This is a genomic window from Neptuniibacter marinus (assembly GCF_001597725.1).
Taxonomy (GTDB): domain Bacteria; phylum Pseudomonadota; class Gammaproteobacteria; order Pseudomonadales; family Balneatricaceae; genus Neptuniibacter; species Neptuniibacter marinus.
Map to the genome: position 1 here is coordinate 1 of NZ_LUTR01000011.1, position 57671 is coordinate 57671.

Annotated in this window: 51 protein-coding genes (1 of these 51 running past the window's edge); 8 read left to right on the plus strand and 43 right to left on the minus strand. The window is 43.2% G+C overall.

The genetic code is table 11. The features are described from left to right. From A3774_RS16785 to A3774_RS09295, 31 genes are all read right to left on the minus strand, one after another. On the minus strand, positions 1-315 hold a 315-nt coding region (locus tag A3774_RS16785; protein WP_197468045.1), incomplete at its 3' end, for a hypothetical protein. Then, positions 312-1103, minus strand: a complete 792-nt coding sequence (locus tag A3774_RS09150; protein WP_067866450.1) for a ParA family protein — start codon at positions 1101-1103, stop codon at positions 312-314. The genes A3774_RS16785 and A3774_RS09150, both read right to left, overlap by 4 nt. Then, complete coding sequence (gene motD / locus A3774_RS09155; protein ID WP_067866452.1) at positions 1104-2039, minus strand: flagellar motor protein MotD; 936 nt, start codon at positions 2037-2039, stop codon at positions 1104-1106. Continuing rightward, positions 2040-2780 carry a flagellar motor protein gene (locus A3774_RS09160; RefSeq protein WP_067866454.1) on the minus strand — a complete coding sequence of 247 codons (741 nt, stop codon included), beginning with the start codon at positions 2778-2780 and terminating at the stop codon, positions 2040-2042. Positions 2781-2783: 3 nt separating this feature from the next. Beyond that, complete coding sequence (locus A3774_RS09165) at positions 2784-3959, minus strand: protein-glutamate methylesterase/protein-glutamine glutaminase (protein WP_067866457.1); 1176 nt, start codon at positions 3957-3959, stop codon at positions 2784-2786. Positions 3960-3982: 23 nt separating this feature from the next. Then, positions 3983-6076: a chemotaxis protein CheA gene (locus tag A3774_RS09170; RefSeq protein WP_067866459.1), complete on the minus strand. Its 2094-nt coding sequence runs from the start codon at positions 6074-6076 to the stop codon at positions 3983-3985. A 12-nt stretch (positions 6077-6088) separates the two neighbouring features. After that, on the minus strand, positions 6089-6880 hold the full coding sequence (locus tag A3774_RS09175; RefSeq protein WP_067866461.1) for a protein phosphatase CheZ: 792 nt from the start codon (positions 6878-6880) through the stop codon (positions 6089-6091). A 21-nt stretch (positions 6881-6901) separates the two neighbouring features. Continuing rightward, positions 6902-7273 carry a chemotaxis response regulator CheY gene (locus A3774_RS09180; protein WP_067866463.1) on the minus strand — a complete coding sequence of 124 codons (372 nt, stop codon included), beginning with the start codon at positions 7271-7273 and terminating at the stop codon, positions 6902-6904. A 91-nt stretch (positions 7274-7364) separates the two neighbouring features. Continuing rightward, positions 7365-8075, minus strand: a complete 711-nt coding sequence (locus tag A3774_RS09185) for an RNA polymerase sigma factor FliA (RefSeq protein WP_067866466.1) — start codon at positions 8073-8075, stop codon at positions 7365-7367. Between the two features lie 12 nt (positions 8076-8087). Beyond that, a complete protein-coding gene (locus tag A3774_RS09190; RefSeq protein ID WP_067866468.1) occupies positions 8088-8918 on the minus strand; it encodes a MinD/ParA family protein in 831 nt (276 codons plus the stop codon). 10 nt (positions 8919-8928) lie between these two features. After that, positions 8929-10353 carry a flagellar biosynthesis protein FlhF gene (gene flhF / locus A3774_RS09195; RefSeq protein WP_067866470.1) on the minus strand — a complete coding sequence of 475 codons (1425 nt, stop codon included), beginning with the start codon at positions 10351-10353 and terminating at the stop codon, positions 8929-8931. A 42-nt stretch (positions 10354-10395) separates the two neighbouring features. Next, positions 10396-12504 (minus strand): flagellar biosynthesis protein FlhA, encoded by a 2109-nt coding sequence (gene flhA / locus A3774_RS09200; RefSeq protein ID WP_067866472.1) that lies wholly within the window; start codon positions 12502-12504, stop codon positions 10396-10398. 142 nt (positions 12505-12646) lie between these two features. Then, on the minus strand, positions 12647-13786 hold the full coding sequence (gene flhB, locus A3774_RS09205) for a flagellar biosynthesis protein FlhB (RefSeq protein WP_067866474.1): 1140 nt from the start codon (positions 13784-13786) through the stop codon (positions 12647-12649). A gap of 9 nt (positions 13787-13795) precedes the next feature. Beyond that, positions 13796-14569, minus strand: coding sequence for a flagellar biosynthetic protein FliR (gene fliR / locus A3774_RS09210; protein ID WP_067866476.1), 774 nt, complete (start codon positions 14567-14569; stop codon positions 13796-13798). A 4-nt stretch (positions 14570-14573) separates the two neighbouring features. After that, positions 14574-14843 carry a flagellar biosynthesis protein FliQ gene (gene fliQ, locus A3774_RS09215; protein WP_067866477.1) on the minus strand — a complete coding sequence of 90 codons (270 nt, stop codon included), beginning with the start codon at positions 14841-14843 and terminating at the stop codon, positions 14574-14576. A 24-nt stretch (positions 14844-14867) separates the two neighbouring features. Beyond that, on the minus strand, positions 14868-15617 hold the full coding sequence (gene fliP, locus A3774_RS09220; RefSeq protein WP_067866479.1) for a flagellar type III secretion system pore protein FliP: 750 nt from the start codon (positions 15615-15617) through the stop codon (positions 14868-14870). Further along, complete coding sequence (gene fliO, locus A3774_RS09225; protein WP_067866481.1) at positions 15610-16056, minus strand: flagellar biosynthetic protein FliO; 447 nt, start codon at positions 16054-16056, stop codon at positions 15610-15612. The genes fliP and fliO overlap by 8 nt, the downstream gene beginning before the upstream one ends. 36 nt (positions 16057-16092) lie before the next feature. After that, complete coding sequence (gene fliN, locus A3774_RS09230) at positions 16093-16533, minus strand: flagellar motor switch protein FliN (RefSeq protein WP_067866484.1); 441 nt, start codon at positions 16531-16533, stop codon at positions 16093-16095. A gap of 32 nt (positions 16534-16565) precedes the next feature. Next, on the minus strand, positions 16566-17543 hold the full coding sequence (gene fliM, locus A3774_RS09235) for a flagellar motor switch protein FliM (protein WP_067866485.1): 978 nt from the start codon (positions 17541-17543) through the stop codon (positions 16566-16568). A gap of 32 nt (positions 17544-17575) precedes the next feature. Beyond that, positions 17576-18094 (minus strand): flagellar basal body-associated FliL family protein, encoded by a 519-nt coding sequence (locus tag A3774_RS09240; RefSeq protein WP_067866488.1) that lies wholly within the window; start codon positions 18092-18094, stop codon positions 17576-17578. A 304-nt stretch (positions 18095-18398) separates the two neighbouring features. Beyond that, a complete protein-coding gene (locus A3774_RS09245; protein ID WP_067866490.1) occupies positions 18399-20111 on the minus strand; it encodes a flagellar hook-length control protein FliK in 1713 nt (570 codons plus the stop codon). A 53-nt stretch (positions 20112-20164) separates the two neighbouring features. Then, positions 20165-20608: a flagellar export protein FliJ gene (gene fliJ, locus A3774_RS09250; RefSeq protein ID WP_067866492.1), complete on the minus strand. Its 444-nt coding sequence runs from the start codon at positions 20606-20608 to the stop codon at positions 20165-20167. Continuing rightward, positions 20605-21990, minus strand: a complete 1386-nt coding sequence (gene fliI, locus A3774_RS09255) for a flagellar protein export ATPase FliI (RefSeq protein WP_067866616.1) — start codon at positions 21988-21990, stop codon at positions 20605-20607. The genes fliJ and fliI overlap by 4 nt, the downstream gene beginning before the upstream one ends. Further along, the gene (locus A3774_RS09260) at positions 21983-22753 is read right to left on the minus strand and encodes a FliH/SctL family protein (protein ID WP_067866495.1); all 771 of its coding nucleotides are present in this window, start codon (positions 22751-22753) and stop codon (positions 21983-21985) included. The genes fliI and A3774_RS09260 overlap by 8 nt, the downstream gene beginning before the upstream one ends. Positions 22754-22760: 7 nt before the next feature. Beyond that, entirely contained in the window at positions 22761-23771 is a 1011-nt protein-coding gene (fliG, locus tag A3774_RS09265) for a flagellar motor switch protein FliG (protein WP_067866497.1), read from the minus strand. Beyond that, the gene (fliF, locus tag A3774_RS09270) at positions 23764-25395 is read right to left on the minus strand and encodes a flagellar basal-body MS-ring/collar protein FliF (protein ID WP_067866618.1); all 1632 of its coding nucleotides are present in this window, start codon (positions 25393-25395) and stop codon (positions 23764-23766) included. The genes fliG and fliF overlap by 8 nt, the downstream gene beginning before the upstream one ends. Before the next feature lie 65 nt (positions 25396-25460). Then, positions 25461-25814: a flagellar hook-basal body complex protein FliE gene (gene fliE / locus A3774_RS09275; RefSeq protein WP_067866499.1), complete on the minus strand. Its 354-nt coding sequence runs from the start codon at positions 25812-25814 to the stop codon at positions 25461-25463. Between the two features lie 172 nt (positions 25815-25986). Continuing rightward, positions 25987-26616 carry a 3'-5' exonuclease gene (locus A3774_RS09280; RefSeq protein WP_067866501.1) on the minus strand — a complete coding sequence of 210 codons (630 nt, stop codon included), beginning with the start codon at positions 26614-26616 and terminating at the stop codon, positions 25987-25989. A 3-nt stretch (positions 26617-26619) separates the two neighbouring features. Beyond that, on the minus strand, positions 26620-28449 hold the full coding sequence (locus tag A3774_RS09285) for a putative nucleotidyltransferase substrate binding domain-containing protein (protein WP_067866503.1): 1830 nt from the start codon (positions 28447-28449) through the stop codon (positions 26620-26622). Between the two features lie 83 nt (positions 28450-28532). Then, positions 28533-30350, minus strand: coding sequence for a sodium:solute symporter family protein (locus tag A3774_RS09290; protein WP_067866505.1), 1818 nt, complete (start codon positions 30348-30350; stop codon positions 28533-28535). 31 nt (positions 30351-30381) lie between these two features. After that, entirely contained in the window at positions 30382-30642 is a 261-nt protein-coding gene (locus tag A3774_RS09295) for a DUF4212 domain-containing protein (protein ID WP_067866506.1), read from the minus strand. A gap of 318 nt (positions 30643-30960) precedes the next feature. Between A3774_RS09295 and A3774_RS09300 the strand changes: the two genes are divergently transcribed. Next, positions 30961-34893, plus strand: a complete 3933-nt coding sequence (locus A3774_RS09300; protein WP_067866508.1) for a hybrid sensor histidine kinase/response regulator — start codon at positions 30961-30963, stop codon at positions 34891-34893. A gap of 73 nt (positions 34894-34966) precedes the next feature. Here the strand turns inward: A3774_RS09300 and A3774_RS09305 are convergent, their stop codons facing one another. From A3774_RS09305 to A3774_RS09325, 5 genes are all read right to left on the minus strand, one after another. Beyond that, positions 34967-35632, minus strand: coding sequence for a response regulator transcription factor (locus A3774_RS09305; protein ID WP_067866510.1), 666 nt, complete (start codon positions 35630-35632; stop codon positions 34967-34969). Positions 35633-35787: 155 nt separating this feature from the next. Beyond that, positions 35788-37740 (minus strand): acetate--CoA ligase, encoded by a 1953-nt coding sequence (gene acs, locus A3774_RS09310; RefSeq protein ID WP_067866512.1) that lies wholly within the window; start codon positions 37738-37740, stop codon positions 35788-35790. 229 nt (positions 37741-37969) lie between these two features. Next, positions 37970-39340, minus strand: a complete 1371-nt coding sequence (locus tag A3774_RS09315) for a sigma-54-dependent transcriptional regulator (protein WP_067866514.1) — start codon at positions 39338-39340, stop codon at positions 37970-37972. A 24-nt stretch (positions 39341-39364) separates the two neighbouring features. Further along, on the minus strand, positions 39365-40465 hold the full coding sequence (locus A3774_RS09320; protein WP_067866516.1) for a sensor histidine kinase: 1101 nt from the start codon (positions 40463-40465) through the stop codon (positions 39365-39367). Between the two features lies 1 nt (position 40466). Next, positions 40467-41915: a sigma-54 dependent transcriptional regulator gene (locus A3774_RS09325; RefSeq protein ID WP_067866518.1), complete on the minus strand. Its 1449-nt coding sequence runs from the start codon at positions 41913-41915 to the stop codon at positions 40467-40469. Positions 41916-42161: 246 nt separating this feature from the next. On the opposite strand from A3774_RS09325, the gene rfbB reads away from it, so the two are divergent. The 6 genes from rfbB (at position 42162) to A3774_RS09355 (ending at position 47846) form a co-directional block, all read left to right on the plus strand. Then, a complete protein-coding gene (gene rfbB, locus A3774_RS09330; RefSeq protein WP_067866520.1) occupies positions 42162-43208 on the plus strand; it encodes a dTDP-glucose 4,6-dehydratase in 1047 nt (348 codons plus the stop codon). A gap of 12 nt (positions 43209-43220) precedes the next feature. Next, on the plus strand, positions 43221-44099 hold the full coding sequence (gene rfbA / locus A3774_RS09335; RefSeq protein ID WP_067866523.1) for a glucose-1-phosphate thymidylyltransferase RfbA: 879 nt from the start codon (positions 43221-43223) through the stop codon (positions 44097-44099). Further along, positions 44080-45207, plus strand: coding sequence for a DegT/DnrJ/EryC1/StrS family aminotransferase (locus A3774_RS09340; protein ID WP_067866525.1), 1128 nt, complete (start codon positions 44080-44082; stop codon positions 45205-45207). Before rfbA ends, A3774_RS09340 begins: the two co-directional genes overlap by 20 nt. A gap of 42 nt (positions 45208-45249) precedes the next feature. Then, the gene (locus A3774_RS09345) at positions 45250-45939 is read left to right on the plus strand and encodes a WbqC family protein (protein WP_197468046.1); all 690 of its coding nucleotides are present in this window, start codon (positions 45250-45252) and stop codon (positions 45937-45939) included. A gap of 10 nt (positions 45940-45949) precedes the next feature. Continuing rightward, positions 45950-46777: a sulfotransferase domain-containing protein gene (locus A3774_RS09350; RefSeq protein ID WP_067866529.1), complete on the plus strand. Its 828-nt coding sequence runs from the start codon at positions 45950-45952 to the stop codon at positions 46775-46777. An 82-nt stretch (positions 46778-46859) separates the two neighbouring features. After that, positions 46860-47846: a sulfotransferase family protein gene (locus A3774_RS09355; protein ID WP_067866531.1), complete on the plus strand. Its 987-nt coding sequence runs from the start codon at positions 46860-46862 to the stop codon at positions 47844-47846. 46 nt (positions 47847-47892) lie between these two features. Here A3774_RS09355 and A3774_RS09360 read toward each other — a convergent pair whose 3' ends face one another. From A3774_RS09360 to A3774_RS17190, 5 genes are all read right to left on the minus strand, one after another. Further along, positions 47893-49665: an O-linked N-acetylglucosamine transferase, SPINDLY family protein gene (locus A3774_RS09360; protein ID WP_067866533.1), complete on the minus strand. Its 1773-nt coding sequence runs from the start codon at positions 49663-49665 to the stop codon at positions 47893-47895. A 35-nt stretch (positions 49666-49700) separates the two neighbouring features. Then, on the minus strand, positions 49701-50099 hold the full coding sequence (gene fliS / locus A3774_RS09365) for a flagellar export chaperone FliS (RefSeq protein WP_067866535.1): 399 nt from the start codon (positions 50097-50099) through the stop codon (positions 49701-49703). 55 nt (positions 50100-50154) lie between these two features. Continuing rightward, entirely contained in the window at positions 50155-52272 is a 2118-nt protein-coding gene (fliD, locus tag A3774_RS09370; protein ID WP_067866537.1) for a flagellar filament capping protein FliD, read from the minus strand. A gap of 48 nt (positions 52273-52320) precedes the next feature. Next, a complete protein-coding gene (locus tag A3774_RS09375) occupies positions 52321-52683 on the minus strand; it encodes a flagellar protein FlaG (RefSeq protein ID WP_067866539.1) in 363 nt (120 codons plus the stop codon). Positions 52684-52788: 105 nt separating this feature from the next. After that, on the minus strand, positions 52789-54540 hold the full coding sequence (locus A3774_RS17190) for a flagellin N-terminal helical domain-containing protein (RefSeq protein WP_067866541.1): 1752 nt from the start codon (positions 54538-54540) through the stop codon (positions 52789-52791). Positions 54541-54780: 240 nt separating this feature from the next. Here A3774_RS17190 and fliT point away from each other — a divergent pair, with 240 nt between their 5' ends. After that, complete coding sequence (fliT, locus tag A3774_RS09385; RefSeq protein WP_067866543.1) at positions 54781-55092, plus strand: flagellar protein FliT; 312 nt, start codon at positions 54781-54783, stop codon at positions 55090-55092. Positions 55093-55171: 79 nt separating this feature from the next. Here the strand turns inward: fliT and A3774_RS09390 are convergent, their stop codons facing one another. Then, complete coding sequence (locus A3774_RS09390; protein ID WP_067866545.1) at positions 55172-57517, minus strand: efflux RND transporter permease subunit; 2346 nt, start codon at positions 57515-57517, stop codon at positions 55172-55174. Continuing rightward, positions 57517-57671: the end of a WD40/YVTN/BNR-like repeat-containing protein gene (locus A3774_RS09395; RefSeq protein ID WP_067866547.1), read on the minus strand. 937 nt of this gene lie beyond the right edge of the window; 155 of the gene's 1092 nt are visible here — the last part of the coding sequence; its start codon lies off the right edge, out of view; it ends in the stop codon at positions 57517-57519. Before A3774_RS09395 ends, A3774_RS09390 begins: the two co-directional genes overlap by 1 nt.

Sequence of the window (57671 nt, forward strand, 5' to 3'; positions counted from 1 at the left end):
TGGCTCTGGCTCTGGCTCTGGCTCTGGCTCTGGCTCTGGCTCTGGCTCTGGCTCTGGCTCTGGCTCTGGCTCTGGCTCTACAGTATTGTCCTTAGCTGCCATTTCGATCACAACATCTGTTTCTTCGATACTCTCAGAAACTTGATTCTTTTCTTTTTCTTCGGCCGCCATCTGTCTATTTATGGCCGCAATCTCTGCTTCAGTATCTATACCTGCATCGGGATCCGACAGAAGAGATTCTAAATAATCAAAAACTAATTTCTGAACACCTTGAACTTCATCCAACGTTTCTAGGTTCTTTTTGGACTTACTCATAGAACCTCCTGCTTTTGACGCTCAAGCAACGAACGCAATAATCGTGCATATGAATGAACCCCTCGGCTGCTTGAATCCATAACAGAGGGAACAAGTCCTCGGATACTGGCATTACGGAACTTGGTATCTACTGGTATGACTGCGTTGGATATTTCATTCGGGTATTTATTATGTAATTCACGCAAACTACTAACAGAGGCTTGGGTACGGCGATCATAAAAAGTTGGAATAATCGTAAATGATAGTTTCTTATTTTTACTGCGGGCCCTATTAATCATACTAATAGTACGCACCATACGTTCTAAGCCTTTTAACGCTAAAAATTCTGTCTGCACGGGAACTAATAAATGCTGACAGGCAGCCAAAGCATTAACCATCAATACACCTAAAACAGGTGGGCTATCAATCAGTACATAATCATAACTATCACGAACTTGAGCCAACGCTTTTGCCACCTGCAGCCCCATACCTTGCTCGCCTATTGCTTTCCTTTCTAAAGTCGCCATAGCAGTGGACGCAGGAATCAGATCAATACGCTCATGGCTACTTTTCAACAATAAACGCTTAACCCCTTCACGATTAATTTTATTCTTGGTCGCAAACAGATCATAAACACTATGCTCCAACTCATCTGGGTCATAGCCGAAATAACTTGTTAAAGAACCATGGGGGTCTAGATCAACTAATAAAACGCGATAACCGACCTCGGCCAGTAGCCCAGCTACTGTCACAACCGTCGTCGTTTTACCGACCCCACCTTTTTGATTGGCTACAGACCATACATGCATTTATCTTTCTTCCTGCTGTGAAGAATCAGGCTCTGCTCGTCGGAACAAGACCTCGCCATCACCGGTTTCAATTTGCTCGATAACTGGGAGCTCTTTTTTATCTGGATTAGCGAAAACAGTTGATACAGCATCAGCACTTACTTGCTGACTACCAAATGAAGAGACTGTTCTCCGCACTTTTTCATCTCGAGATACAACAATCAGCACTCGGCGATTTAATCTTTGCCCTTCCGCTGTTCTGTTGCTGTAAGCCGGCTGAAATTCACCATAACCTACAGCGGCCATACGTTCAGGTTCTACACCAAAATACGCAAGCAACCGGACGACAGCGGCTGCACGTGCAGCAGAGAGTTCCCAATTTGACGGAAATGCGTCTGTAGATATTTTTTGGTTATCCGTAAATCCTTCCACATGGATAGGATTTTCCCTGCCCTTTAGTATTTTCGCTATCTTATCTAGTAATTCATCTGCTGCAGCATTAGGTAATGCGCCACCAGAGGGAAATAAGTAATTTGACCTCAATTCAATTGAAAGCCAAAGATCATTACCTGTAATTTTAATCTGTCCATCGTCGACCAATGAGGAGAAATCGACTTCCATCTCCTCTTGTAAAGCCTTTAAAGCATTCGTTTCTTTTTGATCCGGTACTGAAATCGTTACCTCAGGCGCATCCACATCTGTTTTTCCACCCGTAAAAACACCAAATCCACTATTACTACTCCCTTCGGGCGTGGTTTTATTGGCCTCTTCACCCTGATTCAGACCAACAAACACACCAGAAAGCGCTTCTGTTAAGTGTTTATACTTTTCTTCATTGACTGAAGAGATAGCGTACATAACAACAAAAAAAGCAAACAGCAGGGTAATAAAGTCCGCATAAGAAATAACCCATCGGTCATTTCTTGGGCCGCTGTCTATTTTTTGTCGACGAGGCATCTAACCTAAATACCCTTGTAAACGCTGTTGAATTGCCTTTGGGTTCTGCCCTTCTGCTATAGACATCAACCCATCCAAAATCATCTCTTGATGCTGGTAACGCATTAACACCAAACTTTTAATTTTATTGGCAACAGGGATCAAAAATAAGTTCGCAATACCAATACCGTATATTGTAGCAACAAACGCAGTAGCTATACCGGCGCCTAACGCAGCTGGATCTGAGAGGTTACTCATCACATGAATCAACCCCAACACAGCGCCAATAATACCTAATGTCGGTGCATACCCGCCCATGCTTTCAATCACTTTTACCCCCTGAAGATCTCGTTGTTCTAAAGTGACAAGTTCAACCTCTAAGGTACTACGGAGAATGTCGGGGCCTTTACCATCAGCAAGCAAAAGCAAACCTACTTTTATAAAAGAATCTTTTTCTTTATCGGCTTCAGTCTCTAAAGCTAACAAACCTTTTCGTCTAGCAATAACACACCAGTTAACAATTTTATCAACATTCTGACTTAGATCTTGTTTGTTACGCCCAAACGCCCAACCGACAAGCCTGAATGCTCTGGCAACATCTTGACTAGGTGACTGGATAATGGCTGCAGCTAACGTACCCCCGACAACAATCACTGCCGCTGGCACGTTCAATAATTCCTGTAACTGCCCTCCCTCAAGAAGATTACCCCCAAGTACCGCAGCTAGAGCGATTAAAACACCAAGTATTGCAGTTAAGTCCATAGATTAAGACCTTTTACTACTGAGAATAGAAACTAGTTCGGTTAGATCAAGAACAGCATCTGCCAGTCCCGCATTAACAACCGCCTGAGGCATTCCATAGATAGTGCAACTCTCTTTGTTTTGAGCCCAAATTGTTGCCCCCTGTTGCTTTAACATTCTTGCGCCATCACAACCATCTGCCCCCATGCCTGTTAATATGATTGCTAACACTTTTTTACCAAAGCTCTTTGCTACAGACGCATAAGTAACATCCACACTTGGCTTATAGGTCAGTCTATCATCACCAAGCATGATCTTAATTTTATCAGTACCGCGCGGATCAATAATCATTTGACACCCGCCTGGTGCAAGCAGCGCTCTACCCGGCTTCAGCAAATCACCATCTTCCGCTTCTTTTACTGCAATAGCACACTGTTGATCTAAGCGCGTAGCAAACACTGATGTAAACGCTTTCGGCATATGCTGAACCAGTAAAATAGGATGGGGAAAGTTAGCCGGAATCTGTGTCAAAATTTGCTGTAGCGCAGCGGGTCCTCCAGTAGATGAGCCTATAACAACGACTCTACAATCAGGCACGACCTTTTTACCATGAGAGCTTTGAGATAGACGAGAGGCTGTCTTCGCGGGCTCTTTTGTCAGTCCAGATTGAGCACTATTAGATGAAAAGCGATTACTGGAGGTTGGTGATCTAGGTGACTTGGATGCTAATAGCGGCTCGGACTTAAACACTCTAGATGAGCTAGCACTTGGATCAGAAAAACGGCTCCGCAAGCCTGCATGCCGAGAGCGCCCTAGCTCTACAACCTTGTCTCGTAGTTGCTTTTCTAAAGAATCGGAATGCGCCATCCATGCACGCATATCCTTAGAAAGGTAATCAAGTGCTCCAGCTTCAAGCGCTTGTATAGTTACTCGAGCCCCCTCAGATGTTAATGATGATAGCATCAATATATTTGTAGGGCATTCACGCATTATGATTCGAACGGCTTCAATACCATTCATTTGCGGCATTTCAACATCCATAGTAATAAGGTTAGGGCGCAAGCTCTTAGCTTGCTCTATAGCCTCTTTACCATTTTTTGCGGTGCCTACAACCTCTATCCGGCTATCCCCAGAAAGCAGATCGCTGATACGATGTCTAAAAAAGCCCGAATCATCAACAATCAGCACCTTAACTGGCATAAATCACGCTCCTATCGAAATTATTAAGAAGCGTAATGTTTAAGCAAGTTGGGAATATCAATAATCAGTGCAATCCGCCCATCGCCAGTAATTGTCGCACCAGAAAGTCCAGGAGTGCCATGTAGAATAGTACCTAATGGTTTTATCACTACCTCTTCTTGACCAACCAGCTGATCGACAATAAAACCCACTCGTTGCGTACCTACAGTTACAATAACCACATGTCCTTGCTCAGGAAGCTCTGCACTGTGCAGACCATCGATCAACCAACGTTTTAGATGGAAAAGCGGTAACGCTTGATCACGCACGATAATTACTTGCTGTCCATCAACTACGTTTGTTTTTGTTAAATCTAGATTGAATATTTCATTTACATTTACAAGAGGCAGAGCAAAGGCTTGCTCCTCCAAAATAACCATTAAGGTTGGCATAATAGCTAATGTTAAAGGAACCTGAATCGCTATACGTGAACCTTGACCGATCACTGAATCAATACTCAATGTACCATTCAGCTGGGTAATCTTAGTTTTAACTACATCCATGCCGACACCACGGCCAGACACATCAGAAATCTCTTTCTTAGTTGAGAAGCCTGCCGCAAAAATCAAGTTAAAACATTCTTGCTCAGTCAGTCTGCGAGCAGCTTCAGCATCCATCATACCGCGCTCAATAGCGAGCTCTCGTAGCTTTTCTGCATCCATTCCGGCACCATCATCCTGTATTGTTAGCAGAATGTGATCGCCTTCCTGCTCTGCAGACAAAAGTACATGACCTTCACGCTCTTTACCCGCAGCCTCCCTAATATCAGGCGTTTCGATACCATGGTCAACCGCATTACGTACTAAGTGAATAAGCGGATCTGCCAAAGCTTCAACCAAATTTTTATCTAAATCTGTCTCTTCACCCCGTAGTTCAAGGCGAATCTCTTTCTTTAAATTTCGAGATAAATCTCGAATTAAACGCGGAAAACGGCCAAATACTTTTTTCACCGGCTGCATTCGCGTTTTCATCACCGACATTTGTAGATCAGCGGTTACCATATCTAAAGTGCCGAGAGCTTTTGCCATCTCTTCATCTTCGCGGGTAACACCTAAACGGACCAACCGATTCCTAACTAGTACTAGCTCACCCACCATATTCATAATTTTATCAAGTAAGCGCGTATCTACACGTACATTACTTTCTGGCTGTGGCTTGGCTTGTGGATGATCCGCTTTAACAACGGCGGAAACGGCGTTATCTTTCTTCTCAGCCACTGGCGTTGGAGTAGGCGCTACAGCAGCAACAGGGGCGGGTGTTACAACAGCGGCTGGCGCTGGAGCAGGGACGGGTTCATGTACTGTTTCAACAATAGGCGCTTCCACAAAAGCGCCTTTACCTTGTGCTTGTAGCTCATCTAATAAAGCTTCAAATTCATCGTCTGTAATTAGCTCTGGATCGGCAGAATCATCAACAGCTGGCGGCTCTTTAGTAGCTACCGCTGCATCAGGTCCTTTACCTGGACCATGCAATTCATCCAACAAGGCATCAAATTCATCATCGGTAATAAGGCTATCATCTACAGGCGCTTCATTAACTTCCGCAGCGACCTCGGGCAAGTCACCAAGATCATCCAGCAGCATATCAAATTCATCAATTGTAGGATCCTGTGTATTAGGCGCACTAGATGTCTGTGCAGGAACAGGGTCTGGAGTTGGGACAGTTTTAGCGGCAGCAGGTTTAGGAGCTTCACCCTTAGTAAAGGCGACCAACGCTTGGATCAGTTGTGGATTGGCTGGTTCGAGCTCCTCTCCATTGCGCACAGCTTCAAACATAACATTGACACTATCTAAAGCTTGGAGCACTACATCCATGAGTTCCGAGGTAACTTTAATATCGCCATTACGCAGCATATCAAACAGATTTTCAGCATTGTGGCAGCAATCAACCATAGGCTCTAATTGCAAAAAACCAGCACCGCCTTTAACTGTATGAAAACCTCGGAAAATAGCATTGAGCAGATCACTATCGTCAGGACGTTGTTCCAGATCGACTAACTGTTCGGATAATTGCTCAAGGATCTCTCCTGCCTCAACAAGAAAATCTTCAAGAATTTCCTGATCCACTTCCAAACTCATATGGCGCTCCTCTTAAAAACCCAGACTGGATAACAAATCATCAACTTCATCTTGATCACTGACTACATCAGCGCTATCTTTCTTGATTTGTGGTCCTTCAGCCTGAATAGGATTCTTATTATTAGTCTGTTCATTTTCAGACTCTGTGGACATGTCGACGCCCGATATTTTTTCCACCTGTGCCGCCATTCCCATCAATGCAACAAGATGGCTTTCAACATTAGTGACGAGATTGATCACACGTCTAATCAACTGGCCAGTAATATCTTGGTAACTCTGAGAGACAACAATATCCGTTAATTCTTCACGTAATGTGCTGATTGTTTGTTCTGATTCTTCTTTGACTGCACAGGTTCTATCGTAAACGCCATTAAGCGATTTATGCTCTTTTTCCAACTGCCCAACTAATAACAATAAGTCTTTAAACCGCTCGCTTTGCTTATCTAATTTATCAACCAGAACAAGCGCTTTATCAACTCGGTCCATGGTCTCGTGGGCATTTTTTTCAGTCACTTCGATAACATAGTTCAAGTGATCAGCTGCATCAGTATCAGGCTGAGCAGTGCCATCAATTTCTAGGCTACGCCCAAGTTCACTTGAAAACGATTTAATTGCTTCATGAAGTCCACGTGTCAAATGCCCTACTTCACTAAAAAACGTTTGGTGACGAAACTCATGAAGTTCGCGAATAATCTCCATCGCATCAGGTAATTTACCTTCGTTGAGAACAGAAACAAGTTCCTGCGCCTTCAACTGCAATTCCATTTCAAAGTGACTTAAGCCATTGCCTGTTTCTGAAATCATTTAAAACTGACCTTTTATTATTTAACTCAGGCGCTCAAAGATTTTATCAATCTTTGCTTTAAGTACCGCAGCAGTAAACGGTTTAACAACATAACCATTCACCCCAGCCTGAGCGGCAGCAATGATTTGCTCTTTTTTAGCTTCAGCAGTAACCATTAATACTGGCATTGCGGCCAAGTTAGGATCAGAACGAACCTCTTTCAAGAGATCGATCCCTGTCATTCCTGGCATATTCCAGTCAGTCACTAAGAAATCAATACCGCCTTGTTTCAGAATTGGCAAAGCAGTCTGCCCATCATCCGCTTCAAGAACATTTGTCATGCCCAAGTCACGTAGTAAATTTTTTATAATTCGTCTCATTGTGGAGAAATCATCCACTACAAGAATCTTCATGTCTTTATTCAAGACCAGCCTCCAATTAACTCTGCACAACCCAGTGAGTCTACACTAAATTACCGCAATTACGTTGAGCCTTAGCAACTTATTATTGCCATTCACTTAATCGCGATCGCAATCTTAATGCTGCCTGACTATGAATCTGGCTTACCCTAGATTCACTAACCCCTAAAACCTGACCAATCTCTTTTAAATTAAGCTCTTCATCATAATAGAGCGCTAATACTAATTTTTCCCGTTCCGGCAAATTACTTATAGCGCCACTTAGTGCTTTTAAAAACGATTCTCGCTCAAAATGCTGATTTGGCCCGGGATCATCATTAGCAAATGTCTCTCCTGGCCCTTCGTGCTGAGGATTAATCATCTCTTCAAAGCTAAACAAACGACTATCAAGAGTATCTTTTAACAAATTGTGGTATTCATCCACAGAGATCCCCAACTCTTTTGCTACTGAAGCATCACTAGCATCTCGGCCTGTCCGCGATTCTATCTGCTGAATTGCCTCAGTCACTCGCCGACTATTTCGGTGTACTGACCGCGGAGTCCAATCTCCTCGGCGCACCTCATCAATAATAGAGCCACGAATGCGGATCCCTGCATAAGTTTCAAAGCTAGCACCTTTTGCAGCATCGTATCGCTTAGCCGCTTCAAGCAGGCCAATCATACCCGCTTGAATTAAGTCATCGAGCAACACTGTGGCTGGCAATCGAGCCAGTAAGTGATGGGCGATACGTTTAACTAGCGGCGCATACTGCTGAATTAACTCATCACTCGATTGTAATTGCAGCTGGTTGTACATACTGCCTCTTTATCAATCCGATGGGCGAGCTCCTTGTACAAGCCGCTCAACAAAAAACTCTAAATGACCTCGGGGCACAGCTTGAACTGGCCACCCATTTACTTTATTCGCTAATTGACGATATGCCAAGGATACTTTGCTCTTTGGAAAAGCTTTTAAAACAGCGACTTGGCGTTGCACCGCTTTACGAACATTTTCATCATAAGGGATTGAACCCACATATTGAAGCGTGACGTCAAGAAACCGATCAGTAACCGTTAATAACTTACCAAACATATTTCTACCTTCATTGTCCGTTCTTACCATATTGGCAAGGACACGAAAGCGCGTCATTTTATAATCCCGATTTAACAGTTTAATTAAAGCGTAAGCATCTGTAATCGACGTAGGCTCATCACATACAACAACTAGCACTTCCTGAGCAGCTTTCACAAAACTAACCACAGAATCCGAAATACCTGCCGCGGTGTCAATGATTAACGCATCAATATCATCAGAAACCTCATTAAAAGCATGGATTAGCTCCGCATGCTCATGAGGGGAAAGCGCTGTCATCTCCTGCGTACCGGAGCAAGCGGGTACAATTTTTAAATTTTCACAGACATCCAGCATGACCTCTTTTAGCCCACACTCACCACTTAAAACATCTGCAATATTTTTTTTCGGGCGCAAACCAAGCAACACATCAACATTAGCCAAGCCCAAGTCGGCATCCATTAGCACTGTACGATGTCCCATGTCGCTTAACGCCATAGCTAAGTTCACAGAGACATTTGTTTTACCAACCCCGCCTTTCCCACCTGTCACAGCAATTACTTTAACGGGCTTATGTTGATCAATCATTATTTCACCACTAACCCATTTTATACGCTGAGTCTAACGCGACCGCATTTTTTTCAGCTTCAATTGCTCTTTGCGCCGTAATCACAGCCCTACTTACAAGCTCATGTTTTTGAGCAATATCGATATCATCAGGTATTCGCTGCCCATCAGTGACATAAGTCACGGGTAAGCGTTTTTCCACAATTAGCGAGATCGCCTCGCCCAAACTACCTGACTCATCCATTTTGCTTAAGACACAACCATTCAACCCAAGGTTTTTATAAACATTAAAAGCTTGTTCAACGACTCGGCGCTGACTACTACAAGAAACGACTAATAGTTTTTTTAATCGCAAAGTGACACTTTCAAGCATTTCCAGCTGCGCCTCGCTATGCGGCTCTTGCGCATTCAATCCCGCCGTATCAATCAGCACGAGGCGTTTATTCTTAAGAGAGTGTAGAACATCATCTAAGCTATTTGCTGCATCAACGACCCTGACGGGGACATCCAAGATACGCCCAAATGTACGCAACTGTTCATGGGCTGCTATACGGAAGGTATCAGTTGTCACTAAGGCTAAGCTAGAACTGCCATATTTCAATACATAGCGCGCCGCTAGCTTACCTATAGTGGTTGTTTTACCTACACCTGTAGGCCCTACAAATGCAACCATACCACCACGTTCAATAAAATCCTCGCCTAGTACAGGAATAGAATCCGATAAGCGAGACAACGCATTTTTCCATGCTTTATTAGGCGGCAGCCCCACCTCCATTGAACCTAAAAGATGGGCTGATAATTTTTCACTAACACCTAACATTTCCAACTTTCGCTGTAATGGGGGTTTTGAAAAACCAGAATTAACATTTGATCCTGATAAAGCCTGCTGACTTAATAGATTTTTGAGCTGCTCAATTTCATTCTGCATTGATCTAATTAAGCTACCTCCCCTCTCCTCTTCAGGCTGAGGGATTGATAGTTCTTCACGCAGATCAAGACCAAGATCAGCATCATCAAGCACCGAACCTGTCATGAAGTTTCGGTGAGCGGCATCCGCTTTCTTCTTCTGCCTCTCTTTAAGTGAGGCTAAGATTGCGCGCAGCTCATCATCATCATTATCAAGCTGCCGGTTAACTTTGCCAGATGTGTCATAATTTTGACCACTCCCCATCTCAGCTTCAGCGATCTGCATTCGGGCCTTTTGCAATTCACTTGCCAGATCCCCTTTTTGACCATGAGTTAAGACGTCAATTTGGCTTTGCCGTTTTTGCTCTACTTTCTTCTTACGAGAAAACTCGTGTTGTGCCGCCTCATAATCATTTTCATGGGCAGCAACAACCTCAACACCACCCGCAACGCGATGGTTCGATACAATGACGGCATCAGGACCTATTTCATCCCGGACCCTACGCATGGCCTGGCGCATATCTGGTGCGAAGTAACGTTTTACTTTCATATCAATTCCTTATCGGCCAAATAAGGCTCAGCTAAAATATACTTAACCATTAACTTCACCTCCCACCGTTGCAACGATAGTGACCTTTTTATTTTCAGGAATTTCCTGATAGGAGAGCACATGGATCTGATGCTCGCCATAACGAACAAACTTGGACATTAACGGTCGAACAGGCGCTGCGACCAATAGCACTGAAGGACGCCCCATCATCTCTTGCTGTGTAGCTGTTTCAGACAAAGACGTTTGTAATCGCTCCGCCATACCCGGCTCCAAAACTAAACCGTTATCTTGCCCCTGCTGCACAGAATTCAACAATAGTTGCTCCAGCTGTGGAGCCAAAGTAATAACAGGCAGCTCAGGTTCTGAACCATTAATATTCTGAACAATTAAACGAGCTAAGGAGATTCGGACTGCCGCTGTTAATCCGAGGGGATCTTGAGTACGGCTCACGGCATCAGCAAGAGATTCCGCAATCGTTCGAAAATCTTTTAAAGGGACCTGTTCCATTAGCAAGTTCTGCAATACCTTCAGCAACACACTGAAAGAGAGCTTTCCTGGGACCAATTCTTCCACTAACTTAGGTGAGGTTTTGGTCAACATATCCAGCAGCTGTTGCACCTCTTCATGCCCCAACAACTCATGCGCATGCACTTGAAGCAATTGATTTAAATGTGTAGCTACGACCGTGGATGCATCAACTACCGTGTAACCTAGAGATTGCGCCTGCTCTTTTTGTGACTGTTCAATCCAGATCGCGTCGAGACCAAAAGCAGGATCTTTTACTTCAACCCCCTGCAACTTACCAAAGACCTGACCGGGGTTTATCGCAAGTTCTCTATCTGGATAAACTTCAGATTCCCCCACTACAACACCCATTAAGGTAATGCGATACGCACCGGGCAAAAGATCAAGATTATCTCGAATATGGACCGACGGGACTAAAAAACCAAGATCTTGCGATAGCTTTTTACGAACACCCTTGATTCGGCTTAATAACTGACCTCCCTGCATCTTATCGACCATAGGAATTAAACGGTATCCCACCTCAAGGCCGATCATATCCACAGGCATCACATCATCCCAATCAAGGTCTTTCTTCTCTGCCTCATCCTCTTGCGGTAACTCTGCTTGTTCTTTTACCTGCTGCGCTTCCGCTAAAGCTTTCTTTTTCTCTTGCTGTATAACCCACCATGCTCCCCCGCCTGAAGCTGCAGCCAGTGACAAAAACGCCACATGGGGCATACCGGGGATTATCCCCATAATGGTCATAATCCCCGCAGAAACTGCAAGTGCCTTAGGCGAAGCAAACATCTGCGAGATAACCTGTTTACCCATATCATGGGAAACATTTTGTCGAGTTACCATGATCGCTGCCGCAGTAGACAATAACAGTGACGGGATCTGTGCAACCAAGCCATCACCAATGGTCAGCAGTGAATAGAAACGCATAGCCGTTTCAAAATCAAGGTCATGCTGAAGCATCCCTATACCCAAACCGCCCAGCAAGTTGATCACTAGAATCAAAATACCCGCAACAGCATCGCCTCGAACAAACTTTGAGGCACCATCCATTGATCCGTAAAAATCTGCTTCTTGGGTCACATCTTGACGACGTGCGCGCGCTTCCTCTTGACCTATAAGACCTGCATTCAAATCAGCATCGATCGCCATCTGCTTGCCGGGCATCGCATCCAATGTAAATCTCGCACTTACTTCTGATATACGCCCCGCACCTTTAGTCACTACAACAAAGTTAATAATAATCAGAATAAGGAAGACAACAAAACCAACCACATAGTTACCGCCAACAACTACCTCACCAAAGGCTTCGATGACCTTACCGGCAGCATCACCACCCTCATGGCCAGCCAAGAGAACCACACGGGTTGACGCGACATTCAAAGAGAGGCGCATCAATGTTGCAATCAGAATAATGGTCGGAAAAATAGCAAAATCGAGGGGGCGATCGGAGTAGACACAAACCAGCAGAACAACAATAGAAAGAGCAATATTAAACGTAAACAATACATCTAACAAAAAAGGCGGAACGGGCAGTGTCACCATCGCCAAGATAACAAGCAGCAGCAAAGGCACACCTATATTGCCTTTACTTAATCCGCGAACATTATCGAGAATTACCGCTTTATCCACCCAAACCCCAAACCGTCAAAAAAACATCATTTAAAAGTATCATTCGACCAACACAGCACATACTTACACAGACAAACAAAAAATACGCTGTTTTTTTGACGAACAATCACACAATGGCAAGAAAATGCAATTTTCGAGCCATTTATAGGTCATCTTTAAACTCATCAGGAATAGGCAACTCATCTACCTTAACCTCTGTAGGTCGCTCAGCTTGTCGACTTTTAAAACGCTTAAGCTGAAACACATAAGCCAGCACTTGAGCCACAGCCATATATAGCCCAGAAGGGATCTCATCATTAATTTCAGTAGAGTTATAAATAGCACGCGCCAAGGGCGGAGCAGAGAGTATAGGTACATCATTGGCTTCAGCTATCTCCCTGATTTTGAGAGCAACAAAATCTACGCCTTTAGCCACCATAATCGGCGCATTACGATCATCGCCTTCATATTTAAGAGCGACGGCATAGTGGGTCGGGTTGGTAATGACAACATCAGCCTCAGGCACAGCACTCATCATCTGCCTTTGCGCTATTTCACGCTGCAACTGCCGAATACGCCCTTTAACTTCAGGCTTACCTTCCGTATTTTTTAACTCATCTTTAACTTCTTGAAGGGTCATTTTCATTTTTTCTGTGTATTCATAGAGCTGATAAGGCACATCAACCATAGCCACCAAGATCAACACCGCGCTCAATGCCATAAAGACCCAGATAATGATCTCTAAGGCAGAGTCTATTGCCGGCCTAGGCTCGAACGTAGCCAAAGCCAAAAGATCTCCCCTTATATTCCACAGAATAAGAATGGCAAACCCACCCACCAAAGAGAATTTCGCTATAGCTTTGAACAACTCGACTAAAGACTTCAGGGAAAACATGCGCTTAATACCCGCCAACGGGTCAATGCGACTACCTTTTGGCGCAATAGAATCAGCACTAAAGTTCCACCCGCCTAAAGCGATAGGGCCAACAATAGAGGCGATAAGAAGAGAGAAGAAGACACCGGCTAAACCCAGCAATGCATCCCATACCGACAGATCAAAGTGGGCGAGCATTTTATTCGGATCAAAAACAGCCTGTCTATCAAGCACAAAATTACTCTCCATCATACCAAGCATATGCTCAGCAAGTTGAGAGCCAAAAATAATGACTGAGAAAACAGCGGCCATCAAAACCAAGGTTGTCGCAAGTTCCTTAGATCGCGGAACATCGCCTTTTTCTCGGGCTTCACGTATTCGCTTGGGGGTGGGGTCTTCGGTTTTCTCTTGACCAGAATCTTCTGCCATTAAACACCCTTAAATAAACAGTTGCTCAATATAATCTAATACAAAACTAGAGATTCTCATATATTGATCAAGAAACCCTCCCAAATTCACCCAGTTAATAAATAACCCCAACACCATAGTAAAAGGGAAGCCAACCGCCAAGATATTCAACTGAGGAGCAGCCCTAGACATGATACCAAACGCCATATTAACTACTAATAATGCAGTTACTGCAGGGAGCGCCATAAGCATTGCAGCAGAAAACATCCAGCTACCCGCCATAGCGACCCTCCAATAAGCATCACGATCTAAAGCTGAAAGGCTAACCGGTACAACATCAAAGCTTCGCACAATAATCTCAATCATCACCAAATGACCATTGAGCGATATAAATATCATCATAATCAACGTTAGGTAAAATTGCCCCAACATAACCACAGATATACCGTTAGAGGGATCCGTCATAGATGCGAAACCTAAACCCATCTGCATAGCGATAATCTGCCCGCCCAGCACAAAAACCTGGTAAAAAACCTGAAACAGAAATCCCAGCATTGCACCAACTAAAATCTGCTGACCGATAACAAGGTAGGTGTTAACACTCAAGCTATCAAGTGGAGGCATATCCGGCAACAAAGGCGCAACAACAATAGAGACAGCCAGAGCAAGCATTAACCGAACGCGGGCATTAATTAACTGACTACCCAGCAAAGGCACAGCCATAAAAAATGATGCGATACGAAAAAAGGGCATAAGGAAAGCAGAGATCCACTGTTCAACCTGTAGAACACTAAGTTCGAACAAAGGGCTAACCTATAAGATATGGAATATTTTTGATCAATCCTGAAAAATGCTCCATCAAGGTATTCAGGATCCAAGGCCCCGCCCACATAATGACAAGAATCGTCATCAATAAGCGAGGAAGAAAACTCAAGGTCTGCTCGTTAATTTGTGTAGCAGCCTGAAAAGTGGAAACAATTAAACCAACAATCAAACTCGGCACAATAATCACCGAGACTAAAAGAACAATTAGCCAAAAAGCCTCACCAAATATACTAAGTACAACCTCTGGAGTCATAGACGACGTCCCGATTCTACACTTTTAAATTCCAAAACTCGCCGCCAAAGTACCAATGACCAGCGCCCAACCATCTATAAGAACAAATAACATTATCTTGAAAGGAAGGGAAATAATGACTGGCGACAACATCATCATACCCATCGCCATTAAGACACTCGCCACTACAAGATCTATAACCAGAAAAGGAATAAACAACATGAACCCTATCTGAAAAGCCGTTTTCAACTCACTCGTAACAAACGCAGGCACCAGAACAGTAAATGGAATCTCGTCCGCACTAGCAACCTCAGGGGTTGCTGATATCTTCATAAAAAGACCCAGATCACTCTCTCGTGTTTGCAGCATCATAAAGTCACGAAAAGGAACACTCGCTTTCTGAAACGCTTCTAACATTGGCAGCTCCTCATTTGCATAAGGCTGCACAGCCTCAACATACACTTTATCCAGAACAGGCGTCATAATGAAAAGCGTAAGAAACATCGCCATACCTACCATAATTTGGTTCGATGGCGTTTGCTGTAACCCTAACGCTTGACGCAAGATGGAAAACACAATAATGATTCGCGCAAATGAAGTCATCATGATGAACATAGCTGGCAAGAACGTCAGCATAGTCATCAACGCAAGCACTTGTAGTGTTACGCTATAGTTTGTTTCGCCGCCTTCACCTGTCGTCAATGTGAGTGCAGGTATACCAACATCTGCAGCTTCTACTGCAAATGCAGTCGATCCCAAAGCAACAAAGAGAAGTACTGAAAACAGTTTATTCATCTCCACCTCCGCTCTTCTCTTCAGAAACTCCGCGCTGCTTCACAACCTCAGCTAAACGATTGGAAAAACTATCTGTTTTCTTACTACTCGCGTTCTCGATCTCACCTTGATCAAATGCATGCAGACGGGACACTCGCCCAGGCGCAACACCTAACAATAAATGTTGCTGACCTACCTTAACTAAAACTGCTTTTTCACGTGCACTCAATGGCAAAACACCGACGACACGCATATCTTTTGTCATAGAAGATATGCCAGAGAAACGCTTTAATACCCAAGACAAGATAAATATGATTGCAACGACAACACACAAGCCTACCACAAGCTGAATCAAAGCCTCTCCAGAAAAAGGCTCCTTAAACACAGGAGGTATAGAACTGGGCATAGAAGTATTTGCTGAGGATGCAGCATCCCCTGCAAAAACAGAGCTTGGCAGCATCAGGAGCGCTAAGAAAAGTATTGGCCGCATATCCCGTTATTTCAGCCGTTTAATACGTTCTTGCGGACTAATAACATCTGTAAGCCTGATACCATAGCGATCATTCACTACGACAACCTCACCATGTGCAATTAGAGTCCCGTTAACCATCACATCTAATGGCTCACCAGCAACCCGATCAAGCTCGATAACAGAGCCCTGATTTAACTGCAATAAATTACTAATAGGTATATCTGTCTGACCTACTTCCATTGATAAAGTCACAGGTATATCAAGGATGACATCTAATTTAGGATCAGATACGGGTGTCCCTTCATCCTGTAACTCATCAAGCTCAACCGATGTTCCAACAGCACCCGTTGCAGCTAACAACTCATCAGGATCAACCGCGCCGTCACCCTCATCAGTGACCTGTTCTTCCATTGCTGCCGCCCATTCATCAGCCAGTGCTTGCTGATCTTCAGTTTCATCACTCATCTATTTTGCTCTCTAATAATCTTATCTGCCGTTTATTTAGGGCGTACTATCTGATCAACAATTTTTACAGCCAAGTTACCCCGAGCAACCCCCATAGTACAACGATATACAGGCACTTTGTTAGCCTTTAACTCAAACGAAGATGGCAACTCTATAGGTATTACATCACCCGCCTCTAACTCCAGCACATCACGCAATGTCATATCCTGCTGCGCCACCACCATATCGAGCGGAAGCTGCGCCATCAAAATATCTCTCTGTAACGCGATTTGCCAACGTTCATCTTTTTCATCTTCGTTATTCTGGAATCCAGATACGAGCAGATCTCTAATCGGCTCAAGCATAGAGTAAGGCATTGCCACATGAAACTCACCGGCCCCACCTTCAAGATCGACCTGAAAAGTACTTACAACCACCACCTCAGTAGGATTGATAACATTAGCCATTGCAGGGTTCATCTCATGGCCTAAATGCTCAAAACTTAGCTCTTTAACGGGATGCCATGCCTCTTCCAGATCCAAAAAGAACTGCTCCAATGCTTTATGAATAAGGCGGGTTTCTGTGGGCGTAAACTCTCGCCCTTCTATTTTTGCGTGACGCCCATCTCCACCAAAAAAGTTATCTACCAGCTTAAAAACTAGCTTAGCATCCATAATAAAGAGGGCGGTACCACGAAGAGGGGAAACCCGTACAAGGTTCATACTGGTAGGAACATATAGCGTGTGAATATAATCGCCATATTTCATAACCTGTACACCACCAACAGTCACATCAGCAGAACGGCGCAGCAGGTTAAAAAGACTTAGTCGAGTATAACGCGCAAAACGCTCGTTAACCATTTCAAGCGTCGGCATTCTGCCGCGAACAATACGTTCATGACTGGCTAGATCATAAGGACGGACTTCTCCGTCCTCAACTTCTATCTCTTCAGAAGTTTCAACATCACCATCGTCCACTCCATGTAAAAGAGCATCGATTTCATCTTGGGAAAGCAGGTCTTTGACTGACATCTAGCAAGATTCCTCAACTAAATACAATCGCATTACTGCATAACCATATTAGTAAAGAGAATAGTTTCAACACCGGGATTACCTATTTTTTCTTGCATAATCTCACGCACTAATTCAGTGGCATCATTTTGTAAAGATCGCTTACCTTCCAATGACTGTAAAACTCGGAAATTCTGTGCACTAAATAAGTTATTTAGCCTAGAAACAATCAAGGGCATATGAAGGGTTAACGCATCAGCAACTTTTTGATCACGAGTTTTCGCCTCTACATAAAGCTGCATATAATGCGAACGCTGATCGTCTGACTGGAGAGTAACTACAAACATCGGTTTACCCCCCATCGTTCTCACTTTAGTATAAATCGCTTCAGCCTTAACCGGCTCCGCTGGCGCAGTCTCTTCTGCGGAATCATCTCCACCAATAAAAAGGAATGCCGCAGTAGCTCCACCACCACCGATAATGAGGGCAAGTACAACGATAATAATTAATTTTAACTTAGACGATTTTTTTGGATCGTTTTCTTCTGTACTCGGTCCCTGTTCTTCAGCCATGTATAGATCCTCAGCAACATCACGGCAAGTGCTTTAGATAGCCGCATTGTAAAAATAGAATTAAGCCTAATATAACACACTGATTTTAAGGCTGAAGATCAAGAACCACAAAAACTACTGTTTTTATAGTAAACGTCGAACAAGAAGCCGAAGTGCCATTACAAGAAAAACGAAAATAAGCAGGTATATCAATCACCCAAAACCGATCAGATGATAAACAACAAGCTAGTAGCCTAGTTTCAAAAAGCATTCTACGATAATTTACAGGTCGCCTAGCTATTCAATAATCATCAACGAAAGCGATCTAAGCATAGTAATCAACCAACGACATCGGCTTAGACTCCACTTGAGCAAGCGGCTCTTCACTACCCGCTTCTCCTGATTCCATATATGAGCTTCCTGAATTACCTGTTTCACCCTGCTCAGCAAACTGCTCTCTATGTTGCTGATCCGCAGACTGATCGGCCACAGATGAATCTTGCAAAGACAAACCTTGCTCAGCAAACATCTCGCGGAGCCTTGGCAAGCTCTGTTCAACAGCATCACGAACATGCGCATGAGGCGAGGTAAAATTAAGACTGACTTGCTGATCTTGATTCATGTGCACTCTGACACTTAAAGAGCCTAGCTCTGGAGGATCTAGCTGAATATTAGCTACATTTAGATTCTGCGTCGAAACCATAATAGCGCGTTCACCCAATGCGTTTTTCCATGCGGGTGTATTGATCTGAACTTGCTGCGGCATCATAAGGTTTTGACCATCAGACACCACCTTTTGAGCCTGTGTCGGCTGAATAACACCGGCTGTCGGCTGGGTCTGCGCCTGTACTAATGTTTCCATCCGTTGACTAAAGTTATTATCAACAGCCTTTTCATTCGCTGTCACCTTCTGCAATAACTGTTTTGACAACTCTAAAGCTGATTCAAATTTTTCAGGCAATACTCCTCCCGACACAGTTTTTGTCGACAACTCAGGCTTGACAGCCAATTCCGCAGCTACCTCTTTTTGCGCGTTTAAGCTCATTAAATCAACTTTATCTGAACTGCGCCCTACGATAGAATTATCCCTTTTCACACCAGAATGCAACATCGTATCAAGCCCATCATCGATCGACAAAGAAGCCTCAGCGCTAGGTACTCTTTCATTGGTTGATTTTGAGGGGAACGGCGAGGCGATTATAGCAGGGTTAACTTTAGCAGCGCCCTCAGTTACACGTATCTGTGCGGATAAGCCTACCTCAGGCGAACTCATCCTCGCATTTTGCGCTTCCAATACTGCTGTTTTTTCATCCCTAGTTAAACTTGCGAGCATAGCTACAGTTAGAGCATCTATAGCTTTCGCCTCTTCCGCATTGGACCCACGCTCTAATGCTAGAACATCCTCTGCATTACCCATTAACTTGGTAAGCACACCATTTTGCAGCACTGTCACATCAACGTCATCGGATAAAGCAACTTTATCGCTAGCCACCATAACCTTATCAAAGACAGCTTTAAGGGATTCAGAAAGCGCACCATTACGAATGCTTTCTTCAAGATCAGATAAAAGTATTGGGGGACCGACAACGGTCGCGGTAGCTAAGCCCTCATCCACATCGATCGGCGCGATATCAGAATCTGTGGTTGTAGCTTTCTCATCTATCTTTGAACGCTGCTCAGCAAACTGTTTCAATGCACTGGCAAGCTCTTCAGCAACTTCAGTCGGAAGCTCAGTCGGAAGTTCAGCACCTTCACCGTATTGTTGCTCTAACATCTGAGCAATGTAGAGCATCTTCTGCTCCAGTGAAATTTCAGGAAGCAAACCATTATCACTAACTTGCGGCAAGCTACCACCCGATTGCGGCAAGAAAGCGCCGCTAGCAAGTCCAGCTTCTTGCCCTGGCAATTGACTCAACACTGAACCAAAACCACTAAACAAAGCACCACCAGGAGCTAGCGAAGAGCCACTTTGTGACGATACTGATAGATTTAAAGTTAATAGCCCACTACCTGTGGACATTGATATTTGCTCGCTCATTCTAGGCTCCTATGAATTTGCCTAGTACAACAAAAGCAAAAAAGGGGCCAAGATTATAGGAAGGAGCTTTTCATTACTTGAGCACGCTCATCTATCTGCTTTTGCAAAGCTTTTTCCTCTGCTTGCATTTCAGCCTTGAGCGCTTTATCCGTCAGTTTTTGCATGCCCTTCATACGTGCATATGAAGTTTTCCAATGTTGCTCAACCGCCTCAAGCTCTTTTAGATTCTGAGCCATGGCATTGGTCTGAGCATCTTTGGCATCTTGTATCTTCTGCATAAAAGCTTGCTGTGCATGCAATTGTGCACCGGTACAGCCTTCCGCATTGACCCCTAGATAATTTTGATGGTATTCAGCTAAATATTGATCCAACTGCCCCATAGTTTTCTTATCTTGTTCAACTCGCTGACGACTAGCCGCAAGAAACTGATCCGCCTGTTTCTTTTTTCTCTCGGCAAGATCAAGAACTAACTGCAACCGCTTTGAACGTTTACTCATTTCTGCAAGCCATTATTTGCTGGACGACGTATTTGCTGGTTTAACTCCGCTTGTGGTGGTGTAGAGATAACCATAATCATCTGCTGCATAGATTCTTTTAGCGCAAAGGACTCATCCATACTCTGACACAGATAAGCGCTAATTGAAGGTAAATTTTCTATAACAAAATCAGTATCAGGATCACTTCCCTTAACATAAGCCCCTACATTAATAAGATCCTCGTTTTGATGATACTTAGAGTATAGCTGTTTAAATCGCATTGCCATTTTCAGATGATCCACCTCAACAATCTGTGGCATCGCACGACTAATTGAGGCCTCAATATCAATTGCAGGATAATGCCCCTGCTCAGCCAAACGACGCGATAGAACAATATGCCCATCCAAAATCGCACGTGCCGAATCAGCTACAGGGTCTTGCTGATCATCCCCTTCAGTCAATACCGTATAAAACGCGGTAATAGAACCACTACCCTCTTCACCATTACCCGCTCGTTCAACCAATTTAGGGATCTTAGCAAATACAGATGGTGGATAACCTTTAGTTGCAGGTGGTTCACCAACAGCCAGGGCTATTTCACGTTGAGCTTGAGCATAACGGGTTAGAGAATCCATCAGCAAAAGTACATTTTTCCCTTGATCGCGAAAATACTCAGCTATACGTGTCGATAATTGCGAAGCCCGAAGCCTCATAAGAGGTGAATCATCAGCAGGCGAAGCCACCACAACCGAGCGTTTCAGGCCTTCTTCACCTAAGCTATGCTCAATAAACTCTTTAACTTCCCTTCCTCGCTCACCGATCAGACCTACAACAATAATGTCTGCCTCAGTAAAACGCGTCATCATCCCTAGCAATACGGATTTACCGACACCACTACCAGCAAACAGACCCATTCGCTGGCCACGTCCGACCGTCAACAAGCCATTAATTGTTCGGATACCTACATCAAGAGGTTGCTTTATTGGCTCTCGCAAAAGGGGATTAATAATCTCGCCAGCTAAATCCGTTTCAGCTTCTGGCTGCAAAGGCCCTTTACCATCGATGGGCTTACCCACACCGTTTAATATTCGACCAAGAAGGTTCATCCCAACAGGGACTTTTCCAGATTCAGAAGACGCTATAACCCGTGTTCCAGACTGTAATCCATCGATTGGATATAAAGGCATCAAATAAATGCGGTCTCCAGAAAACCCCACCACCTCAGCCTCAACTTTATTTGTTTTGGATAACTCAATAAAACAGCATGCCCCCACAGCACACTTAATACCGACAGCCTCAATCGTCAAGCCGATCATACGCGTAATGCGCCCCTCTACACGGGCGCAAGGAGGATCTATTCGGTATTGAGAATAACGGGATAGTTTTTCTAGAAGCTTACTCATGATCGCCAGCAGCATCATGTTTTAGATTGTTATAGAATTGCCCTACAACTTTGGCAAAACGTGTTTCAACTTCATCTTGAATCAAAGTATTTTCAGTTTCAAGGTGAAACCCACCAACCGCTATATCAGAGGAAGCCTCTACAACAATAGAGCCACCCGGCAGAAGCAGTGATTGCTCAATAAACTCAGAATCGTCTGGATTCACTTTTAGAAGCACTGTCGTTATGGGTTCAGGCAGCTGCTGTAAGCCTTCTCGGATAGAAGATAAAAGCAGATCCTTTCTTGATAGCAGTTCAGCACCTACTGTTTTTTCAGCTAATAAAACAACAAGTTTCACTAGCTCTTCTTCGATAGCTGCGGTCGATTCATCCAGTGGAGTTTGTAATTCAGACAACAGACCTTTTAGCAGTGCTTGAAGCCTTTCAACTTCTGACTCTCCCTGCTGAAAACCCTCTTTGTAACCAATTTCTCGTCCCGCAACTAAACCTGCTGTATGTCCTTCCTCTTGACCTTGACTACGCCCCTCTTCTAAACCCGCCGCGAGACCTTCAATACGCGCAGTTTCCCGGATAGCTTCAAGCTCAGCAACAGTAATTTTTTCTGCAGCAATAACTTCATCAACAACGGTAACTTCGGCAATTGTTTTATGCTGAAGCGCAGTAGCGGCCGCAGAAGACTTTCCCATTTGAGGTAAAGTCCAGCTTTGAGCATCACGCACATCTTCAGCCCTAATACGTTTATACGCCTTAGTTTCGTTAGACATATATCAATTACACCATCGCCTCGCCACCACCGCCAAGGATAATTTCACCATCATCGGCAAGTCTGCGTGCAATGGTAAGCACCTCTTTCTGTGCGCCTTCGACCTCACTAACCCGTACAGGACCTTTCGCCTCAAGATCATCTTTAAGCAATTCAGCAGCACGCTTAGACATATTTCTGAAAATTTTATCCTGTAAGGCCACATCGGCACCTTTCAACGCAATAACTAGCACATCCGTCGACACTTCACGCAAGATAGCTTGAATACCCATATCTTCAACATCAAGCAGATTATCGAAAACAAACATGAGGTCAGAGATACTAGACGCCAGATATTCATCCGATTCTTTAATACTCTCCATCAACTCAACTTCTATATTAGAGTCAATAAAGTTCATGATATTCGCGGCTGATTTTACACCGCCCAAGGTAGCAGTGCTCGCACCGCCTGCGCCAGCAAATTGACGCTCCAATATGTCATTCAATTCCTGTAACGCTTGCGGCTGAATACGATCCAAAGCAGCAACGCGCATAAGAATATCAAGGCGTTGCTTTTCATCGAAACACCCTAAAACACCCGCCGCCACATCAGCTTCAAGATAAGCTACAACCACCGCCTGAATCTGTGGATGCTCATAACGAATAATTTCTGCGATTTGTCGAGGCTCCATCCAGCGCAACGTATCAAGGCCAGACGTATTGGTGCTCATAAGAATACGATCAAGGAGAGTTTTAGCTTTTTCTTCACCTAACGCCTGATTAAGCATAGAGCGAATATAGATATCGTTATTAATGCCTATACCGGTTTGGTCGCTAACCAATCCCATAAAGTCACCTACAACCGATTCTACTTTTGTCTGAGGAACATTATTTAACTGTGCCATCGCCTCTCCAATCATTTGAACCTCTTTAGGGCCCATATGTTTGAGAATTTCTGCAGCGTCAGTTTCACCCAAGCTAATCAGCAGGATGGCGGCCTTATCAATTTCACGCCCCCCCTGATCCGCTCCGTCACTCATTATCACCTACCCATTGTTTAACTGCCTGCGCTACTCTCGCAGGATCTTCGGCCACCATACTACGAATAGCATTTAACTGATAATCAAAACTTTCATTGGGGGTAGGTAGTAATTCATCATCACTGCCAAAGGTCACAGAATCAGACGAAAAGTCAGCGCCATCTAACCCAGCCAACTCAGCACTCACATCACCCGCAGCACCCAAACCAGCAACATTGCCAGCGGTACCTGCTGTCGCCAAGTTACGCAAAATTGGCCTTAAAATACCAAAAACCAAAACCAGAACAAAAATAACAGCCATTGCTTGCTTAGCGATATCCCAGATCCAATCTTCTTTCCAGATCGGAATATCTTCTGTCACTATAGGTTCTTCAGCGACAAAGGGAGTATTCACAACATTAACACTATCGCCACGCAAGGCAGAAAAACCTACAGCATCTTGGACAAGTATACGTAAGCGCTCCAATTCATTCTGATCCCAAGGCGCCCTGATCGCATCACCGCTTGCAGGGTCCACGCTAGACAAATCATCTACCACAACCGCTACAGTTAAACGTCTAACACGTCCTTGTTGATGCTTGGTATAACTGATCGTTCTATCCAACTCATAGTTTCGAGTCGCCTGCTTACGAGCGGAACCTGGAGATCCACCTCCCGCCGCAGCACTGTCACCCGACCCTACTTGTTCAGGAACACTACTTGGCCCTGGCGGCTGATTAGATAATGCACCAGGCACCCCAACAGGTGCACTTCCGCTAACACGAGATTCATCCATCGTTTGCTCACTACGCAACGCTGGCAGATCCGGATTATAAAGTTCATCCGTTTGCTCAACCGCTGTAAAGTCCACATCAGCAGATACTTCAGCACGGAAACGCCCCGCCCCCACAACGGGCTGCAGAATACTATTAACCCTATTGAGCAAAGTTCCTTCTAGGCTTCGTGTATATTCAAGCTGCTTCGCTGCTAAAACGACATTAACGTCTTTGTCGCGCATATTCAGCAAACGGCCCTGCTGATCAACCACTGTTACATCTTTAACATTAAGAGCAGGAATACTTGAAGCAACTAAATTAGCAATTGATGCAACTTGATCCCGTTCGAGAGCTCGACCAGAAAAAAGCTCTAAGAAAACTGAGGCCGTAGGCTTACGAGTGTCGCGAATAAACACCGTATCTTTAGGTATAGCTAAATGCACCCGAGCATTTCGAACGGCCGTCATACTAGCGATTGTGCGCGCCAGCTCACCCTCTAAGCCTCGTCTATACCTTGTCGTTTCCATAAACTGACTGGTACCGAGGCTTTGCTCTTTATCCATTATTTCGAAGCCTACAGTTTTATCCGCAGTAAAACCTTCAGCCGCTAGTTTTAAACGTGCTTGATGAACATATTCATCAGGCACCAGTATAGCCCGACCATCCGCATCAAAATTATAGGGGACATTGTATAAACGAAGTTGTTCGATAATCTGATTCGCATCAGAAAAAGAGAGGTTACTAAAGAGAACTCGCTGCTCAGGCTTTTGAGACCATAGAACAACAGCAAAGCCTATAGCGACACTGGCAGCCAACCCAACCATCAAACCGAGTTGACGTACAATACCTAGCTTATTAAAACCTTGCATTGGGTTTCCACTTAACGTTTCAGAACCACCAGCCACAGCCACTCACCTTGAATTTCTATTTTTTATTAGATCGGCATTTTCATAATATCTTCATAAGCTGACACCAAGCGATTACGTACCTGGGTCATAGCTTGAAAAGATACAGACGCCTTCTCAGCCGCAATCATTACTTGCGGTAAATCGATACTCGAATCACCTTGCTCGTACGCAACCGCCAACTTTTTGGCATTTACCTGAGTATCATGCACACCATCAACGGCATTTTTTAAGATATCTCCAAACGACGTCCGCCCTACAACACCATTTTCCTTCAAACCTTCCGGCGCAATATCCGCCATATCGGAAGAAGGGGCTTGGACCTGCGCTTTAATCGTCCGCATCTGCATAAGAACGCTATTTATATCTGCTCTTTCTACCATACCAACACCAAGCGGCAATTTATTGACATTATAATCACACTTAGCACTTCATCAATAGAGGATAACAAAATAATGTCATTATTTTGTCTATTCAGACTATAAATGAGTGCACACGGTAGAGATAAAGCAAAAAACGGGCCATGAGCCCGCTAATCTTTTGACGTATTATCTATTAATAATGCGTTTCTGGTGGATCGCCGTATTTCAGACGCACATACATCAATGCTACGGTCAAAGCATCACCTATAGCAGTATGTCGCTCCAACATGGGGATATCTAACTTTTTCGATATAGTATCAAACCGCAAATCAACATTACCTCCAACAGACTTCCACTTGATAATATCGTGATAGACGTGCGAAAGCTCAACCGCCTTGTTCGGTAAACCAAAGCCATATAGAGGCCTGATAAACTTATCCAACATGCGAATATCATAATTCACGTAATAGCCCAAAATAGGACGATTTCCCACAAACTCAAGCACCTGCTGCAAAGCATCTTCAATCTCGATACCTTCCGCTAAATCGCTCTCACGAATTTTATGAATTTTAATGGAATCGCCGCTCAGAGATTTGGGTGGCTTTAATTTAATATCTAGCCGCTCACTCGAAAGTACTTTGCGACCTCTAATCTTAACTGCTCCTATAGATACAATTTCACCTTGCTTCACATCCAAGCTTGTAGTTTCACAATCCAGCGATACAATTTCATCACCATTATAGGACTCAAAAAGATGGGCGAACGGACCCGCTTTGTGATCATATTTCTCTTTTATTCTTCTAACCGCTCTGGGTATTATCATCAACTAACCCCCGAGGTGATATCTCAGCTCAAGATGCTTCTTAAATCCTTTTACAATATGCAAAGCATCCCGTAACAGATCACGCTCCATTTTATCTAACGACTGTAATTCAATTAAGTTAGGTGTTTGGTCGTGACCAGTTTCACTACACTCTATACGTTTAATTTGCTGCCTTAACCTTAAACTAATAAATAAACTTAGCGCCTCCGCTAGCTCGCTACCATGTTTTTTCTGCAACTGTTCCTGCTCAACCAACGCTTCAATTCGCTCAAATGTATTTGTCACCTTGATACGATACTCAAGAGCAATAGTCCGAATACCATGAACTATAGGAAATATCCCACCCTTCTTAATATCTAAGTGCCCTTTATCTTTTAAATTACCAAAGAAGGTTAGCGGCGTATCGAACTCTAAAGACGCCTTTGCAAAATGGGAGAAAAAAACATCATTATTACGTAAGTGACGCATAAACCAATTACGGCTCGCTTTAAATATAGCAGGGTTACCAGCCACAGGCTTAGCATCTATCGCGATAGCCAAATTCATCTGCGACTCACTGTCGCACTTTTCAGCCCACTCCCTCAACATCTGAGTCCATTCACCCAATGAACGAACCCAAGCAGGGTTTGAAACCATAATATTACCTGGGCACGGAGGAAAACCAAATCCGATCAAAGTCTCACTAAAGCGGTTTAAGGTCGCCTGCATCTCCGGCCAGACTAATCCATCTCGATAAATAACAGCATTATCTTGATCAGTTTTCATAATCTGTTCACCACGTCCTTCCGAACCCATCACCAAAAGGCAAACATGCGGCTGCATATCAGAAGGCATGATAATATTGAATAATTTGGCGATTATTCGACCATTCATGGCGGCTAAAAGATCCATAGCAAAACGCGTTTTAACGCCATGTGAAACCAAAGCCTTAATTAAATCATCTAAACCCTGCGCAGCCTCTTTTAGATCTTCAACCGTTTGCGCTCTCTCAATCCTCAAACCAATAACATGAGAATGACTCGAGAAATAGCTTAATACATCTGTGAGCTCTACAATCCCACTCATCTCAGATCCCTGCATAACCACAACACGTTCAATACGCTGCTGGGTCATAATAATTAACGCATTGAATAGATAATCGTCAGGTTCTACTGTAATTAAGCGGTAACTTGCTATCTCCGCAAGATCTGTATCCATCGGCATCTCATTCACGATGACCGCATCAAGCAAGTCAGTTCCCGTTACCATCCCATATCGGCTTCCTCGCCTAACCAACAAGCAATCCGATTTATGCTCTCGCATAATCAAGGTTGCTTCACGTATAGAGGTCCCCTCCACTATGACCAACGGTTCCCTAATCAACCCATCAGATACTTTAGCCAACATAAATTCAGCCATATCTTGGTCTTTGCCATGCTGCTGAACAATTTCAGCTTTAGCCGACAGATTTTGCTGGAAGTAATCAGCAAATAGGCTGTTAGTAGACATTAAGTCCAATAAAGTTTTTGTTGGTAAAACGTGACAAATAGTTTCCTCTTCAGCAATGAAGTTATGAATCGCTTTGCCACGAATTGATGACCAGCCACCGAAATAATCTTCATTTGTGTAATAAACAAAAATTTGCTCTCGGCTCGTTTCCCCCTCCTTAATAACTTCACTTTCTCCAACCCTTCCTTTCAAAATAATAAACACACCTTCAGGCTCCTCACCAGCAGCCATAATAACCTCACCTTTCTGGTAATAGCCTATATCTAGGCTAGAGCGCAGTGTGTTTTGCTCTTTTTCATCCAACAAACTAAACGGTAGATTTGTCATTTTGAAAGAATCAGGCATATCTAAAATCCTTATACAATATTCACAAAAAAAGGCGCTCCAACTCTACGCTGGGCGCCTCTTTAATAGGTGATTACTCGATCTTAATGATCATGAGCCTCAGCAGCGCCACGCGGAATACGCAGATCAGCTACAATCTCCTGAATTTCTTTTGGTGGTGCCGCAGTCATACTAGATACTACGAAACCAACAATAATATGCAGAACCGCACCAACAGTACCGAAGCCACCTGGAGAGATGCCTAAGAAATACTGATCAGGTGTACCACTACCAAATGCGAAGTAGTACATGTAGCACATTGTAGATACTAGACCTACCAACATACCGGCAATCGCACCTTGTGAGTTATGACGAGTCCAGAAGATACCCATAATGATTGCTGGGAATACTGAAGCACACGCCAAACCAAACGCCAAGGCTACAACTTGAGCAACAAAGCCTGGCGGGTTAATACCGAAGTAACCGGCAATACAAATCGCAACAATCGCAGCTAGACGAGCATAAAGAAGCTCCTGCTTATCGCTGATATTCGGATTGATAGTTTTCTTCATCAAGTCATGGGAGATCGCTGTTGAAATTACCAACAACAAGCCCGCTGCAGTAGATAGTGCCGCTGCAACCGCACCCGCTGCTACTAACGCAATTACCCAGTTAGGAAGCTGCGCAATATCAGGGTTAGCCAACACCATAATGTCTCGGTCGACATATACTTCGTTAGCAAATGGCTGTTTATTTGCATCAAAATCAGCACCAGTAAGAGGGTTAGTGGCTACACGCTGCCCATACTCACCCCGCTCTTCTGTGAAGGCCGGCTTGCCTTTCTTAGCGTCAAATGCAGGACCTGCAGCATACTGAACTTTGCCGTCACCATTACGGTCATTCCAACCGATAAGACCTGTATTTTCCCACTGCTGGAACCACTTAGCTTCGGTTTTTAGAGCTTCATAAGAAGCACCAGAACCATCAGCGCCATTCAGTGTTTGGATCAGGTTTACACGACCAAAACCAGCCACACCAGGAATCGCAGTATAAAGAAGCGCAATGAAGATCAATGCATAACCTGCAGAGATACGTGCATCTTTAACACGAGGTACAGTGAAGAAACGTACGATTACATGAGGAAGACCTGCAGTACCGCACATTAGAGCAACGGTTAAGCAGAAGATATCAATCGTAGATTTCGTACCACTAGTATACTGACTAAAGCCCAAATCAACTGAAAGCTGATCCAAGGTCGCTAGTACAGACATACCACTATCTAATGTTGCACCTAAACCGATCTGAGGAAGGATATGACCCGTAACCTGAGCAGATAGGAACAATGCAGGTACAGTAAACGCAAGAATAAGTACGCAGTACTGTGCAACCTGTGTATAAGTAATACCTTTCATACCACCGAGTACAGCGTAGAAGAATACGATCGCCATACCGATAATTACACCTGTGTTGATATCAACGTGTAGGTAACGAGAGAACACGATACCAACACCACGCATCTGACCAGCAACGTAGGTGAAAGAAATTACGATTGTACAAGCTACTGCTATTACACGCGCAGTTTGCGAGTAATAACGGTCACCGATAAAGTCAGGTACTGTGAATTTACCGAACTTACGTAGATAAGGTGCCAACAAAAGCGCTAGTAGTACATAACCACCAGTCCAACCCATTAGATAAGCTGAACCATCACGACCGATAAAGGAAACCAAACCGGCCAGAGAGATAAACGAAGCTGCAGACATCCAGTCAGCTGCTGTCGCCATACCGTTTGCAATTGGTGGTACACCACCGCCTGCCACGTAGAATTCTTTGGTTGATCCTGCACGCGCCCATATCGCAATACCGATATATAGCGCGAAGGAGCCACCTACAAATAGAAAAGTTAAAACGTCGAGACTCATAGCAATGCCGTCCTAATTGAAATTATTATTGTTATTCGTGAACGTCATACTTCTCGTCAAGCTTGTTCATACTGAACACATAAGTCCAGATCAAGATGACGAATACGAAGATTGACCCCTGCTGGCCGAACCAAAAACCTAGTGGAAAACCGAAAAACGGAATTTCATTAAGCTGTTCAACGAACAGGATTGCACAGCCGTAGGAAACTACGAACCAGATTGCAAGGTGAGTCATAATGATGCGCAAATTTTCGCGCCAGTAGGCTTGCGCCTGCTCATTACTAATTGACATAACACCATCCTTATTTTTGTTATTGAAAAATTGGTGAAAATTTAAGACCAATAGAGACTATCAGACAGTGACGCCAAACAAAGCTAAACTTTAGTCGACTCGTTATATGCTAATTCTGAGCAATATCGCCTTGATTAACCATTTCCCGCAGACTCTAGGGCATAACCAAAAAACCTATTAACAACAAACACCTATACAAAAGTATTAGTCATTTAGATACATATCTATTAGTTATTCTGCAAAAATCAGGTAAACATTGGGTTCCTGCTAAAAACAAGTAAACTAACTACCTGACAATCTCACCGAGGAATTGTGTTTATGCTTTCAGGTTGGTCGATAATTCTTATATCGCTTGCCTACCTAGGCTTGCTTTTTGCCATCGCCTACTACGGTGACAAAAATGCTCAAAAAAATCCTCGAGCAGCCAGTAGACCTATCATCTACTCACTCTCCCTTGCCGTCTACTGTTCTTCTTGGACCTTTTATGGTGCAGTAGGCAGAGCAAGCACTAACGGCTGGGAGTTTTTAGCCACTTATCTCGGACCGGTCATCGTATTTATTTTCGGCTGGCAATTAATTGAGAAAATGGTACTGATCAGCAAACAACAAAATATAACAACCATCTCTGATTTCATCTCATCTCGCTATGGTAAAAGCCAAGCCCTAGCTGTATTAGTAACCATTATTGCCGTTATCGGCACTATGCCCTATATAGCCATGCAACTTAAAGCGGTGGCGATTAGCTACAACGCCCTAACACCTGGAACAGAAGAGGTCATCAGCAAAGGGAGCGATACCGCTCTCTTCGTTGCCATTGTCATGGCCATATTTGCCATTCTTTTTGGTACGAGACAGATAGATGCGACCGAACATCATGAAGGTTTAGTACTCGCCGTAGCTTTCGAATCCATCGTGAAACTCGCAGCATTTATAGCCGTTGGTATTTTCGTAACCTTTGAAGTTTTTGATGGTTTTGGCAACCTTGCTTACAATATCGCTCTACAATTAAACAACAATAACAACTACACTACCTCACTCCTTGAGGGCAGTTTTTTAACAGAGACACTTCTCGCCTGTGCGGCCGTCATCTGCTTACCGCGTCAATTTCATGTCACCATAGTAGAAAATACACATGCAGGACATTTAAAACTGGCACGCTGGTTATTTCCTGTCTATTTGATTTTACTATCTGCTTTCGTTCTACCCATCTCTACAGCAGGTGTGCTCTACTTTGAAGGCACAAACGTTGATGCAGATACTTTTGTGCTCATGCTCCCCTTAGCGGCAGATTACAAACAACTTGCAACCTTCGCGTTTATTGGTGGATTATCCGCAGCCACCAGCATGGTTATCGTAGCGAGCATTACCTTAGCCACAATGGTATGTAACGACATAATAATGCCGCTTTTATTTCGAATTTCATGGCTCAGACTCTCTGATAACAAAGATATCGGCTCCCTTTTACTTCGTGTCCGACGCATAACCATTTTATGCTTAATGATCTTGGCCTATTTTTACTATCGAATTCTAGGCGATCAATCCCCGCTTGCTTCTTTAGGCTTACTTGCATTTGTGGCAGCAGCGCAATTTCTACCAGCGATTATTGGCGGAATCTACTGGAAATCTGGATCCCGAAATGGGGTGATTGCTGGTCTAATTGGCGGATTTATAATATGGCTTTATACCCTTGTACTCCCCTCATTGAGTGAAGCGGGACTACTAGGTCCTGAATATCTCAACAACGGGATATTTAATATCACTTGGCTTTCCCCAACCCACCTATTCAACCTCGATAGCCTAGATGCTTTATCACATGGGGTGTTCTGGTCTTTATTCGTTAATACCAGCCTTTATATTCTGATTTCTCGCTACCCAACACCACGACTTGTGGACCGCATACAAGCAAGCGCATTTGTCGACGTATACAACAAGGATCTAACCGAAAGTTCAAGACAGTACGGACAAGTCACTGTTGGTGATTTACAAATGCTAACTGAACGCTTTCTAGGGATCAGCCGCACTCAACATGCTTTTACAGGCTTTGCTTTACAACGGGATGAAGACCCGCCCTTATCTGATGATAAAGCGACACCTGAACTAATCCAATTTACCGAACGCTTACTTGCGGGCGTGATTGGTGCTTCATCTTCACGCATAGTTTTAGCTTCTACCTTACGTGGGCAAGATATGCACATTGGCGATGTTGTAACTATCGTTGATGAAGCCTCGCAAGCACTCCGATTTAACCGTTCACTACTGCAATCAACTATTGAAAATATCAGCTTAGGCATTAGCGTTGTCGATCAGCAAATGAGACTTGTTGCATGGAATCGAGTTTATGTAGAGATGTTCGATTATCCGGAAGGCCTTATCTGCGTTGGGCGCCCAATTGAAGAAGTATTTCGTTTTAACGCAACCAAAGGAGAGTACGGCCCCGGTAATAATGAGCAGCAAGTCAAAAAACGTTTATCACTACTCAAATCAAGCCAGCGTCATAGTTATGAACGTTTTCGTCCTAATGGCACCGTACTCGAAGTCCGCGGCAACCCTATGCCTAACGGTGGCTACGTTAACACCTACATGGACATTACAACCTACAAACACGTCGAAGAAGCGTTAAGGGAAAGTGAACAGAACATTCGCATCTATACAGACAATGTACCTGTACTGATTGCATACCTTGACCCAGAAAGACGCTATCTCTTTGTCAATAAGGCTTATGCAGAAACCTTCCACTTGGATCGAAAATCAATCTCTGGAAAACCCTGCTATAAAATCATGTCTGAAGCAGAATACGAGCTCAGAAGCCCTTACATTACTGAAGCATTAAAAGGTAAACAGCAGCGTTTTGAAACGACCTTACCAACCTCTGACGGAAGCAAGCGATACGCAGAAGTAAAATACATTCCACATATAGGTGATTACGGCGATGTACTAGGTTACTTCTCTTTATACCAAGATATTACAGAACGACGTAAAGCAGAAATAGCCCTTAAAGAGACCAATGAAACTTTAGAGCAAAGGGTCAGAGAACGAACCCATGCTCTTTCTGTAGTCAACAAAGAGCTACGTAAAGAAAATACAATCCGCTCACTAATGGAAGATGAACTACGTCAGGCAAAATCGGACGCTGATGATGCTAATATAGGCAAAACACGTTTCTTAGCTTCAGCAAGTCATGACCTATTGCAGCCTTTAAATGCGGCACGCCTATTTACTTCCGCACTGGCCCAACAGAGCCATAGCGAGGAAACAAGTCAGCTTGTAGACAACCTCAATGGTTCTTTAACCGCGGCAGAAGAGCTAATTACCGCGTTACTTGATATATCTAAATTAGATGCCGGTGCATTAATTCCTTCAATTAGCGACTTCTGCCTAAGTGATATGTTTAACGCGCTGAATACAGAATTTACAGCCGTTACAAAGAAAAAAGGGCTAAGATTTCGTTTCGTCCCATGTAATAAGGTTGTTCGTTCCGACCAACAACTTTTGCGCCGCGTAATTCAAAACTTCCTCTCCAACGCTATCCGTTACACACAAGAGGGAAAAATTCTACTGGGTTGCCGCAGAGACAATAACATGCTGAGAGTTGAAGTATGGGATACCGGCGTCGGCATAGCTGAAGACAAACTCAACGAGGTATTTGAAGAGTTCAAGCGAATAGACAACCCAAGACACTCTCAAGTACAAGGCCTAGGGTTAGGGCTAGCCATCACCGAACGTATTGCCAATATGCTAGGACACAGCCTGAATGTTCGCTCATGGCCAACCAAAGGCACCGTATTTAGTATTGAAATACCTTTAGGTGATCCAGCACAAGCCATCAAACCTAAACCTGAAAAACGCGGCTGGATTCACAGTAAAGGGCTTAAAGGAACTAAGGCATTAGTGATCGATAATGAACCTAAAATTCTTGAAGGGATGTCAGCTTTACTTAATGGTTGGGAATGCGAAGTTAATACAGCACTATCAACAGCGGATGCGATAGAACAGATTAACGCGGGCTTCCAACCCGAAATAATTCTGGCAGATTATCATCTTTCAGAAACACTAACCGGTATTATGGCGCTGGAAGATATTCAACCACTGCTCAACAAAAAAGTACCGGCCATTATCATTACCGCAGACCGCACCGAAGCAGTAAAAGAGGAGATAGCCGCTAATGGCGCTCAACTACTCACAAAACCGATTAAGCCTGCTGCACTAAGGGCCATCATTAACAAAACCATCGCAACCGCACGGGCCAGTTAAAGCAAATACCCCCTGTGCCACAGACATGAAAAAAGGCGCATTAAGCGCCTTATTAAAATCAACGAGCTACACGTTACTCTAAATCAGTTTTAGGCGGCTCTACACCCAAACGCTGTGCTGCGATTACCGCCTGTGTACGACTATGAACGCCCAATTTACGTAAGATAGCAGTTACATGCGCCTTGATGGTTGCTTCTGAAACATTTAATTCATAAGCAATCTGCTTGTTTAGCAGCCCCTCAGTCAACATAGTCAAGACGCGAAATTGCTGCGGCGTTAAGGCCGCTAAAGCGACTGCAAACTTCTGATCATCTTCACTTACATCAGGAAGATTATCTGCAACCTCCTGTGGCAACCATTCCTCCCCTTTTAGTACCGCAACAATCGCATCCGCTATTGTTTCTAAAGAAGAAGATTTTGGAATAAAACCAGAAGCACCATAATCAATTGCACGCTTCATAATATGAGGCTGCTCGCTTCCGGAAACTACAACCACAGGTATACCTGGATTTTGACCACGAAGAAAAACCAAACCTGAGAATCCATTAGTGCCTGGCATGTGAATATCAAGCAAAACAAGATCAGCATCAGAATGCTGGTCAACAGCCTCCTGAACAGCCGGTAGAGAATCTGCTTCTATCGTCTCGACGCCGGGCAGTGCCTGAGCAACCGCCTGCTTCAAAGCCGCGCGAAATAGTGGATGATCATCTGCAATAATAATTTTTTGAGCTAACTGCATGCGTTCAATTCCCCCTTAAGAAACTGTTACTCGAACGCCGACCGTAAATGGAACGGTTTTCCAGTGATTTAACTACTACTATAGAACAAAAAACTCCCGTAAGTCTCGGATATTCCGAGTCCTACGAGAGTTTTTAGACTAAATATTAAAAAATATTACTTAGCACGGTTCATTCGGTTATTGATGAGATCATCTACAACCGACGGATCAGCCAGTGTTGAGGTATCACCTAATGCATCAAAATCATCTTCAGCAATCTTACGTAAGATACGGCGCATGATTTTACCAGAACGAGTTTTCGGCATGCCTGGTGCAAATTGAATCAAGTCAGGCGAAGCAATTGGACCAATCTCAGAGCGAACATGCATACGCAGTTCTTTCAGTAGCTCATCTGATTGCTCGTAGCCGGACTGTAGCGTCACGTATACGTAGATACCCTGACCCTTAACTTCATGCGGGTAACCTACTACAGCGGCTTCAGCTACAGCAGGATGCGCAACAAGTGCTGACTCAACCTCAGCGGTACCCATACGGTGACCAGAAACGTTAATTACGTCATCTACACGACCTGTGATCCAGTAATATCCATCTTCATCACGACGCGCACCATCACCTGTAGTGTAATAGCCTTTATACGTAGAGAAGTAAGTCTGAATAAAGCGCTCATGATCACCCCAAATAGAACGACTCTGACCAGGCCATGAGTCTTTAATAACGAGGTTACCATCGGTAGCACCTTCCAGCTCATTACCATCCGCATCAAGCAATGCTGGCTGAACACCAAAGAATGGACGTGAAGCAGCGCCTGGTTTAGCAGCAGTAGCACCAGGTAGAGGCAAGATCATCATGCCACCTGTTTCTGTCTGCCACCACGTATCAACAATTGGGCAACGGCTCTGACCAATAACACGGTAATACCATTCCCACGCCTCAGGGTTAATCGGTTCACCTACTGAACCTAAGATACGTAGTGAAGATAGGTCGGAATCACCTAGAACATCTTCACCTTGCTGCATCAAGGCACGAATCGCGGTTGGCGCCGTGTAGAACTGGTTAACTTTATGCTTTTCAATAACGCGACCGAAACGGCTGTTATCTGGGTAGCTTGGAACACCTTCAAACATCAATGAGGTGCCGCCATTGGCAAGTGGTCCATAGACAATATAACTATGACCTGTAACCCAACCCACATCGGCAGTACACCAGTAGATATCACCTTCTTTATAATCGAAGGCATATTCATGAGTCATAGAAGCGTAAACCATGTAGCCGCCGGTTGTATGCTCAAGACCTTTTGGCGCACCCGTTGAACCGGATGTGTAAAGGATAAACATTGGCGCTTCAGCTTCCATCTCTTCAGGAGCACATTCTGCAGAAGCATCAGCTACTAGGTCTTCATACCAAACATCAACGCTGTCATTCCACTCAACATCTTGATCAACACGCTTAACAACGATAACGCTCTCGATGCATGCTTTCGCTGCTTCATGCTCAAGCGCTTTGTCAACATTAGCTTTCAGCGGTACAGACTTACCTGCACGTAGGGAGTAGTTTGAAGTAACAACGACTTTAGAGTTCGCGCCTTCGATACGTGCTGCAAGCGCTTCTGGTGAGAAACCACCAAATACGATTGAATGCACTGCACCAATACGTGTACATGCCAGCATTGCAACAGCAGCTTCAGGGATCATTGGCATGTAAAGAGTTACAACATCGCCTTTTTTAACGCCACGCGCTTTAAGCGCATTTGAGAACTTACAAACACGCTCATGTAGTTGACGGTAAGTAATATTTTCAGACTCACTTGGGTCATCTCCTTCCCAAATGATAGCAACCTGATCACCGCGAGTTTCTAAATGACGATCAAGACAGTTATATGACGCATTTAACGTACCATCTTCGAACCAACGGATATCAACATTATGTGGATCAAAAGATGTATTTTTAACTTTTGTATATGGTTTGAACCAATCTAGGCGTTTACCTGCTTCACCCCAGAATGAGTCTGGATCATTCACAGACTGATCGTACATTGCTAGATATTTATCATTATCAATGTGCGCCTGTGCCGCGATCTCCGGACTAACTGGATATATTTTTTCACTCATCGTGATGCCCTTAGCTTGATTGTTGTAATTATAAAATACCCTCAGATCGTCTATGTTTTTGGTATTTTTTATTATCAGACGCAAATGAGGTTAAATATCTGTCCTAGGTTTATACAGAAGGGAGAGCAATACCCTGAATTAGACCTTGGTATATCCGAACTAAGACCTTAGTCCCAGAAAACCCACAACAAGCTGATTTATAAGTGATTTTTTATTATCCAACAATTCATCAACGACCGAGCAATTTATCCAAATCTAAGCCTAACTCACGCATTTTTGCTAATTTATAGCGCAAGGTTCGGGGACTTATCCCTAAATTTTCAGCAGCATTCTTACGACTTCCATGAGTTGCTTTCAACGCATCGATAATTAATTGGAATTCATGTTGGCGCATACCTTCGCCCAACTGACCCACCAAATCTTCATCATCTAATTCGGTCTCTACTTCCGATATTTCCGCCTGGGAAATGTCAGCAGGATTAAGCATAAGATCAGCCATTCGAATCTCAGCCCCCCCTTGCAAAATCAAAGCACGCTGAACCACATTATCCAATTCTCTAACATTCCCCGGCCAACTATGCTCAACTAGTGCATTAACAACTTCAGAGGACAAACCAACAGGGGAACGCTGCATCTTTTGGCAATACTTGCTAAATAAAAGCTCAGCTAAAGGCACTATATCCGCTGGCCGCTCTCTCAAGGGTCGCCATTGAAGAGGAAACACATTTAAACGGTAATAAAGATCTTCTCGAAACTTACCCTCAGAAACATAAGTTTCAAGCTTGCGGTTAGTCGTAGCAATCACACGGACATTGAGCGATATCACTTTACGCCCACCTATACGCTCAACCTCTTGCTCCTGCAAAACGCGTAACAGTTTTGCCTGTAAACCTAAATCCATTTCCGACACTTCATCTAAAAGCAAAGTCCCTCCATCAGCTTGTTCAAACTTACCGGGAGAGCTGGTATATGCTCCAGTAAACGCCCCTTTTTCATGCCCAAATAGCGTAGCTTCCAACATATTTTCAGGGATAGCTGCGCAATTGATGGCAATAAACGGGTTATCAGCTCGTGAAGAGTGGTTATGAATATATTGGGCTAAAACCTCTTTACCCGTGCCTGATTCACCAGAGATAAGCACTGTTGAATCTGAAGCAGCCACTCTTTTAGCCAATTGAAGTAATTGCTTACTACTACTCTCTTCCGCAATGGGCTGTTGTGCTTCGGGCGCTACAACAGCACCCGAGGCAAAACGACGTACAGCAGAAATAAGGGCTTCAGAATCAAAAGGTTTCATTAAATAATCAACAGCACCTGCCTTAATCGCCTCAACTGCTTTACTCACTTGGCCAAATGCAGTGATCAACATAACAGGAAGCCCTGGATGTAATTTCCGAATTTCATCTAAAAGCTGATGACCATCCATGCCTGGCATATTCACATCAGTAACAACCATATCGACCTGCTGTTTGGCGAGTAACGCTAAGGCCTCTTCAGCATCAGGCGCCTCAATATAGGAGAACCCCGCTAGCTCTAGCGTATCGCAAAGCGCTTCTCGTAACTCATTGTCATCTTCAACAATCATTATCTTATTAGGCATGTTGTATATCGCTCAAGCTTAGAGTTATTTGGTTAATAGGCATGGCAGTACTATAGTTGCAACAGTACCCTCCCCCAGAGTGGAGCGTATGAAAAATTCACCATGATGCGCATGAGCAACCACCTGAGCTACAGCTAACCCCAACCCTGTACCATGAGACTTAGTTGTATAAAAAGGTTCTAGCGCACGTTTTAATTGCTCCGGCGTCATACCTTGCCCTTGGTCAATAATCTGCAGGGCTATGCGGCCCGCGTCATCCGTAAAACGTATAGTTAATTCGCACCCTTTACCACTTGCCTGGAGCGCGTTTTCAACTAGGTTGATACATACACCTAACAGTGCGTCCTTATTACACTGAAACTCGTAATTAGGGACATCATTGATACAATCACAATCTGCATCATAGCTGACGAGAGGAAGATCAAGCATATCCTCTAACTCCCGCATAAATGCGGAAGAAGAGATCTGATCATCCAACCGCATTTCTCCCCGCGCAAAAATCAGCATATCTCGGACTTGCTGCTCAAGGTTTGTTAAACGAGATTTAGCTTTACGTGCAAACTTCTGCCGCTGCTCAACTAAAAGATCTGGGCGCATTAAGTGATCAACATAGAGCAACGCTGCGGATAAAGGCGTCCTAATCTGATGCGCCAATGAGGCCATCATACGACCCATCTCAGACAACCGCTGATAATGGGAAACACGCCCTTGTAGCAACCGCGTTTCGGTTTGGTCTATCAGTAACACTAACTGGCCCGGCTCACTATCCATCGCGCGGGTCATCAAACTGACACGACGACCATCTTTTAAAGAAACCTCATGCCCATCATCTCCACGAGGTGCAAAACTGCGGTTAATAATGTCAAACCAAAACTGCCCGATTAAAGGGGTACCCAAAAAGCTTTCCGCTGCAGGGTTGGCCTCAGCCACCTTGCCTGCGCCATTAATTAGGACAACACCTGCCGGTAAAATCGATAATAGGTTTTGAAAACGGTCACTAAGCCCAACATTTTTATCTTCATTTTTTTGACGTTGAAGAGACTCGCTTATTAGGGATTCTTGCGCCTGACTTAAGGCCGTTTCTAATTCCGTAATACGGGTTTTATAGCGTTCGATATCATTCATATTACTTACGTTGCATCCCATATTTACGCATTTTTTCTACTAAGGTCGTTCGCCTAATTTTTAATAACTCAGCAGCTCTGGCAACAACACCCTCATGTACTGCCAATGATTGCTCAATTAAGCTCCGCTCAATAGCTTCTAAATGAGCCTTAAGATCCAGCCCTTCTTCAGGCAGATGATCTAAATGAGTGGCAGAAGCTATAGCGCCAGTAACAGAGGATGATTCCAACAACTCTTCCGTATTCGCATAACGCGCAGGATCAGGTTCTTCAACATGCTGAAAACGGGCCGGCAACTCAGAAACACCAACAACGCCATTAGGAAAAAGAATCGCTAGTCGTTCAGCAAGGTTGGACAGCTCTCTCACATTACCAGGCCAAGGATGAGCCTTTAAGGACTCTAGAGCGCTCATTTGAAATCTGACAGAGTCAAAACCTTGTTTTTTTAATCGGCCTAATAACTCATCCAGTAATAGAGGAATATCTTCGGTTCGCTCTCGTAATGGCGGCATCTCAATTGGGAAAACATTTAGGCGATAATAAAGATCCTCTCTAAAGCTCCCTTCTTCAATCATCTCTTCAAGGTTTTTATGCGTTGCGGCGATAACACGTATATCCGCTTCAAGTGTTTTAGTGCCACCGATACGCTCAAACTTTCGCTCTTGAAGCACACGTAATAGCTTTACCTGCATAGATAAAGGCATATCACCTACTTCATCAAGAAAAAGCGTCCCCCCTTGAGCCAGCTCAAAACGGCCTGAACGACTAGAAACCGCACCCGTAAAAGCTCCCCGTTCGTGACCAAACAACTCACTTTCAAGCAAATCTGCAGGAATAGCTCCACAGTTAATCGGCACGAATGGGCCATTTTTACGTACAGAATAATCATGTAGATTCCGAGCAACCACCTCTTTACCAGTACCCGACTCCCCTGTAATTAAGACATTAACATCACGTCCCGTGACTTGAGACATAGCCTGCCGCACCAGCCTCATAGACCGACTACTACCGACTAAACTTGAAAAAAGCTCTGAAGAAGGATTATTCGCATCCCTTGCCCCCAGGGACGGCCGAGAATAAAGTTGAGCTTTATGTAATTGATCGAGTAACTCTTGATAACTAAAGGGCACATTTAACTGCCCTGTCACACCACTTTTCAGATCATCAGGCAGCTCAGCGACTTCAGACCATTCATCTAAAGTAACAACAGCAGCATCAGGTGTTTTTTGCTGTAAATTGCGTAGCAGCTTTTCAAGGGATATAGGTAATTCACTTTGTCCAAGCAACACTAAAGAGACTTTATCACCTTTGAGTGATTGGTCATCTGACTGCAACCAATCAACAAATCCATAGAATTCAAACGGGCGACCTAAAAAAGAAAGTGCAGCACGAATTAACTCTCTGCGACTTAGATCATCATCAATAATTAATAGTTTTGGCTGCGCAGTCATTCCTGCTTATCTCTACCTGATTTGAGTAGAACCAATAGTGGCAACCACAGCACGAAATGTCAATTATCTGACAGAACTTAAAAATAGAAAAATTAACGCCTATATTTTGACGCACATGAGAATATCCCTTTCAACAAAACCCTGATTTATAATAGTCGGTGAATCCAAAAAAAAATTAACGTTTCTACTATAACTTCAATAAGATAAAGTAATTCCCTATAAGCTCATACAGAAAGCAGGAATAAGATGAGATTCATAATTACAGGAGGAGCAGGATTTATAGGCTCTGCAGTTATCCGCCGCCTACTAAAACACACTAACGATACTGTTATAAATATAGACAAGCTAACCTATGCTGCCAATATAACTGCACATAACTCATTTTTACAAAACGAACGCTATCACTTTGAACAACAAGATATATGTGATGCTACTGCTATCAGTCATATATTCACCAAATACCAACCTGACGCAGTAATGCATCTAGCCGCAGAATCCCATGTAGATAGATCAATATCCGGACCAAACGCTTTCATTCAAACCAATATAGTCGGAACTTACACACTGCTAGAAACATGCCGTCACTATTGGGCAACACTTAATGCTGAACGTAAATCAATTTTCAGATTCCATCATGTATCAACAGATGAAGTCTTTGGTGATTTATTACCCACCGATACCCCCTTTACAGAAGAGAGCAACTACAATCCTAGCTCTCCATATTCAGCATCAAAAGCAAGCTCTGACCACTTAGTTAAAGCATGGCAGCGCACTTACGGATTACCGACTATTATATCCCATTGCTCTAATAATTATGGGCCTTTTCAGTTCCCTGAAAAACTAATTCCTTTAACCATCCTTAACGCTCTACAAGGCAAGAAAATACCTATATATGGAACAGGTGATCAAATCCGTGACTGGATCTATGTAGATGATCACGCAAAAGCCTTACTCCAAGTAATCAAACGAAGTGATATTGGAGAAACCTATAACATCGGTGGCCAAGAAGAAAAAAAGAACATAGAGGTGGTAAATACAGTCTGCGATCTACTCGAAGAGCTCTGCCCAACCAATATACCCTATCACTCCCTTATAACTTATGTCACAGATAGAGCTGGGCACGATAAAAGATACGCTATAAATTCAGATAAAGCCTATTCACAGCTAAACTGGAAACCTGACCATTCTTTTAGTGACGGTCTAAGAGAAACTGTACACTGGTACTTAAACAACAGCGATTGGTACAATAACAACAAAGCATCCACCATAAATAACAAAAATAATAATGACTAAGAGAGCCAAATTATGAAAGGTATCATTCTTGCTGGCGGCTCAGGAACTCGCTTATATCCCATCACCCGAGCCATCACCAAACAACTCCTACCCATATATGACAAGCCGATGATCTATTACCCGCTATCAGTACTCATGCTCAGCGGGATACAAGATATTTTAATCATTACGACCCCCGAAGACAACGATAGCTTTAAACGACTACTAGGGGATGGAAAAGACTTCGGCATAAGACTCAGTTACGCAATTCAGCCTAAACCTGAAGGCTTAGCACAAGCTTTTATTATTGGCGAAAACTTCATTGGTAAAGACAGCGTATGCCTAGCCCTTGGAGATAACTTTTTTTATGGTTACGGTTTCTCTCCTAAACTACGAAGCGCAGCAGCCAGAACATCAGGAGCAACAATCTTTGGCTATCAAGTCAAAGACCCAAAACCCTTTGGGGTTGTGGAGCTTGATAAAAACCGCAATGCAATCTCCATTGAAGAAAAACCCAAAAAGCCTAAATCTAACTTTATCGTCACAGGGCTCTATTTCTATGACAATGATGTTATAAATATTGCAAAAGAAGTAAAACCTTCAGAGCGAGGTGAGCTTGAGATAACATCTATTAATCAGGCCTATCTCGATAGAGGGGCATTAAAAGTTGAATTACTCGGACGAGGATTTGCTTGGCTGGACACCGGCACTCATGGCAGTTTACTAGAAGCCGCGCAATTTGTAGAAACAATAGAAAAAAGGCAAGGCTATAAAATAGCCTGCCTAGAAGAAATTGCCTATAGAAACGGTTGGTTAAACGAAGAGGACATTCGAAGAATTAGCAAGCCCCTTTGTAAAAGCCATTACGGTGAATATTTATTGAGTATGTTAGATGTCGATACCTTCAACTAGACCTTATCTTCCAAACAGACAAATATTAGATAAATATATAAATCGTATCTATGACTCCGGCTGGTTAACCAATAATGGTCCGCTTGTTAACGAGCTAACCCAACGTCTAGAAGAACTCTTTGAATCGGACCATATCCTGCTGGTTGCTAACGGTACTTTAGCACTGCAGATAGCCTATCAAACGCTCATAAATTCGGTAGATGATCAAACGAGTCCCATTGAGGCGATCACTACACCGTTCACCTTTATCGCCACAAGTAACGCATTAAAGTGGGAAGGGATCACACCGATATTTACCGATATAAACCCCACCGACTGGTGTTTATCTGCCAATTCGATTGCAGAAAAAATAAATAAGAACACCCAATTTATTGTCCCTGTTCACGTTTTTGGAAATGCTTGTCCAATAGAAGAAATTAACGAAATAGCAGAGAAATACGCGTTAAAAACAATCTACGATGCATCCCATGCGTTTGGAATTAAGTACAAAGGTAGAAATATAGTTCAGTACGGCGATGCCAGCATTATAAGCTTCCACGCAACCAAGCTGTTTCATACCGTCGAAGGGGCCATGATACGCTTCAAACATAAATCTGACTTAGCCAAAGCAAAAGAGATCATAAATTTCGGATTTAACGATAATAAAGAACCTTGCAGGCTCGGTATCAATGCAAAAATGAACGAGTTCGAAGCCGCCGTAGGCCTCTCCATTTTAAATGATATTTCAGACATCATAAAAGAGAGAAATAACATAACTGCGGTTTATCAAGACGAGTTCAAAAACACCCCTTCGGTGATCAAATTAAATATAACCAATAACAGTGCATACATGCCTATTCTGCTTGATTCGGAAGCGACACTTTTATCGACTTTAAAAGCCCTAAAGTCACATAACATAGAAGCCAAACGCTACTTTCACCCCAGTTTAGATACAGTAGAACATCTCAACCCATCAAACAGATGCCCCATATCTCAAGACATCTCGACTAGAATACTGTGCCTTCCCATTTATAATGGGCTAACGACAAAAGAGATTAAACATATCTGTGAAATCATTAACCACACAATTAATACTCACTCAATAGATAACCTAGATAATAACCACTAACGAAACAGGCGAAAAATGAAGAAGCACGGCCATGTCGCCATAATGCAGCCATATATTTTTCCTTATCTAGGCTACTTTCACTTAATCGAAGCTAGTGAGCTATTCATTTTTTATGATGATGTGAGTTACATAAAAAAAGGCTGGATTAACAGAAATAGGATTCTGCTCCAGCAAGAACCTAGCCTGTTCACTCTACCCATTCAACAAGCCAGCCAGAATGTTTTAATTAAGGATACTCTGACTTGCATAGATACACGTTGGAAAAAGAAGTTTTACGCAAAATTAACTCACTCCTACCAAAAAGCCCCACACTTCACTCAAGTTATGGAGCTCATTGACGCCTCACTCAAACACACTCAAAACGAATCAATAGCCTCCGTTGCAATCAATGCAATTCAATTAATTTACCAATACCTAAATCACGATATTACATATAAAAGATCCTCAGACATCTCGCCTCATACACAAGGCATGGACAAAGCAGAACGCCTAATCAAAATAACAAAAGACCTAGGCTACACATCTTATCTAAACGCCCCTAGTGGAAAAGAGTTATACAGCAAGGGGGATTTTAAAAACCAAGGTATTGATCTTCATTTTATACGCAGTCTAGCGTGTCACTATTCTCAGTTTCATCATGATTTCATCCCTTCTCTTTCGATCATTGATGTTTTAATGTTCAATACGATAGATGAGACAAAAACACTGTTTCAGTATTTCACGGTAGAATAAGGATGACACTTTGAGCAACAATACAGATACGTTGATTACTGTTGCGATACATGGGGCTCCGAGGTCTGGCACCACGTGGATTGGGGAAATAATCAACAGCTCACCTAGCACCCTATACCGCTATCAACCGCTATTTTCATACGCTCACAAAGACTTCTTAACACCTGCATCAACTCAGGGAGATATTGACAGCTTTTTCACGAGATTAAAGTCTTGCAACGATAACTTCACCGGCCAGCTAGAACAAAGACATAAGGGGATATTGCCAGTATTCCAAAAGGAGCAGATAACACATATCGCTTATAAGGAGGTTCGGTATCACAACATACTAGCCAACCTTATGGCAAAAAAGCATGATCTGAAGCTCGTCACCATCATCAGAAACCCATTATCAGTGATAAATTCATGGTTGAAGGCACCAAAAGAATTCAGGGCCGATCTTAACTGGAATATGCTTAATGAATGGCAATATGCTACGAAGAAAAATCAAAATAAGCCGGAAGAATACAATGGATTTGAAAAATGGAAAGAAGCCAGCACCTTATTCCTCGACTTAAAAAAAGCGTACCCAGACAGGGTCCATTTGATTACATATTCAGCTTATTTAGCCAACCCAACCCAAGAAACAAAATTACTATTTAACTTTCTAGACTTAAGCTACACAGATCAAACTATAAGATTTCTAAACGAAAGCACAGGCCAATACAATGTAGACCCCTACTCAGTCTACAAAGCACAACAATCTGATGATGCATGGAAGCAAGAGCTCCCCAAAGAAATATCTGAGAAAATCCAAAGTAACCTTAAAGACACACGATTAGAAAGATTTTTAACATAGCATTCAAACCAACTAAATATAGTTTATTGAAGACGCTCCATAATACAATCAAAGCAACCCCGTTATCCGTACAGGTAAGCATATGTCTTTCACATTTTTAATGTGCTCCGAACGCTCAGGTAGCAATTTAATTACCAAACTACTGAATGCTCACTCAGAGATCTGCGGCCCTTCAACTAAGCACCTAATCAACCCCGTTGCTCGGAACTTATTTAGATATGGCGATTTATCAAATCAACGCAACTGGTATGCCCTAATAGACGACATTCATATACTGCTATCTGCGGGCTTCTCGATTTGGAAAAAGGAGTTCAAAAAGTCAGAACTGAAAGGGCTAGCACCCTGTGGGGACATTGTTTCTTTACTCAAAAATATTTTCATTGAGGAAGCATCTGAAGACGGAAAAGACAACATTTTCATTAAAGAGAACCATCTATACGAATTTCTGCCTTTTCTGCTAATAAACTTCCCAGAGGCTAAATTCATTTACCAAACCAGAGACCCAAGAGACATGGCATTATCGTGGAAAAAAAATAAAAGCCATCCTGGGGGCATTATTGCTGGCGCCAAACAATGGTCCTATGACCAACAACGATTTCTAAGTAACTACCATATACTACGTAAAGTAAATAAAGCATTTCTTATCAAATATGAAAATTTAATAGACAACCCCGAAGAAGCTTTATCTGCAACCTTGTCATTTTTAGGGCACCAATTCCAACCATCTATGCTCAAATTCAATAATGACGAAACAACCCGTCTCAATGCACAAATACAGGAAAGCTGGTCCAACCTGTCGCGCCCCATAATAACGAATAACAGTGCGAAGTATACAGACGAACTCACGTCAGATGAGATCTCACTTGTGGAGAAAATATGCTATTTCGAGATGAAAGAACTTAACTATACACCGATGAACAGCCTAGAATATTTAGACACGATTTCATCGCAAAGGATTAATATGCTTGAGCAACAAGAAAGACAAGATATTCCTGCTCAGCGCTCGGCAGGCACGTTAAAAAGCATGGATGCTAAACGAAATTTCTATCGGCATGAACATGAAAATTAATGTGGTGATGGCGACACACTACATGCGATGATCCCTCAGAGGCGAGTCATACTTTTTCAATATAACGTAACCACATATCACTAAAAGCACTTTCTAAATCTTTTGCCATTAAGGAACCATTGTATAACCGTGATTCACTAACCTGCTCCCTTAACCCTTTACGCACCTCTGATAAGGCATGAATATCTGCACAAACTTTATTGGCAATCTCAATATATTCACCTTCGTTCTCTGCAACAAACTGATCCAAGCCTGCCTTATATAAAACTGCTGCCCCCCGTCGAGAGATACGATCACTACCCTGTAAAGAGATATAAGGCACACCCATCCACAGCGATTCTAAATTAACCGTTCCCCCATTAAATGGGAAAGGGTCCAAACCTATATCAATACGCTTGTACGTATCAAAGTATAGCTCCCTTGCTTCTCCTATTTCGCAGTCAATCCTCTCCGGATCAACCCCAAGTAAAGCAAACCGATCTTTAATACTTCTCGTAGTCGCTGCATCACAAAAAGCAGTATCTTTAATCAATAACCTTGCAGAGACATTCTCCTTAAGAATTGTCGACCAGAGCGCAACAACGTCATCGTTCAGCTTGGTAACCTTATGTAAGCAGCCAAACGTTATATACCCATTTTTAAGCGCGGGCAGGTCCCCTACAGACACATCAGTATCTGGCGGAAAGAAGCAACCTGATATATTTAAGTGCCAAGGCGCCTCAACATAAAAGGGTTTAATAGAATCAGGGAAATTCCATTGATCACCAATGAAATAATCGATCTCAGCGACCCCTGTGCTTGCAAAAAAACCCATCCACGAGATTTGAATAGGTGCAGCCTTCCAAGCAAACAAAGGTAATCGGTTATGCGCAGTATGCCCTGACAAGTCAATTAGTATATTGACCCGATCATCATAAATCGTCTGTGCGATATCGCTATCTGATCGGTGAGCAATTTTACTCCACTTAGTAAAACAGGGCTTTAGCTCTTCAGTGACTTCATCTTCGTCGGAATAGTTACTATAGGCAAGTAACTCGACTTTACTGTTATCAAGTTTATCGATCCAACTCTTCAAAAAATAAGCGACCGAATGTTTCCTTAAGTCACCAGAAACAAGCCCTACTCGAATTTTCGGCTTATCTATCTTTTCTAATAACGGCCACTCTGTATAAGGTTCTGCTTTTGCGCGCGCAGCTTCACCATAAACTTGGGCTTTAATAAGGTATTCTTCTGAAGACACAGAGGGGTCGGACGCCATACACATTAATATATTACTAAAAATATCTAGGCGGGAAGGATCTAGGTCATAGGCAGCTTGATAACAGGGAATAGCTTTTAAAAGTTCTGAGCGTTTACGATAGACACTCCCCAAATTATTATGGGCCTTAATGAGTTTTTTATCGTATTTTAACGCTGTTTTGTAAGCCTTAGTCGCTTCTTCATATCGCCCCATACTCGACACAACATCCGCATAACCTAGATGCGCTACTGCTAAGGATGGTTCGAGTTTGACCGCTTCCGAAAAACAGTGGCTCGCTTTATTTGCATCACCTAGGCCTTTAAATGCCAAACCTAAGTGGTGATTAACCTCAGCATCCTTTGGCTTTAAACCTAGAGCCTTTGCTAATAAAAGCTGCGCTATTTTGTAATTCTGCTCTTGAAGAAGAATAATACCGAGAAAATGCAATGCATAGAAATTACTATCATCGAGCTGAAGTACTCTTTGAAATAAAGCTTTAGCCTGTGGAAAATTAGAGTTCTGATAACTTGAAATCCCAAGAGCGAGAGCCTTTTTTACAAGATCATTTTTCTGATTCACAGGCAACTACTACACATAATTTAACAAACTAAAAACTAATCGTTCTGAAGCTCAACCGGCATACCGGACCAACCCTGTCTAATCTCTAGCATGAGTCCCATTACATCTTGAATTTTGTCGGCGCTATTCTCGCGATTAGCCAGAATTAATTGACGTATCATGTAGTTATAAAGTTCATCAAGGTTAGCAGCTACTTCACCGCCCTTTTCCAAGTCCAAAGCACCCTTCAAGCCAACAATAATATCTGAGGCTTTATTCAAATGTTCAGTTCTTTCTTCAATCTGTTTACGTTCGATGGAACCTTTAGCTTTGGCCAAAGAGGTCAACGCCCCTTCTAATAACATCGAAATAAGCTTATGTGGACTCGCTGTTTCTACAGTCGCCCTTAAATCTACACTTTTATACTCTTTAAGGGCATTTAAATTAACACTCATAACACATACCTACCTAATTAAATTCTAATATCCACACCTAACAATAAACACGTCGTTAGCTGCTGCTAGCGGTAAATGGTAACTGTTCCAACAAACCGTCCAACTGACTACCCGTACTTTGGAAACTACTCACTATTTGTTCCATGGCTAAAAACTGCGCGGACAAACGCGTTTCTAACTTTTCCATCTTACGGTCTAATTCAATTCGATCATCGGCAACATCCTCTAACGCTTTGTTAATATTATCTTCGCGAAGCTGAATACTACCGGAAGAAGACAGAAAGCTCGCGATTAACTTATCAAGCTCACCAGCAAAACCGCGTGAGAAATCTACTGAAACAGTACCAGCAGCAACCGCATTTTCGCCGATAGTGAAATTCAAACCATAAGGATCAGAGTCAATTTCAGGCAGAAGAACATTACCAGAGCCAAATCCAGCAACACCATCAATAGTGCCCACTACATCAACACCATTATCAGATTGTGTAACAAATCCTAGCTCTGCTATATCTGCACCAAAATCAGTGGCATCAAACGCGACATTTGAAGCGGCACCATAACTTCTAGATATAAAAGAGAACTGATCGGTCGCCTCATCATAAGCCACATCAACAGCAACGTTCGCAGCGCTGATATTACTATCGCCATTAATCAAAGATTGTAAATCTGCACGAATTTCGTCTGCAGTTGTATAGCTACCCGTCAAGGTAATTGTATCTGACTCAATACCATCGACCGTTACTTTAAAAGAAAGATCTAATAAGCTAGCATCAGCAATCGTAACTGTATCTGCAGCACTATCAAAACCAATATTACCACCATCAACCATTGCATCCGCATCCACCGATGCTTTTTCTGGGTCCGTAGTAATAACAACATCGTAATTCCCAGGAACTGTGCCAGAAGAATAACTCCCTACAGAGACAGACACCTCATCACTTGATGACGCGGTGTTAGTTGCAAACAGGGTTTCAACTAGAGCAAAATTCTCTTCCATTGCTCGACTAAAATCTTCTTCATCAATCGACAGCGTCCCATCGAGCTCTGTACGTATGCCTACATTTGTTAACGCAGTAAAACCTTCATCGATACCCGGTACTATGGAGCCTATTGTTGATCGAATCTGATTAAGCAAAGCTTTAGCTGTACCATCGGTGGACAAATCACCCTTTACGGTCTGGTTATCTTCATCCGTACTATATCCAGTTAGATTTTGTGCTGTTTCATAAAACAGATTATAAGCTTCAACAAAATCTCTTATAGCTTGCTCTGCTGTAGAAGTATCTTCACTTACCGTAAAAGTAAAACTACTACCCGGCTCCGCCTTATTTAAGGAAAAGTTAAACCCTTGAATAACATCACTAATGTCATTTGTTTCTCGAAATACAGTGAGGCCATTAACTTTTAATTCAGCATCTTGTGCTTGTTGAGTTTCTGTAACCTGTGATGATTCCGTTTCATTAAACTCAAAAACACTTAAACCGGTTGCATCGCCTTTCGTTGCATCATCACTGCTCACCCTAAGCGCATTATCCGCACCCGATGGAGCAGTTAATAACAACTGATACTGCCCATCAACCAATAAAACCGATGCTTGAACATCTGCATCTTCCTCATTAATTTTATCAGCAATATCCTGTAACGAATCAGATGCATCAACGGTAATATTTAATGCAGCACGCTCATCATTAGTCGCAAACGAGTACGGATCTTGATCCGCATCAGCATCAGCACCCGGATCAATATCTTCGTCGTAGGTCCAAGTACCAAAACTAATAGTCAGCGTACCTGCTTCATTCAAGGCTTGATCTTTATCAGAGTATGCCCCCGTCGCTAAAGACTGGGCTTGAGCAACCTCAACAACCTCTATTTGATAAGTACCAGTTTGAGCACCCGGATCGACTGAGTTAGGCGTGATAACATCGGTATCAGGAAATGAAACACTACGCGCATTAAAGGTGTCATTATCAGAAAGGGGATCAAGCACGGCAGCTAACTCAGACAAACTACTCTGTAAGGTTCCGTATGCTGATATCTGCGCTTCCAGTTTCTCCTCTGTAGCATCTAAGCGCTCCTCTCTAGGAGCCTTTTCTATTTCTACAAGCTGGGAAACAAGGCTGGAGGTATTGATACCAGAACCGGCTCCCAGTGAGCTAATAATACTATCACTCATGGCCTTTGCCTCTGGTTTTTAGGTGTGTGGAATAAAGCCTATGGAATATCAGGCTTTCTTATCAAAAAGGAATCCTATCATCCGATCCAATGATTCAGCAAACGCTAATGCTTCTTCATTTGGAATCTGACGTATTACTTTATCAGTTGTCAAATCGCGTACTTCAACAACAACTTGCTCTGACGCTTTATCAACAGAAAAACTTAAAGAGCGCTGACTACTCTCCATCATTTCATTAAGGCGATCAATAGCAGCGTCTAGCTTCTCTGCTGAAACCTCTTGGGTCTGTTGAAACTGCTCGTTTTTCTGCGGCTGTTCAACAGGCTGAGGCTTAACCTGATTTACGGTTTGTTGAGTCTGCTGTGACGGCTGAATAACATTAGCAGCAGCCCCCATCGATTCAATAGCCATAACCCAATCCTCTTCTTAACCGTTCGAGAATACCCCCATCGCCGTTACAGGCTCTGGGGGTGAATACTCTACTAAGTGCTTTATCTATATAGTATAGCTGCTATCTTACTGAAGTAGAGATAGAACTTGCTGTGGTGCAGCGTTAGCCTGAGCCAACATCGCTGTACCGGCTTGCTGTAGAACCTGCGCTCTTGATAGTGCAGCGGATTCTGAAGCAAAATCAGCATCTTCAATACGTGAACGGGCAGCCGAAACGTTTTCAGATACGTTTGACAAGTTATTCACTGTAAAGTCTAGACGGTTACTAACCGCACCCAAATCACCTCGAGTGGAGTTAATCTGCTCAAGTGCAGAATCGATGATATCTATAGCTTCCTGTGCACCATTAGCAGTTGAGATATCGATACTTGATACGCTGCCACCAGCACCTGCTGCTGCATTGGTTTCATTAAGACCAAAGATAGTCTCCATCGCAGCTTCATCACCATCCTTGTATGAGATAGAGATATCACCACCATCAACGGAGGTCAGTTTTAAAGCATCAGTTATGCCATTAGCACCATCTAGAGACGCTGTCACACCTGTTTCATCTGTGTAAGAGTTCAACCAAGCAACCAAGTCACTTTCTTCACCAGCAGTGCTGTTACCGTCATAATCAACACTTGAATCGTACTCACCAAGCGTCACACCATTTATAGTAACCTGGCCTGCATCAACATCAGCCTGCGCTTGTGCTTGATAGCCTGTTACAGTACCCGCTTCTAAGCGCGTATCTAAACCAACAACATCAGCATGAGCAGCATCATTATATTCAATGGTTACAGCATCGCCAGAATCTGCAGAGATGGTAAGCGCAGCTTCGAACGTTGCATTTGTAAATGTACCAATTGCATCATTTAACGTAGCACCAGTTGCACTAAGCGCAACATTATCAGCACCTTCCACAGATACAGTTAGGTAGCCATCATCATTGATCTCAGCCTGTATAAGGCCGTTAGATACTTCGTTAGCTTTATCCGCTAACTCTTGAAGGGAGCCCGTCTCAGATACCTGGAACGTCTGCACATCGCCGTTCGCCATTGTCACTGCAAACTGAATGTTTTCACCTGAACTCACAATACCATCGCCCGATGTTGTCGCTGTAGCTTCAGCCAATGTACCAACAGTTATACCTGCAACGTTTGAGTTAACTGTATCAATCGCATCCTGAAGCACTGTTTCACCGGACAAATCACCGATATCAATACCGTTGATAGACATTGTCTCTGTGCCGTCAAATGTCTGCAACTGAGTCAATAGGTCATTGCCCGAATCTGTTGCACCAATAATAGATGCACCCGTACCATTACCTAAAGATTGAGTATCTGTCGCACCAATGTTTAGCGCGATAGTTTCATTGGCATCAGCACCCGCTTGCAGATCAACTTGACCTAAGGTTCCATCAAGAATATTAAGGCCGTTGAATTTAGTTGTTTCAGAGATACGATCAATCTCAGCAATCAACTGCTGAACCTCGGCATCTAGGGTTGCACGGTTACCATCATCGTAAGTACCGTTGGCAGACTGGATAGACAGCTCACGCATACGCTGTAGGATGTTAGTTGTTTCGTCCAACGCACCCTCAGCCGTTTGAATTAGAGAGATGCCATCGTTTGCATTTCGTACCGCTTGATCCAAACCACGAACCTGAGAGGTCATGCGGTTAGAGATTGCCAAGCCCGCTGCATCATCTGCTGCAGAGTTAATACGCTTACCACTAGATAAACGCTCCATTGCTTGGTTCTGATCGTTCTGTGAAAGCGTTAAGTTACGCTGAGCATTCAGCGACATAATGTTTGAATTAATTACCATTGACATGAGTTTGTTCTCCTCATACTCAGCCGAATTTGACCGACCGTAATAAAAATATTTTCTATTTGAATTTCCAGCTCGCTAAAGAGGGAAATCCAAGCTTGATTAGGTTATCGACCGCTTCAAAAAACCCTTTAGGAAAAACATTCAGTTTTTTTCCTAAGCATCCTTAAGCTGTTTCAATGCCTCGTTGATTTTTGTTATCGGCACCTTCACACTGATCATTAATATTTTTTGGAGAAAAGCATGAACCCTTTAATAAAGCTCGCAGAAGAAGCGCTTGAACAATCCACCAGCATGGAGTTATTAGCGCAAGAAGGAAAATGGGACGAGTTAACCGACCTACAAAAAACACACTCAGTCACGGTAGAAAAAATAATGACCGCAGAAGCCGATGATGCCATTAAATCCCAACTACGCGCTTTATTATTAGAGATCAAAACAACCAACAACCGCACAATGGGTCTAGCTGACAACTATAAATTGAAACTCGTTAATGAGAAGAAAACCTTAGGGCAAGGTGCAAAAATGCAAAAAATGCTGGACGCACTAAAGTAGATAAAAGTCATAACTACCACTCTCACCTACTTTAATACTGCGACAAACCAACAGGCCTACCTAAGCGCCAGCACTCTATTCATTGAGTTTTTGGATGTAACAAGCGTGCAATAGCGGGTAACAATATCAACGCACCCAACATATTCCAGATAAACATAAAGGTAAGTAGAACCCCCATATCCGCTTGAAACTTAATAGGCGAGAAAGTCCAAAGCACAACCCCTATTGCCAGCGTCAATCCAGTAAATGCGACAGACTTACCCGTACTTTGTAAAGTTTCAAGATAGGCCTCAGCCAAGCTATGACCTTTCTGCAGATAGGTCTGCATTTTTGAATAAATATAGATACCATAATCCACACCTATACCAACACCTAAAGCGATCACCGGTAATGTAGCGACTTTTACGCCAATACCTAATTTAGCCATCAACGCCTGACATAGGATTGAGGTTAATATCAAGGGCGCAATGATGCAGACTACCGTACGAAGCGATCTAAAGGTCAATAAGCACAGGAAGCTCACCACAGAATAAACCCAGATCAGCATCTCATACTGGGCCATTTCAATCACTTCGTTTGTTGCGGCCTCAAAGCCTGCTTTGCCTGCCGCCATATTAAACTTGATTGTATCTGTCTCGTATTGAGCAACAAAATCATCGACAGCAAATGTCACCGCTTTTAATGTTTCTGCTTTATGATCATCAAGGAAAATAATAACCGGTAATAAAGAGCAGCTACTGTTCATCAGTCCCGCTGGAACATAAGAGAGAGAGGCATTAATCACATACTGATTACGTATTACCGAACGCCATTTCAGACTCCCCTCATTCAAACCTGCCGTTACACGTTCCGATACATCCACCAGCGAAATACTGGATTGCACCCCAGAAACATTCCGTAAGTAAAATTGGAAACGATCGACTAAAGCCAACGTTTCATAGCGACTACAATGTTCTTTTGGCGTAGAAACCATCACAACAAACACGTCACTCGAAGTAGAGTAATTAGCGGTAATAAAACTATTATCTAAGTTATAGCGAGAGTCCCCTCGCAACTCTGGGGCACCCACATCCAAATCGCCAATCTGTAACCCTTTACTCCCATAGATACCTAAAACCGCGAGACAGATAGCAATCACAACAGCGACTATAGCTCCTTTTTGAGTAGCGAAGACACTTAACAAGTGCCAATGGGAATCCTTTTTCTCTATTCCTTTTTTGGCTTTAGTTATAGCGTTACGACCCACCCCAAAATAACTCATTAACAAAGGGAGCAGCATTAAATTGGTTAAAATAATAACGGCAACACCAATAGATGCAGCTACAGCCAGGTCTTGAATAACTTGGATCTCGATTACCATCAACGTAATAAAGCCAATACCATCTGAAATCAGCGCCGTTAACCCAGGAATATAGATTGTTTTAAAGGCATGCTTTGCCGCTTGAAGCTTATCAGCCCCATTCGTAGCAGACTCTAGTGTGATTGTATTTACAATTTGAACGCCATGGCTGACCGCAATAGCAAACACCAAAAATGGCACTAACATCGAATAAGGGTCTATTCCATAACCAAGGAGATTCAATACACCTAACTGCCATATGACCGCTGCAAGAGAACAGATTAAAGGAATAATCGTACCCATTACACTGCCGGAATAGAGATAGAGCAGCACCATAGTGACCACAAAAGCGATCGCAAAAAATAGAGCCACCTCAACCGCACCATCAATCAGGTCACCAACAATTTTCGCAAATCCGGTGATATGAATACTGATATTTTCAGAACTATATTTATCTCTAACCAGCTTTTCTAACAGAGCGGAAAACTCTTTATAATCAAGTTTCTCCCCTGTCTCTGGATCTTTATCAAAAAGAGGCACCTGCACCATAGCTGAGCGAAAATCATTACCTACTAATATTCCCACCTGACCTGAGCGAAGAATATTGGTGCGTACGAGTTCTAAACTTTCTTTTGAACCATCATATTTAGCAGGTATAACTGGACCACCAACAAAACCATCTTCAGTCACTTCAGTCCAGCGTACATTAGGTGTCCAAATAGACTTTAATGCGGAACGGTCAACCCCAGGAATAAAAAACAGCTCATCAGTCACACTTTTGAGAGTTGACTGAAATTCAGCACTAAATATATCGCCATTTTTTGCTGCAACAACAACACGAATACTATTACCCAAACCCGCTAAATCATCTTTATAGCGCATATAGTTTTCAACAAACGGATGTTGAGCAGGGATCATTTTCACAAAACTAGCATCAGGACGAATCTGAGAGGCCTGCCAAGTAAAGAATAAAGTGGCAATCAAAAAACCGACTAAAAGCAATTTCCGATAACTAAAAAGTACGCGCTCAGCTAATTTTTCACTGGTATTAATCGGCCAAAGCAGTATTGAGGACAACCTTTTCATTAGTCAGCCCCTCCGTTCAAATCAATTCGAGAAACACCACCTTCACCGACTACAATAAGATACTGCCCTACAGACTCGACAGCACTATAACTCCTAAGACCACGTTTTAGGAAAGGCACAAAAGCCTCACCCTGCTTTTGCAATAAAGCCCCCC

Coding starts and splice junctions, on each gene's coding strand:
- fliO (WP_067866481.1), bottom strand. CDS start 16,056: ATGCTGCCAAGCTCTGTTTTTGCAGGGGATGCTGCATCCTCAGCAAAT.
- A3774_RS09245 (WP_067866490.1), bottom strand. CDS start 20,111: ATGAGCGAGCAAATATCAATGTCCACAGGTAGTGGGCTATTAACTTTA.
- A3774_RS09170 (WP_067866459.1), bottom strand. CDS start 6,076: ATGAGTTTGGAAGTGGATCAGGAAATTCTTGAAGATTTTCTTGTTGAG.
- fliE (WP_067866499.1), bottom strand. CDS start 25,814: ATGGTAGAAAGAGCAGATATAAATAGCGTTCTTATGCAGATGCGGACG.
- A3774_RS09180 (WP_067866463.1), bottom strand. CDS start 7,273: ATGAAGATTCTTGTAGTGGATGATTTCTCCACAATGAGACGAATTATA.
- rfbB (WP_067866520.1), top strand. CDS start 42,162: ATGAGATTCATAATTACAGGAGGAGCAGGATTTATAGGCTCTGCAGTT.
- A3774_RS09165 (WP_067866457.1), bottom strand. CDS start 3,959: ATGCCAGTTAAGGTGCTGATTGTTGATGATTCGGGCTTTTTTAGACAT.
- fliN (WP_067866484.1), bottom strand. CDS start 16,533: ATGAGTGATGAAACTGAAGATCAGCAAGCACTGGCTGATGAATGGGCG.
- A3774_RS09300 (WP_067866508.1), top strand. CDS start 30,961: ATGCTTTCAGGTTGGTCGATAATTCTTATATCGCTTGCCTACCTAGGC.
- A3774_RS09355 (WP_067866531.1), top strand. CDS start 46,860: ATGTCTTTCACATTTTTAATGTGCTCCGAACGCTCAGGTAGCAATTTA.
- A3774_RS09260 (WP_067866495.1), bottom strand. CDS start 22,753: ATGTCTAACGAAACTAAGGCGTATAAACGTATTAGGGCTGAAGATGTG.
- A3774_RS09345 (WP_197468046.1), top strand. CDS start 45,250: ATGCAGCCATATATTTTTCCTTATCTAGGCTACTTTCACTTAATCGAA.
- A3774_RS09295 (WP_067866506.1), bottom strand. CDS start 30,642: ATGTCAATTAGTAATGAGCAGGCGCAAGCCTACTGGCGCGAAAATTTG.
- rfbA (WP_067866523.1), top strand. CDS start 43,221: ATGAAAGGTATCATTCTTGCTGGCGGCTCAGGAACTCGCTTATATCCC.
- flhB (WP_067866474.1), bottom strand. CDS start 13,786: ATGGCAGAAGATTCTGGTCAAGAGAAAACCGAAGACCCCACCCCCAAG.
- flhF (WP_067866470.1), bottom strand. CDS start 10,353: ATGAAAGTAAAACGTTACTTCGCACCAGATATGCGCCAGGCCATGCGT.
- A3774_RS09340 (WP_067866525.1), top strand. CDS start 44,080: ATGTCGATACCTTCAACTAGACCTTATCTTCCAAACAGACAAATATTA.
- A3774_RS09285 (WP_067866503.1), bottom strand. CDS start 28,449: ATGCCTGATTCTTTCAAAATGACAAATCTACCGTTTAGTTTGTTGGAT.
- fliJ (WP_067866492.1), bottom strand. CDS start 20,608: ATGAGTAAACGTTCAAAGCGGTTGCAGTTAGTTCTTGATCTTGCCGAG.
- A3774_RS09240 (WP_067866488.1), bottom strand. CDS start 18,094: ATGGCTGAAGAACAGGGACCGAGTACAGAAGAAAACGATCCAAAAAAA.
- A3774_RS09175 (WP_067866461.1), bottom strand. CDS start 6,880: ATGATTTCAGAAACAGGCAATGGCTTAAGTCACTTTGAAATGGAATTG.
- A3774_RS09185 (WP_067866466.1), bottom strand. CDS start 8,075: ATGTACAACCAGCTGCAATTACAATCGAGTGATGAGTTAATTCAGCAG.
- A3774_RS09280 (WP_067866501.1), bottom strand. CDS start 26,616: ATGATAATACCCAGAGCGGTTAGAAGAATAAAAGAGAAATATGATCAC.
- A3774_RS09190 (WP_067866468.1), bottom strand. CDS start 8,918: ATGATTGATCAACATAAGCCCGTTAAAGTAATTGCTGTGACAGGTGGG.
- fliP (WP_067866479.1), bottom strand. CDS start 15,617: ATGAATAAACTGTTTTCAGTACTTCTCTTTGTTGCTTTGGGATCGACT.
- A3774_RS09315 (WP_067866514.1), bottom strand. CDS start 39,340: ATGCCTAATAAGATAATGATTGTTGAAGATGACAATGAGTTACGAGAA.
- fliQ (WP_067866477.1), bottom strand. CDS start 14,843: ATGACTCCAGAGGTTGTACTTAGTATATTTGGTGAGGCTTTTTGGCTA.
- fliS (WP_067866535.1), bottom strand. CDS start 50,099: ATGAGTGTTAATTTAAATGCCCTTAAAGAGTATAAAAGTGTAGATTTA.
- acs (WP_067866512.1), bottom strand. CDS start 37,740: ATGAGTGAAAAAATATATCCAGTTAGTCCGGAGATCGCGGCACAGGCG.
- A3774_RS09320 (WP_067866516.1), bottom strand. CDS start 40,465: ATGAATGATATCGAACGCTATAAAACCCGTATTACGGAATTAGAAACG.
- A3774_RS09305 (WP_067866510.1), bottom strand. CDS start 35,632: ATGCAGTTAGCTCAAAAAATTATTATTGCAGATGATCATCCACTATTT.
- A3774_RS17190 (WP_067866541.1), bottom strand. CDS start 54,540: ATGTCAATGGTAATTAATTCAAACATTATGTCGCTGAATGCTCAGCGT.
- fliD (WP_067866537.1), bottom strand. CDS start 52,272: ATGAGTGATAGTATTATTAGCTCACTGGGAGCCGGTTCTGGTATCAAT.
- A3774_RS09325 (WP_067866518.1), bottom strand. CDS start 41,915: ATGACTGCGCAGCCAAAACTATTAATTATTGATGATGATCTAAGTCGC.
- fliF (WP_067866618.1), bottom strand. CDS start 25,395: ATGCAAGGTTTTAATAAGCTAGGTATTGTACGTCAACTCGGTTTGATG.
- motD (WP_067866452.1), bottom strand. CDS start 2,039: ATGCCTCGTCGACAAAAAATAGACAGCGGCCCAAGAAATGACCGATGG.
- A3774_RS09290 (WP_067866505.1), bottom strand. CDS start 30,350: ATGAGTCTCGACGTTTTAACTTTTCTATTTGTAGGTGGCTCCTTCGCG.
- A3774_RS09160 (WP_067866454.1), bottom strand. CDS start 2,780: ATGGACTTAACTGCAATACTTGGTGTTTTAATCGCTCTAGCTGCGGTA.
- fliM (WP_067866485.1), bottom strand. CDS start 17,543: ATGTCAGTCAAAGACCTGCTTTCCCAAGATGAAATCGATGCTCTTTTA.
- fliT (WP_067866543.1), top strand. CDS start 54,781: ATGAACCCTTTAATAAAGCTCGCAGAAGAAGCGCTTGAACAATCCACC.
- A3774_RS09375 (WP_067866539.1), bottom strand. CDS start 52,683: ATGGCTATTGAATCGATGGGGGCTGCTGCTAATGTTATTCAGCCGTCA.
- A3774_RS09150 (WP_067866450.1), bottom strand. CDS start 1,103: ATGCATGTATGGTCTGTAGCCAATCAAAAAGGTGGGGTCGGTAAAACG.
- fliI (WP_067866616.1), bottom strand. CDS start 21,990: ATGAGTAAGCTTCTAGAAAAACTATCCCGTTATTCTCAATACCGAATA.
- A3774_RS09390 (WP_067866545.1), bottom strand. CDS start 57,517: ATGAAAAGGTTGTCCTCAATACTGCTTTGGCCGATTAATACCAGTGAA.
- fliG (WP_067866497.1), bottom strand. CDS start 23,771: ATGAGTGACGGAGCGGATCAGGGGGGGCGTGAAATTGATAAGGCCGCC.